Raw genomic sequence first — 48,528 nt, forward strand, 5'->3', positions numbered from 1 at the left:
AATGTCGCCCCAGTGACAGAGGTTTCTTGGACGTAAGTCGGAATACCCATCTCGTTCAAGGAATCAACGGTGCCGACGCCCCAATCTTGGTTATCGAAAAGTCCCCCGCGACCAAAAATCAAATCTGGATCCACACTTAGCGCCGTTTCTTTACTGATATAGTCACTGCCAAGGTCGTTTAGTTCTGCATAATCAGCAGCAACTTCCTCATCGGCGGCACCAAAGGTTGCACCGACACCCGCAATCTGATCCTTGAGGCCGAGATGCAGCAGCAATTCCGCTGCTGGTCGTGTGTTGGCTACGACTTTTTTTGGTGCCTCATTAAAGGTTTGGTCCTTGGCAGTCCACTGCGTGCCGCCCTCTGCTTTGGTGTAGTTGCTGATGGTTAAGGGATACGTACTTTCTGTCTGTGAGGAAGAAGCCGAAGTTCCTTCATCCTTCGTATTGCCGCAAGCGCTTAATGTAAAGACTGCCAATCCTACCCCAATCATTTTTCCCCATTTATTCATCTGTTTGCTCCTTTTCAAAATAATAATGAAACCCTAATCCGCCTGTGATCGGATGATGGTAAATACTGCATTTCACGCCATAGATTTCTTCGATCAGTTCTTCTGTCAGCAACGTTTCTGGTTCGCCATACCCTACGACCCGACCATCTTTTAAGGCATAGATGATGTCGCAATAGTTAGCTGCTTGTTCCAAATTGTGCAGCGCCGCCAACAAGCCAATCTTCAGATGCTTGACGGTTTCTAAGATCTCCAGTTGATATCGGATATCCAAATGATTGGTCGGCTCATCGAGAATCATAAATTTCGGTTCTTGGGTGATGGCACGAGCAAGGACGACCCGCTGTTTTTCGCCTCCTGATAATGAGAGATAGCTGCGTTTTCTGTAGGCACTTAACCCTGTTTTGGCTAAGGCTTCAGTGACCAGCTCATGATCGGCTTTGGTGTCTTGTTCCAACAAACCCTTGTGGGGCGTGCGGCCTAAAAGCACCATCTGTTCTACTGTTAAATCAAAGCTCAACTCATTGAACTGACTGACGACGCTGACTTGCTGGGCGACTTTTTTTTCGGAACTTTTCAAAATATTCATCTCACCCAAATAAATGTCGCCGCTGTCAGGTTTCAATGTTTTGTAGATAGCTTTTAACAATGTAGATTTGCCGCTGCCGTTGGAACCAATCAAGCCGACAAATTGCCCCTGTGCGGTTTGGACGGAGATGTCTTTTAGTATCTGCTGATCCCCGATCGTCAGATTGAGCTTTTCAACTGCTAATTTCATTCCGTCACCCCCCAAAGTTGTATTGCCGTTTGACAATGATATAGATAAAGATCGGTGCACCGATCAGCGCTGTAATGATCCCGATCGGCAGTTCGACTCCTTGCAGAGTCGAGCGGGCGATCACATCCGCCCAAATCAAAAACAACGCGCCTGTCAAAGCGGTCAAAGGCATCAACAGGCGATGATCCGACCCGCTGACTCCACGTACGATATGAGGAATAATCAAGCCGACAAAGCCGATCATACCAGAATTCGCAACGATGATACTGGTTAATAGCGCTGCTAGCAGCATGTAAAAACGACGATAGAAAGTCAGCTTGACCCCTAAGGTGGAAGCAACTTCATCTCCCAGCAAAAGCGTATTCAAAACACGGTATTGCGTCAGGAAGAACAGCGTGATCAAAGAAACCAGAACCACGATAAAGCCTAATTTGTTCCAAGAAGCCGAGGCTAAGCTGCCCATCGACCAAAACGCCACAGTCTTCATCCCTTCTGCATTGCTAGCCAGATAGATGATCAAGTTTGAAACAGAGCTGCATAAGGCACTGACGATCGTCCCCGACAGCACGAGTTTTGTGGAAGTCATTTTCCCACCGATACTAGCAAGCAGCAGCACCAAAATGGTGGCAATCCCCGCTCCTGCAAAGGCACCAAACGATAAGCCCAGCTGCAAGACTAGCGCCGAGCCGCCAAAACCGACTAAGATGGCGAAGGTCGCCCCTAAGGATGCGCCAGAAGAGATCCCAAGGATATAGGGATCTGCCAGCGGATTTTGGACCACTGCCTGCATCACTGCCCCGCTGATCGCTAACCCCATGCCCACAAAAATAGAGAGCAAGACCCGCGGTGCCCGAACAAACCAGACGATATTGATGTTTGCGTCTGAAATGCCTGAAAGATCACCAACCAATCCATGGCTGATTTTATAGAAGAGAATTTGGTAAACTTCGCCAAGGGTGATATTGGCTTGACCGTTTGCCAAAGCAACTCCTGCAGATAAGAGAATGGCGACAACTAAAACACAGCAAATGATTGTCGAAACCATCCAACGATTTGATTTAATCAACCCTACCGACATGTGATTCTCCTTTATTCAGCACGACCCCCTCCTAATTTCACAGCAAAAACAACCTTGACTGTTGCCTCGCCACCATCATAAAAGAAGCATCTGTGCGTTTTTTCGCTTATAACAGTTCTTCTCATGAAAAGCGCCAAAGCCATGTGCTGCTTTGACATCTATTTGCAAATGAGAATCACTCTCAATTAATAGAGTCATTATAAGGAACCTTTTGTGAAATGTAAATAATTTTCTGAAAATTTCCTTAAATAAGAGTTATTCTAATGTTCGTGATTGATTGGGCGTTTTCCTCTCCATTGACCTATCGAAAATACGGTACCCGTGAAGAAGCGAATCCTTTGGCATAATAATCAAGTGTTTTTTTTATGATGAAAAAAAGACAGACTTCATTTTGTACGAAGTCTGTCTCCAGTCTGATGCCTATGCTCAGGCAGGCTTTTTCTTGCTAGCTTCCCTTTGTTCGAACGTGAAACCTATGCGTTGCCAAGGATTTGCTGATTCAACGAAATCATCTCCAAAAGACCTTGAGCGGCTTCGCTGCCTTTGTTGCCAGCTTTGGTTCCCGCCCGTTCAATGGCTTGTTCAATCGTTTCAGTCGTCAACACACCAAACATGATCGGAATGTCGGCATTCAGACCAATTTGGGCTACGCCTTTCGCCACTTCATTTGAGATCAATTCATAGTGGGTCGTTGCTCCGCGAATCAAGGCACCTAATGTCACGATCCCATCGTATTGCTTGTGGTCAACGATTTTTTTGGTAATATACGGAATCTCATAAGCACCTGGTACCCAATACACGTCGATGTTTTCTGACTTGACTCCATGACGCAACAAATTGTCTTTGGCGCCTTCCACTAACTTGGAAGTGATAAACTCGTTGAATCGTGAGACTACGATCCCTACTTTGACTGCCTCTCCCTGAAACGTTCCTTCAAATACTGTCATCGCTCATTCTCCTTTGGTTGATTAAATAGATAGGTAATGGTGAAACTTTTCTTTCTTCGTTTTCAAATAGCTGCTATTTTCTTTATGCGCAGGCATCTCCAGCGGTACTCGTTCTGCTACCTTAATCCCTAAGCTTTCTAATTCCTTCACTTTGTCAGGGTTGTTGGTCATCAATTGAATCTCCTGCACTTCTAAGGAACGTAAAACATCGGCGGCAAACGTGTAATGACGGGCATCTGCTGCAAACCCTAATGCAATATTTGCTTCATAAGTATCCATGCCTTGTTCCTGCAGCTGATAGGCACGGAGCTTGTTCCGCAAGCCAATACCGCGGCCTTCTTGGCGTAGATACAAAATCGCACCGCGGCCTTTTGCTTCGATCTGCCGCATCGCTTCTTGCAGCTGTTCGCCGCAATCACAGCGATGAGAGCCGAAGACGTCGCCTGTTAAACACTCTGAATGGATCCGTAGTAACAGCGGCTCGGTAGTATGTTGAATCTCGCCTTTGGCTAGTAAAAGGTGTTCATTGCCGAACTCATCTTCAAATAAGGTCAATTGGAACGCCCCATAAGCCGTTGGCAGATCCACCGTGATAGGCGTGGTTCCTCGTAGATATTCCGCCAACTCATCAATGGTCAAAAACGGCAGCTGCCATTTTTCTGCTAATTTTTTCAATTCTGGGACCCGAGCCATCGTGCCATCTTCATTTAAAATCTCACAAATGTAGGCTGCTTCCACGCTGCCAGCAAGCTTTGCTAAATCCACAGCCGCTTCTGTATGTCCTCTGCGTTCCAACACGCCGCCAGGTTGAGCGGTCAATGGGAAGATATGGCCAGGGCGATAAAAATCCGCAGCTTGTGACGCTGGATCAGCCAATTTTTCAATCGTCACTGCCCGGTCTTTCGCAGAAATTCCCGTACTCGTCGTCACGTGATCGACACTGATGGTAAACGCGGTGCCAAAGGCATCCGTATTATTGGCGGTCATCTCAGGCAATGCCAGCTTTTCAGCGATCGCTTGTGAGATGGGTGCACAGATCAAGCCGCGGCCATAAGTCGCCATAAAATTGACAGATTCTGGCGTTGCGTATTCAGCGATCCCAATCAAATCTCCTTCTGATTCCCGATTTTCATCATCGGCGACAATCACTAAGCCGCCTTTTTTTAACCATTCCACTGCTTGTTCTACTTTATGCATCGTCTGCCTTCTTTCATTTTCGTTGGTATTTGACATATTTCCCGATCATATCCGTCTCGATATTGACCCACTCCCCTTGTTTCAACTGCCCCAGCGTCGTCTGGTCTTTGGAATGGGGGATCAAGCTAACGGAAAATGCCTGTGCCGTCGTTTGGGTAACCGTCAAACTGACGCCATTGATCGCAATCGACCCTTGCGGAATGATTTCCCCTTGCACACTGACAGGGTAAGCAAACGTCAAGATCAAGGCATTTTCCAACTGCTTTTTCTGGATCAAACGGGTCGTTACATCAATGTGGCCTGCGACAAAGTGGCCTTCAAAACGCTGCGTTGCTGCCATCGCTCGCTCCAAATTGACTTCGGCACCCACCGAGAGTTGTTTAAAGGTCGTTCGTTGAAAGGTTTCTGGCATGATATCCACCGTAAACGTCGTCGCTTGTTTGGCGATCGCCGTCAAACACGTCCCGTTGATCGCCATACTGTCTCCGATTTGGTAATCCGCCAGTAATCCTTCGGACGCACTGCAAGTTAGCTGGATCGTGCGGCTTTGCTTGCGGATCTCTTTGATGCGGCCTTTTTCCTGAATCAATCCTGTGAACATTCCTCTGGTCTCCTTCCTCGGATGCAAACATCTTCCCCAACTGCAGTCACCGTCACCTCTGTTAGCTGCTGCAGCTGTTTCGGGGTACGCTCACTGGTAAAACTTGCGAGACTATTGCCCCCAAGAAACTTTGGCGCCACATAGGTAATGCTTTCTTGCCACAGTCCGCTGGCTAAAAAGGCATCATGGATCGCAGCGCCTCCTTCTACGTATAGCGATTGGACCTGTCGTGCGGCAAGCTCCTTCAGCAATGCAACAATTGTCAACTCTTCCAGCTGGATCACTGACACATGAGCTGGCAAATCACTGACAGTTGTCTGCTGCGTAAAAATCCACACAGGTGCCGAATCATCGGCAAACATTGCCAAATGGGGTTGCGACAGCGTTCGCCCCCGACGGTCTAACACGATGCGAATCGGCGGAAAGCTGGTTTCAACCGTGGTCAATAACGTGGGATCATCCGTCAACACCGTCTGACTGCCCACTAAGATTCCTTGATAGTCTCCACGTTCTTGATGGACGTTTTGCCAAACCGCTGAACCAGTGATCGCACTGCGGGTTAACGCATCATGAGCGATCCGGCCATCTAAAGTGATCGCTTGCTTCAACGCCACGTAAGGTCGCTGATGCTGATGGTAAAAATTATAGTGTGGATTCAAACGGCGCACCGCTGTTTCTTCGATGCCCACCAACACGTCGATGCCCTGTTCTTCTAAAAAGCGCTTGCCTTGTCCTGCCACGATCGGGTTAGGGTCTAACTGGCCGATGACTACCTTTTTGATGCCGCTGTCGATGATCAGCTGGGTGCAAGGCGGCTGTTTTCCTTGATGGTTGCAAGGTTCTAACGTCACGTATAAAGTCGAATTGATTAGGTCTTCGGAGGAATGGCATTGTTCGATGGCGTTTCGTTCCGCATGGGGCTGCCCATAGACTAAGTGAGCCCCTTTGGCAATGACCCGTTGCTCTTTGACGATCACAGCGCCCACTAGCGGATTGGTAAAGGTTTGGTAACGCCCTTTTTTGGCTTCTGCGATCGCCAAACGCATGTATTCGTTATGCATCTTCCTTCCTCCTTTCAATAAAAAAATGCCTCGTGAGAATCTCACGAGGCATAGACAAACAAGACCGGCAAAAAATCAATTTTAGACGCACTGCGCCCCTTGAAATTTTGTGGTTTCTCTTCTCCCATCCAGACTTTCACTGTCGGTGCCAGATTCACACTGGCTCCACCGCATAGCTATGCGGGTCACGGACTTCAAGCATTGCGCTTGTCACCGTCGGTCGGGAATTACACCCTGCCCCGAAGAATACTATTCAATTCATGTGCATTTTAGCCCGACCATTTTTGTTTGTCAATAGGCCTGATTACAAGCCGATAGGAATTCCTCTTGGCTTTTTCTTTTGGCAACCCAAAAGCAGCGACAGCAGAAACCCCTTGTCGTTCCGCCATTTTACTAAGCTGCAGCAAGGCGATTTTGCCTGTAAAAAAACACAAGAAAACCTAGGTTAAATATTTTTTCTCGAACGAAGCCATTTATCAAACTCCGTCACGAGTAAGACGACCATCCCAGAAGCTGCTGAGATGACCCAGCCGATCAAGGACATGTCCTCCGTATGAAAGGCGCTTTGCATAAATGGAACATAGGTCAATAACAGTTGCAGAACTAGCATCACACCAATGATCACGAACGCTTTTGGATTGGTGAAGGAAGCTTTAGAAAACGCTGGTGCACTGGTACGGATGTTGAATAAATAGAAAATCTTACTTAAGACCACGATATTGACCATCATGGTACTAGCAACGGCTTCGCTGACGCCTTGCAGCAAGAGCCAGTCATGAGCGATCAAACTGATGACTGCCATCAAGATCGACACATACGCCATCTGCCAAATATCGTGGCGATTCAACAATTTATTGCCTGTCTTTCGCGGTTTGCGGCTCATGATCCCAGACTCTGCTGGTTCAAAGATAAACGCAAACTGGATCGTAATAGCAGAAACCATGTTGATCCACAGCAGTTGTGTCGCCTGCAGCGGCAATTCTTTTTGCATCATGATCGTAAAGGCAATGATCAGCCCTTCGGCAAAAGATGTCGGCAACAGAAACAGAATGCTCTTTTTGATGTTGTCATAGATCCTGCGTCCTTCGCGAATCGCTAAGGACATGGTACCGAAATTGTCATCGGTCAAGATCATATCAGCAGAATCTTTGGCTACATCCGTGCCGCTGATCCCCATCGCTACACCGATATCCGCCCGCTTCAACGCAGGGGCATCGTTGACACCGTCCCCTGTCATCGCCGTGACTTTGCCTTTAGCTTGCAGCGCTTTGATAATGTCCAATTTATTTTTCGGCGTGGTTCGTGCAAAGACTTGATTCGTCAAGGCAGCATCTTGAAATTCAGCTTCGCTCATCTGATCCAACTCGGCACCAGTCACGACGTGAATTTCATCCGCTAAGCCAAGCTTTTCCCCAATCGCTTTGGCGGTCAGAGGGTGATCGCCAGTGATCATTTTCACTTGAACACCGGCTTGGTTCATTTCCTTCAGGGAGGCAATCACTTCTTCTCGCGGCGGATCGATGATCCCAGCGATCCCTAGTAATTGCAGCCCTTGCTCAAAAATCGTTTCATCAATGTGATCGATCGAAACTTTCTGATAGCCCACCGCTACCACTCGTTTGCCTTCTGCCGACAAGCGGCGGACATGGCCTGTCCAATAGGCTTCATCAAAAGGCGCCGCTTGTTTTTGCACCATTTCAAACAATTTATCTGGGGAGCCTTTAACAAATAGCAAGCGTTCCCCCGCAGGGTTTGCCACTAGTTTCGCCATGTAGCGGTTGTCCGAATCAAAGGGCAGCATATCCAGCTCTTGGTAAGCAGGTGCTTGCGGATAGGCAAACTGCTTATGATACAGCGTCAAAAAGGAGCCGTCTGTTGGTTCCCCATTGATCGTCCAGTGATTTCCTTCTGGGACCAGTACCGTATCGTTGGCTTCGTAACCAGCTTCCAAAAACAACTGCAAGGTGTCTTGCGCGTGGACCTCCTCCTGCTTTGGACGAATTTCTCCCACCGGCGCATAGCCGTCACCCGTCACTTCATATTCCTGCTCAGCCAATACGATGTCTTTGACCGTCATTTCATTTTTGGTCAGGGTACCTGTTTTATCCGTCGCGATCACATCCACTGAGCCTAGCGTTTCAACCGCTGGCAGCGTTTTGATGATGGTGTGCTTGTTTTTTGCCATGTCGCTGACACCCATCGCCAAAACCACCGAGGTCGTTGCTGGCAATCCTTCTGGGATCGAGCCGACGATCATGGTGACAACGGCTAAGGATAAGACAGAGATCGCATAGGTTTGCTGGAACAAGCTGACGACAAATAGCAAGACCGCCACGCCCATGATCACGTAGGTGATGCCTTTCCCCAGTCCATCGATCTCTTTCATCAATGGCGTTTTTCGTTCTTCCGTTTGATTGACTTCAGCTGAGATTTTCCCAATTTCAGTCTTGACGCCAGTAGCGATCACGATCCCTTTCCCGCTTCCTGACGTCACGGAAGTCGAAGCAAACGCCAAATTCCGTTGTTCCGCTAATGGAGTTGCTTCATCCATTAAGGCATCTGTTATTTTTTCCACCGAATCGGCTTCACCAGTCAAGGCGGATTCTTGGATACGCAAGTTGTCGGCTTCGATGATCCGCAGATCTGCGGGCACATTGTCACCAGCTTCTAGGAATACGACATCCCCTGGAACGACTTCGGCAGCTGGAATATCTTGCCGAATCCCATTCCGATAGACCGTGGCTTCTGCTGATAGCATCTCTTTGATTCGTTCTAACGCATCGGAAGCATTGGCTTCTTGGTAATAACCGATCAACGCATTGACCAGTACGACGATGCCAATGATCACGGCATCAGAGAAATGCCCCATCAGCAGCGTTAAGATGGCGGAGAAAATCAAAATGTAGATGATCGTGTTATGGAATTGTCGCAGCAGCAAACGCCACTTGGCGGTTTTTTTAACCGCTAATTGGTTCAATCCGTAGGTTTCTAACCGCTCGGTTACTTGCGCCTCATCTAATCCTTGATCGATTGACGGCACCTGATACTGTTCGATTGTTTCTGACACTGATAACTGAAACTCTTTTTTATTCATTTTTTTCTTCTTCCTTTTCTTTTTCATTGATGGATAACACAAATAAGCCCCTTATTTAGAAACTGCTCCTAAATAACGCGCTGTTGTTTGTCTCCTATTCAATTAAAAAGTAAGGCAAGTCAAAATAGTGTTTCTGCTCACCGTCACTCGAGTCGCTTGACATTCGTTTACCACCCCCTCTAAAGTTAGCAATAAGCGTAACAAACTATTTTTCCAAAGTCAAGAGTCACCGCTTTCAAAAATGAAAAGTGGCTGGCTTCTTCACAAAAAAAGCCGCACGCCAACGATTCGTCGCCGTGCAGCTCCTTCAGTACATTCTCTTCAAGCCCAAAGGCTCGCCTTAAAGCTGATCCAGTGACTCGCTGATGGGGGTTTCCCCAGCTTGGACTTTGATGACTTTTTGATAAGTTGCTGGACGTTCCAGCATTTCACCTAACAAGACGGCGACATCCTCGATGGGGATCGCACCAGAGGTCGTTTCACTGATCTCGATCAAACTAGATCCTGGTGTTTCTTTCAACGCACCCGGCTGCAAAATCGTATAGTCTAGTGCGGTGTTGTCGATCAGCCAGCGATCAGAGAAAAATTTGGCGATCGTGTAATCCATCAATGACGCCATGCCTTCCCTTTGCCACTGTTCAGGTTCTAAGGCATAGGCTGAGCTAAGGTGGATGTAGCGCTTGATTCCTTTTGCTTCAGCGGCTTGCATCACTTTGACCGCACCATACAGATCAGATTGCAGCAAGTCTTTGCCTCGGGAACCCGCCACGAAGTATACCGCTTCCGCATCTGCGAATTTCGCCGCCATCTCTTCCGGTTCCGTGTGTAAATCAAAGAACACGGGCTTGATCGTCTCCGTTTCTGTGATTTTCTCACTGCTGCGCGCACCAGCATAAACGATGTGTCCTTGTTTTTCTAGAAAGGTGATCAATTTTTGGCCTACTCGTCCAGTAGCACCAACGACAAAAATTTTCATTTTCTTTGCTCCTCTCGTTTCTTTTTCCAACTCTTGCTAGTATCATCGTAGGACAAAAACCAAGATCCAACAACTATTCTGTTTCTAAACGAAGGGGAAAAAAGCACAGCACAAACCAATTCTTGCTGTTTTTCCCCATAGAAACCCATGTTTTTAAAAAAACACCCAAAAAAATGAAAAAAATTTTCTCAAACGATTGACAAAGCGTTGACTCTTTTGTAGACTAGGTAGAAATAATTTAAATATTTAGAAAATTCAAAATAAAGTAAAGGACGGTGGCGTATATGACCCGCACCAATGTTAGCAAACGAATTATTTTATTATTATAGTCGGGACTGTTTGATTTTATACATTCAAAGAGTCCCTATTCACATTGCATCCAAAAAGAAGAACAGCTTCTTGAGATGGAGTGTTTTTTTATACCCATTTTCAAGAAAGCGGCCTTTTGCAAGCTGACACCTTGATGTCAGATAGATCCAAAACGCTCGTTGACCAACTGCTGCCGATTCCCCGCGGTTATGCACTGCACTTATTCTAAAGACCCCTTCTGTTTGGACACTTGATTGGTCAAGCAGAAAAAGGAAGGATGATTTTTTATTATGAAAACCGTCAACACGATCGCTGCTTTTGTAAACAAGTATTTGATCTACATCATGATTTTATTGATGATCGTCTCTTATTTTTTCCCGCAACCCTTCTTATGGATTCCGCCTCGTACAACGATTCTTTTAAGCATCATCATGTTTTGTATGGGGATGACTCTAAACGTTGCTGCGTTTAAAATGGTCGTCTTACAGCCCAAAGCATTCATCTTAGGGGTGCTTTTCCAGTTCACCATCAGTCCTTTGGTGGCTTACGGCTTAGCGCAGCTGTTTGGTCTTTCTTCCGGTTTGATCATCGGTTTTGTCTTACTAGGCTGCGTTTCTGGCGGAACCGCTAGCAATGTCATGACCTTCATCGGCAAAGGCGATGTCGCCCTCACCGTTTCCATGACCACGGTATCGACCTTGTTAGCGACCGTCGTTACACCCTTTTTGGTTTATGTCTTGGCTGGTCAGTACACCGAGATCTCCTTCTGGGAAATGCTCTTGTCTGTCTTGCAGATGGTGCTTTTGCCGATCATTTTAGGGGTGATCGTCCACAAACTCATTGCCAAGCACATCGAGCGATTTCTGCAATCATTTGTGTTGATTTCTTCCGTCAGTATCTTATTGATCGTTGCAGGAACTGTCGCTCGCAACGGTGCCGTCATCGTCCAATCTGGCTTGATCGTGATTTTCTTAGTCTTGCTCCATAACTTGATCGGCTACGGCGCAGGCTATGGTCTGAGCCGTGTGATGGGCGTCAGTGCTACCCAAGCCAAATCCATCATGTTTCAATTAGGAATGAAAAATACTGGCCTAGCGATCTCGTTAGCCAATGCCCACTTTGCCGCCATTGCTGCAGCCGTTACCCCTGCCGCAGTCGGCATGGTGATCCATCAAATTACCGGACCAATTTTAGCCAATCTCGTGGCCAAGAAAGAAGGAGAAAAGTATGAGTCAAAGTATCTTTTTGCCAAACTACACAATCGGGGCGGACGCCTACGAAAAAGTAAATGACATCGTAAAACCATACGGCACCAATGCCGTGATCATCGGCGGAAAAACCGCCCTTGAAAAAGCTGAAGACAAGATTAAAGCCGCTTTAACGTCAGCAGTCCAAGTGACGGATACCTTGTGGTACGGCGGCAACTCGACCTATGAAAACGTCGATCAGCTGTTCGCTACTCCAAGTGTCCAAGCCGCCGATGTTCTATTCGCCGTTGGTGGCGGCCGCGTTTGCGATACCGTCAAAGTGGTTGGGGAAAAAGCTGGCAAACCAGTCTTCACCTTCCCAACGATTGGCTCCAACTGCTCACCAGTCACCGCGGTTTGTGTCATCTATAAAGAAAACGGCGAGATGCAAGGGTTGTTTTTCCCTTCGCAACCGCCGACCCATGCCTTTATCGACAGTGAGATCATCGCCCAAGCCCCCGACAAGTACTTATGGGCAGGAATCGGCGATGCCCTCTCCAAAGAGATCGAATCGACATTTTCAGCGCGGGGCGATCAGTTAGATTACACCGATGGGTTAGGCATCCAAATCGGCAAAATGTGCACGGAACGCTTATTGCAATACGGCACACAAGCCTTGAAAGACAGTGCCGCCAATCAGCCGTCTTATGCCATTGAGCAAGTCGTCTTGGATATCATCGTAACCACCGGCTTAGTTTCCGTCTTAGTCATCAATGATTACAACTCCGCCCTTGCCCATTCCTTTTACTACGGAACGACCGTTTTGGAAAAAATGGAAGACTATTTACACGGCGCATCCGTTAGTTACGGCGTTTTGGCCTTGTTGCAACTCGATCAGCAAGATGCCCTCTTCCAGCGCATCTACGCCTTTATGAAGGAAAACAAACTGCCGGTTTGCCTAGCGGATATGGGCCTTAACGACACCAGCGATCTTGAGGCAATCTTAGACAAAGCAATGACCACCAATGACATCGTCCACGTGCCTTATGAGATCACGCGAGAAATGTTTAAACAGGCAATCCTAGACGTGGAAGCCTATCATGCCAAACAAAACCAAGCAGCATTGGCAGCTGCCAATTAAATGAAACCCTCCAGCAATTCGTTGCTGGAGGGTTTTTGTATGGCCTTTTTTTCGCTTCTTCGTACTTGTCCTCCTTCTTCTTTCTTACATGTTAAAAAACATGCAATCGTTTACTTTGATTTATTTTTAAAAACTTATTACTATTTTAGTATAACAAAGGAGGAGATTGGTTTGGAATTGGTTTATTTATCTGGGTTGTTTTTGGTCATTTTCTTGTTGTATTTTCTGGCAAAGAAAAATAATCGAATCAAACAGCTGTTTTCGAAGATCACGATTGCTTTTCTGCTTATTTACTTGGTTTGGCGTTTGTTTTTCACGATCCCTATGGATAGTTCTGCTTCACTAGTATTTGGGATCATTCTCTATATTGCAGAAGTCATTGGTTTGTTTGTCTATGGCTTTTTTGTTTACCTTTTTTCCAACAAGCTCTCAAAAGAATACCGCTACGAGGGAGATGAAGCAGAAGAATTCTTGCCAAGTGTCGCCGCTTTTATTTGTACTTACAATGAAGACATCAAGCTGGTGATCGCCACCGCACTGGCTGTCAAAGCCTTGAAATACCCCAACAAAAAAATCTATATCTGCGATGATGGCCATCGAGAGGAACTAAAAGAAATGGCCGAGCGAATGAACCTCGGCTATTTGACCCGCGAAGGAAATGCCAATGCTAAAGCTGGGAATATCAACTATGCCTTGTCCCAAACCAGCAGTGACTTGATTTTGCTTCTGGATGCTGACTTTATCGTCAAAAAGAACATTATTTTTGAAGCTGTCGACTATTTCCGCAATCCTAAAGTTGCATTGGTGCAATATCCACAAACATTTTATAACAAAGATCCTTTTCAATTACTGCGCAAATCCATGTACAACGAACAGGAATTATTCATGCGCTTTCTAGAACCCGCACTTTCTCGTGAGAATGCTTTGATCCATATCGGTACCAATGCCATCATTCGTCGCAGTGCCCTTGAAGAGATCGGCGGCGTTCCTACCAGCAGTATCACCGAAGATATGGCGACTGGGATGCTTTTACAAGACGCCGGCTATGAAACGATTTTTATCAATAAAGCCTATGCCTTGGGGATCACTCCTTACACTGCCAAAGAGCTGACCTCACAACGGACTCGGTGGGCGCAAGGAACGAAACAAATTTTTGACCACTTCAAACCGCGCCGCTTAAAAGGATTGTCGTTCATGCAAAAACTTTGTTATTACAACTCCTATTTGTATTGGTTTACCTCTTTCCAAAAAATCATCTTTTTATTGGCACCAACCTTATTTATGGTTTTTGATATCTTTATCGTCAGAAGCAACAATCACCAATTGTTGCTGTTCTTTTTACCGCCTTTCATTATGATTTCCCTGTCGTTTCGGCTGTATGTCCCTAATATCAGGAACCTGACAAGCTCCCACATCTATGATTGCTTTGTCGCTCCTATCCACACTGGGGCATTGATCAAAGAATTTATGAAATCACAGAAAAAATTCAACGTGACCAAAAAAGAGATCGTCGGCAGCAACGCCTTTGATTGGCGGACCGTCTTGCCCCACATCATCCTCTTTACTTGGATTTCCTTTGCCTGTCTGGTGGCTGGGTATCGTTTGTACCGAGGAGAAGGCTATGAATTCGGCTATATCGTGACCTTGGTTTGGTCGCTCTATAACCTCTATGGCTTGTTTTATGCCATTTTGATCGGGAAAAACCGTTTTATCGAAAGTGATAGTGAAGCCTTGAGTATCGCCATCAATCGTCAGCTTTCTTATGATGCGAAGACGTTCGAAATGTATCAAATGAGTTTCAACGGCTTCCGTATCCGTACTCATCCCGAGCAACTATTCGTACCAGGCGAAAGTTATACCTTTTATGATGACAAACACCGCTTCACCATCAATTCGATCTGTCTGGAGGATCATGGCACCTATGTGACTTTTGCCTTCAACAATCTAACACCGCAATCTGCTGAAGAGCTTGCCAGCTACTATAGCGACCAGCTCAACGCTGCCAAACAGTTGGAATTTGATATGGAGGAAGAAGTCGCAGAAATGAATAGTTAGCCCCGCCCCCTTTGTCGCAAGAGACAAAGGGGCTTTATTGATTCCAGAAAGCTCCTTAAAGGGCAGTTCTCCATCTTCTGATGATTCTCTTCCTTTAGATAACACTTAGACGTCTGCTTTATTTTTTTTCAATGATCATTGATTGAAAGAGCCATAACAGAATCTTGATGATGTCTCGATGGCAAATACTTTTTAAGCCTTTAGAAAATATTAAAAAGTCTGCTTTTCCTATGACCTGATTGAGCTGATACGCTTGTCACTGCTCACCTGTTTGTGAATAAAAGCGCATGGAAAAGCAATCCTTGTTATACTTATAAATAACACGAAGTCCTTAGAAAAAGGAGGAAAACACATGACCCGTTACAAACGATTTCGCTTTGTTCATTTAGGCGCTCTTTTGGTGTTGGGCTTACTCCTCACTGGCTGCAGTGCGGATACGGCACCAATTGAAGAACAACCGACTACCAACACCGCCACTTCTTCTGAACCAGCGGTTTCCTATGAAACCTTTCCATTGCCGCAACCAATCTTAGACGGGGAAACCAGTGTGGCGGAAGCTCTCTTCGAGCGGCGCTCGCAACGGGATTTTCTAGACACTGAGCTAACACAAGAACAGCTGGCACAGCTTTTATGGGCCGCTGCCGGTGTCACTACAGAAGATGGTCGCCGGACAGCGCCTTCGGCTGGTGCCTTGTATCCCTTAGACCTCTATGTCGTAGTCACACAGGTAACGGGGCTTGAGCCAGGGCTGTATCTGTATCAACCTGAGCAGCATACCTTAGCAAAAGTTCTTACCGGCGATTTTCGGACCGCACTGGCGGAAGGTTCGTTGGACCAGCCAGCAATCCAACGGGCACCTGCCACATTGCTTTATACAGTGGTTTATGAACGACTGATCGAGCGCTATGGGGACCGAGGAATCGAACGTTATGCCTATATCGAAGTCGGTCATTCCGCCCAAAATGTCCTTTTACAAGCCCAAGCGTTAGGCTTAGGTGCTGTGCCGATCGGCGCCTTCACGGATCATGAACTTACAGAGCTGCTGCAGCTGCCACCGGAAAATGAACCCCGCTATTTGATTCCTGTAGGCGTTATTGAGTAACACTGCCGACGAACAAAACCCAATTTTCATGGGACTACCGAACTGCCGTTAGAAAACCGCAACTGGCAAGGTTGATTTTCCCAGAAAAACCAGTAGAATCGAAAAACCACCTGCAAAAACAGCAGGTGGTTTTTCGATGGGCTTACAGTTTGTATGCTCGGACTTCTTCGGGTATTTCTTCTAGCGGCAACTCTTTTACCACCGCTTCGGTGCCTGCTGCCATCGCGGTATCGTAGTACCAGCATTTGTATTTGATCGTGTTCATGGTTTCTTGCAAGGCTGCCATTTGCTTTGTGACTTCTTCCAGACGTTCATGAAACAGCTGCTGCCGTTTCTGCAAAGACGCATCGCCTTCCTCGCCCCAATCCAAGAAATTCTTGATGTCTTTGATGGGCATGCCAGTATTCTTCAAACAATCGATCACTTTGATCGTCGCTACTTCTTTTTCTGAAAACACCCGAATGCCGCCATTACTGCGGGCCAGCTTCGGAAACATCCCTTCTCGATCGTAATAACGCAGAGTCGAGATGGGGATATTGGTCGTTTGTGATACTTCGCCAATCGAGTAACTCACTTGCATCGCTCCTAAAAAAAATTTTGTTTATCGCTTGACCTAAACCTAACTTCAAGTTCTACAATTAAAATACACCGCAAGCACTGAACTGTCAATCACCTATCGTCTCATAGGTTCGCCATTGGCAGTAGCAGGATTCGATGAAAAAAATCATTCACTGGAGGAAATACAAATGACAGAAATCAAAGAAAAAGTTATCGTAATTATGGGAGCATCTTCAGGAATTGGGGAAGCAACCGCCGTTAAACTAGCCGAACAAGGGGCAAAAGTAGTGATCGCTGCCCGCCGTGAAGAGCGCATCAAAGCACTGGCTGAAAAATTAGGAGAAAATGTCTTGTATCAAACAGCCGATGTCACCAATCGCGAACAAGTCCAGCAAGTCATTGATTTAGCCATGACCTCCTTTGGTCGGATTGATGTCCTTTTTAATAATGCTGGCATCATGCCTCAAGGAAACTTGGCAGAGTTGAACTATGACAGCTGGCAAAAAATGCTGAATATCAATATCATGGGGGTATTGAACGGGATCGGCGCTGTGCTGCCCATCATGCAAAAACAGCAAGACGGTTTGATCATCGCCACTGACTCAGTTGCCGGACATGTCATTTACCCGGGTTCTGCCGTGTACAACGGGACAAAGTTTGCAGTTCGTGCAATTATGGAAGGCTTGCGCCAAGAAGAACGTGAACATGGCATTCGCTCAACCATCGTCTCTCCGGGAATGGTCTCCACGGAATTGTTTGAAACCGTCGGCAATGCTCAACTAGAAGCAGCCTTGAAAGAAACCTCTCGCGTAGAAGGCAACAGCCTAACGCCAGAAGACGTAGCAAATGCAGTGGTTTATGCCATTCAACAGCCCAAACATGTGGCGATCAGCGAAGTCTTGCTGCGCCCAGCAAAACAAACCGTTTAAGCTATTTCTACTAATCTAAGAAACCTGCGACCGATTCAAGCTGGTCGCAGGTTTTTTTGTCGTCAAAGCCCACCGTTTTCTTGGAAAAATTACTTGATTTTCTTGTAACACCCGCTTGTCCAAAGAATGTAAACCAATGGTTGCTTTATGTAAACGACTAGGTTCTGTTGCTTCGGGGGAAATTTTTTTATACTTAGTACAAAGCTTCCGTATAAACCCGTTTGATCAGAAACAAACCGGACGTTCTCCTCATGAACGATGAATAGCCAAGCAAGCGCGCAGCCCTACCTTCACCGTTGACTTGCAAGTACTGCCTTAGCTGTCCTCTTTTTAGTACTTGCTTTTTATAAAAGAATGGAGTGTGTATATGAATGTAAAACAACTACTCATTATTGCCGAGCAACGAAGAAACATTACGAATCAAAAATTGAGCTATGCTGAAAATTTCTTGGCTGCCGGCTACTCTGCTGCCGAATTGCTGGCAGACGAAACCTTTCTTGAATTAGAGCGAAGGGAAACCCAACTGATTGCAGAACGCAACGCCATTTTTTACGAAGAAGTCAGCCACAATTAATCCCCCTGTCCAATTGTAGGCGACGAAAAAGCGAAGGCTCAGCAGCACCTTCGCTTTTTTAACCCTCAAAGGCGTCCTTTGCCCTGAGGATCACGCCGCTTGATCGTCCAATAAAACAGCCCTGCAAAGAAACCACCGAGAATCAGGAAATTCATGCCGTATAGACAGTAGAGGAAGAAAAAGTTCAGCTGCCCACTACTCCAAAAGACCATGATTCCCACTAAAACCAGACTGTTGACGCATCCTGTCAACACACAAACCGTGCGACTGCACTCCAAGCTTTGTAATAGGTATTTTGTGATTTCATATAACGGACTGACGAGCATTATCCCCAGCATGATTGGTAGAATAGCTGGCAACAAGTCTAAAACAGCGACATCTGTAGTAAACAACTGAAAAAAAGCAGGACGAAAGACCCAGATCAGACTGGCGATTCCGACATAAGCCACAAAAGAAGAAACGAAGGCACTTTTCCCCACTGCTAAAATCTTCTGACGGTTTTTCTGTCCATTCGCCTCACTAGCAAAGACGGTCACTGCGTTGCCATACATCAAAGCAGGCAACCGTGCGATCATCAATCCTTGGCTGCCGATCGCATAGGCTGCCAGCGTACTGACACCCAATCGTGAGACGAAAGCTTCAAAAGCAATAATAAAGACTAAGCCTTCAAAGCATTCCTGAATCATTAAGGGGACCGCTTTTTTCAATAAAAAGGTGCGTTTTCGTGGTCTTTGTTTCAGCCCCCTGGCTAGACTTTCTCGTAAAAGAACCCCATAAATCCCCAGCAAGCACAAAGTCGCAAGCATATTTGCGATGCCACTGCCTAAGACCCCCATTGCGGGAAAACCGAGATTGCCATTTATCAATAGATAGCTAAGCAACACCTGTACCAACGCACTAATAATGGAAACGCCGAGGATGTAATTCGTTTTCTTTTCAATTTTTAAAAGACTAGTAAAAACAAACGTGACTAACGTAAGTAAAATATAGGGAGACATGATTGCAAGATACAATGTTGCGGTCCTTAGCAGCTCCCCACTAAATCCGTAGACAACCTGCAAAATGCCGTGTCCAAAAAGCAGGAAAATCAGGAAAAAGCTCACGCCGATCGCGACTACTAGAAAAAGAACCGACGACAGATAATCATTTAACTGCGTCTCTTCTCTTTGTCCGACTGCCTTTGCGCCATAAATATTAAAAGCTAGACCAATCGCACCTAAGATACCCGCAAAAGCATAGAGAAACCCGTCGATCAGTGCGATCGCCGCCAATGCTTCCGTGGATCTTCTTGAAATAATCGCTAATGAAACTTGCGCAATAATGATTTGAAACAAATTGGAAGCAATCAAAGGCAATGTAAAAGACTGTATTTTTTTGTTCAAAAAGCTCTCCTCTCTCATTCGTCATAACTGCGCAACACCCACTCGCTTATTGTGATTTTAGTCACAAGAAAAGCGATCGTTGGTCGCTACATATACTCAACGACCCATCGGGCGTTTTGACGTTTCTCCCTCCATTTAACCATACAGCCTTCTCGGTGTATATTCCTTCGTAATTAAAAAACAAAACATACCGACAATCTCCGCTTATTTCCTCTATTGGTGTCGACAAGCAATCACTGATGAAGAGTAAAAAGGTTCAGAAGAACATGCTGCTCTTCTGAACCTTTTCCATAGGATGATAAAAAACGCGACAAACCTTTCAAAAATCCCGTTATTTCTTCACGATCAGCTGAACGGCTTGATCGATTTTCTGCTTTTGGGTTTCCGTGTCGCTGTCTGGATTTTCCAAACAATTTTTCAAATTTTCAGCGACAATGATCCCCATAATACGGTTAACACTGGAACTGACGGCGGACAATTGCGTGATGACATCGACGCATTCTTTCTCGTCTTCGATCATTTTTTGAATCCCCCTCAACTGGCCTTCGGTTCGTTTTAACCGATTCAAGATATCTTTGTTGCATGCGGTCATCGTTTGATTTCTCCTCTCCATGCTGACATGCCGCCGAGGACATTGGTCACTTGAAACCCTTGCTGGCTCAAAAACTCAGATGCCATTTGCGAACGAGCCCCTGAATGACAGATGACATAGTAGTTTTTATCCTTCTCTAAGTCGCTGATTTGTTCTGTCAGCTCGCTCAACGGTAGGTTTTGTGCTGTTTTGATGTGTCCTTGTGCAAACTCATCGACTTCTCTGACATCAAGGATCTCAAGTGGTTCACGTTTTTCTTTTTGGGCAAATTCCTCCATAGATATTGCTTTAATCATGAATAATCATCTCCGGCTTAATAGTATTATACAACGAAAAGGCACCATCGAGGTTTTGACAATTGATGCCCGCTTGTTTTAAGATGCGTTCGGCAATGTAGCTTCTCAATCCGCTATGACACGTAACGACATACGAAACGCTTGGATCCAATTCAGACAACCGATCCCTCAATTCATCTAACGGAATGTGGAGCGCTTGTTGAAAACGTCCATTATTGGCTAATTCCATCTCTGAACGAACATCCAACAACTGCTTACCGTTTTCTAAGGCATCCGTCAATTCGTGCCACTGAATATTCTCACTGATTCCTTCCGCCAGATTGATCGCTGCATAGCCAAGCATATTCACTGGATCTTTGGCTGAGCCAAAAGGCGGTGCATAGGTGAATTCCAGTTCAGGCAAGTCAAAGATCGTTAAGCCGCCTTTGATCGCTGTTGCCAATATATCGATCCGTTTATCGACTCCTTTGGCACCGATGCCTTGCGCACCGTAGATTTTTCCAGTATCCGCATCAAAAATCAGTTTCAAATAAATATCCGTCGCATCCGGATAATACCCTGCATGGTCTTTGCCTGAAAGATGAACCACCTGGGGATTTAGCCCTGCCAGTTTGGCGCTGCGCTCACTCAACCCTGTGGAAGCTGCTGCAAGATCGAATACGCGCACGATCGCAGTCCCGATACTGCCTTTGTTTTTGCGAGCCAGTCCTCCCAACACATCAGCTACTTGCCGACCTTGGCGATTGGCTGGTGAAGCCAGGGAGATCAGCGTGTCTTCGTTGGTGATTTGTTGTTTCACAACGATGGCATCACCCACCGCGTAAATATCTTTCTTGCTGGTTTGGTATTGCTCATCTACTAAGATACCCCCCCGGCGTCCCAATTCAATACCAGCACGTTTCGCCAAATCCGTTTCTGGTTGGACACCAACCGAAAGAATCATGAGATCTGAAGTCAGGACCGTGCCATCTTCCAGAACGATTTCTTGCCCTGCTTTTTCAAAAGCGGTCGCTGACTGCGAGGTCAAAACTTTGACCCCTTGCTTGATCAATTCATTTTTGACATACGCAGCCATTTCTTCGTCCAAAGGTGGCAATACGTGGGGTGCTTTTTCTACGATCGTTACTTCGAGGCCTTTTTTATGTAAATTTTCAGCGACTTCTAACCCAATAAACCCAGCGCCAATGATCGTGGCTTTTTGAGGCTTTTTGTCTTCAAGATGCGCCATGATTTGGTCTAAGTCAGGAACATTGCGCAAAGAAAAGGCGTTGGTTGCTTCTTCTAGCCCTTTGATCGCTGGTACTAGCGGTTTTGCCCCCGGCGATAAAATCAACGCATCATAAGATTCCGTGAAGACATGTTCGCCATGTTTGACCGTCACCGTTTTCTCCTCTGGCTCGATCGACAGCACTTCATGAAAAGGTCGCACATCTAAGTTGAACCGTTTCTTTAATGCTTCAGGTGTTTGGACCAATAGGGCATCTCGCTCTTTGATCTCACCAGAAATGGCATACGGCAACCCGCAATTCGCAAAAGAGACAAAAGGACCTTTTTCAAAAACAATGATCTCCGCTGCTTCTTTAAGCCGACGTAAGCGCGTGGCTGCCGACATTCCCCCTGCTACCCCACCGACAATAACTATTTTTTCCATCATTACTTTCCTCCTTTGGTTGTTCCGCGCCATTGATTCATTCCGCCACGAACGTTGACCACATCAAAACCTTTTTTACTTAGGATTTTGGCTGCTTGTTTGCTTCGCATCCCCGATTGGCAAATGACTGCCAGTTTCTTGTCGCCTTTTTGAGTAAATCCAGCAATCTTATTTAACGGTACATTTTTCGCATAGGCAATGTGCCCGCTGCGGTACTCCGCCGGCGTGCGTACATCCAAAACCGTCCATTCTTTGGCTCCTTCTTTTTGTAAATCTGCTGTTGACATACTTGGTATGCGCTTAAATAGTGAAAACATTTCTTGCTCCTTTCATATACCCCTAGGGGTATATTAAACAAGATGTTTCGCGATTTGTCAACTAAGTGATTTTCTTTAAGAAAAGAACCTTGCTGTTGCGCTGCTCCCCGCTCGATACTCTCGACAGCTGTCGGACAGCTACCGATCAAGCAGCGAAAGGCCTGTATCCCACATTTCCCTCCCCTCGATCACAATGCTATAATAAAAGAAAAGATACATTGTAAAAATAACACACATCAAATCGTTTACTTAGCAGCTGATCGCTTTGATTATTAAAGATGATTGGCTCCCGCCCTAACCAAGAGCGGACAAAAAAGCGACGCAAGCACCACTTTCCCTTGATTTATCAAGCAGCAAGCCCTGCTTTCTTGGAACCAACGAGGGTTTCGACTATGCTTAAGTCACATCAGCGAAAGGAAGAAAAGATGGAATTTGGCGAAAAAATCAAAGAAGTACGTACGAGAAATAACTTGACCCAAGAACAATTTGCCACTCAACTACACGTGACGAGACAAGCCGTTTCGAACTGGGAAAACAATCGCAATCTACCGGATTTAGAAATGCTGATTGCCATCGCCACGATTTTTGAACTCTCGCTTGATGAATTGATTTTAGGAGGAACTCAAGTGAACAAGATCACTGAAAAACTAATCAAAGACGGCAGCGAGACCCGACGCGCCAAACTCAATTTGATCACGACCTTGATCGGAACATTTTTACTACTATTCGGCTTTGCTTGCTTCTTCATCAAAGCAAGCGCCGTGGAATATATCGATCAAACCGGCATTTTACATGAAAATTTCTACCTGATTCCCGTAGGATTCTTGTTTCTATTGGCTAGTTTCGTAGTATTTGCAGGAACCGGGATCAATTATTTTCGAGCTGTTAGGAGAAAATAAATAAGAAGACGGTATAAAGCGACCCTCGAAAAGCAGATCAAAATCTGACTTTGGCGGGTCGCTCCATTTAAATTGCCTTGCTAAATTGTTTGATTCCAGTAAATACTGTACCGATACTTTATCTCCTTACAAAATCCCCTCTATTCTTCTTTCGTTTCACAAATTGATCCCACTGATCATTCCTTAAAGTGTTTAAACTATTTACGACTATTCGTCAAGCAATTATGCTTAAAATAGTATAAAAAACCATTCCAATCATTTTTTTTGACACAAAAAATGTCAGATGATAGCCTTGAAATAGAAGGTTATCACTAACAATGACCTTCTTGCTTTTGGAATAAATAATAAAAAGGAGTGTATGAAATGAAACATCTAAAAGCGTTGGTTGTCAAAGCACTAATGATTTGGGCGATTTTGTGGATTGTGTTGTCAGGGATTTACGATGTCAGTTTTATGGACTCGACGATCGTCGGTGTGATCATTGTGGTGATGATCTATGTGCTAGGCGACTTGGTCATTTTGCGAAAGATCGGTAACATTGCGGCAACGGTTGCAGATGCCGGCGCAGCAGCCCTTATCCTATGGCTGTATCTGACTTATATGGACTATACAAATGACATCTGGATGCTAGTATTGATCCCAGCAGTATTGATTGGTGTGGCAGAATGGTTCTTCCACAAATGGTTGTTAAAAGCAGACATCGTGCCAGATGAACGGAAAATGAAATAATTTTGTTGATTGCTAGAATCGAACGCAGACTCTTGTTCTGTGTTCGATTTTTTTTGTTTACAAGATCGGCTATTGAAAAGCGACGCATCTTCATGTTCCATACGTTTTCTATAGTCACGCACGCTTGCCAAGATTTCTGGTTAGCTAAAGCAATCGCCAAATTTGAATAAATCCCATCTTTCCATTACTATAAACGAAATCCGATCGTTTTTGCACGGTTATACTATCAAGGAGGTTTGTATGGCAATTCATGTGATGTGGTTTAGAAAGGATCTACGCTTAGAGGACAACACGGCACTGACTGAGGCGCTTGCGTCTCTTCAAGAAAACGACCATTTGTTGTGTGTATTTCATCTCAATGACAAGCAGTTTCTCCCCGAGGCGCCAAGCCATGATTACTTTTTTAGCGCAGTTGCTCACTTTATCGAGGCTGCCAAAAAGCAAAATCTGACGATCCACCTATTGACAGGGACTTTGACAGAAGCCTTTGATCAATTGTTCGCTTGCTATCCAGAATGGAGCCAACTGTACTTCAACTTTGATAACCGTGGATTTGGTCGTAAACGCGACCTCTACATAAAAGAATTGGTCGAGAAAAAAGGCATCACTGTCCATTCTTTTGAAGACCATCATCTGCATCAACCAACAGAAGTCACCAAAGAGGATGGGACGTATTACAAAAAATTTACCCCCTACTATAAGAAATGGATTCAATTGCCCAAACCGGTGTATCAAAAGCAGGCCCTCGATTTTGAAAAAGCCGTTCATTTTGATGATGCCCCTCACTTCAAAGCAGGGACAACACTGCTTACTAAGCTGCTAGAAAATAGAAAGACCGATTTTTCAACGATCGTTGGGGAAGACTATGCGCATAAACAATTGCAGGCATTTGTGCAAAAGCGTTTGGCCGCCTATGAAAAAGACCGTGATCTCCCTTCGATCAAAGGAACGAGCCGCCTGTCCCCTTTCTTGTCTTTTGGACAAATCTCCATTCGGAAGGTTTGGGCCGCTTGCCAAAGAATGCCATCCAGCACTGGCAAAGCGACCTTTTTAAAAGAACTGGCTTGGCGAGATTTTTATCATATGATCTACTTCAGCCATCCTGAACAAAAAAACTATGAACTCATTGAGAAATATCGAAACATGGATTGGCGAAAGAATGAAGAGGAGCTAACCAAATGGCAAGCAGGGCAAACCGGCTATCCGATCATTGATGCCGCGATGCGGCAGCTGAATCAAACTGGTTGGATGCATAACCGTCTACGGATGATCGTCGCTTCCTTTCTAACCAAAGATTTACTGATCGATTGGCGGCAAGGAGAAGCCTATTTTGCTCGACAATTGATCGACTACGACGCTGCCAGCAATATCGGCGGCTGGCAGTGGGCAGCTTCGACTGGCACCGATGCGGTTCCTTACTTTCGAATTTTCAACCCCATTACACAAGGGAAAAAATTCGACAAGGATGGGACGTTTATCAAACAATTTGTTCCCGAACTCGCCCAGTTGCCGCTAAAATTCATCCATGAACCCTACTTGATGACTGACGAAGAACAAGCCGACCTAAAAGTAGTTTTAGGCACCGACTATCCGTTGCCTGTAGTTGACCACAACGAAGCCAGAAAAAGAGCCCTCGATTTGTATAGTAAAATCGAACCATAAAAAGCTGCCATGGACTGCTCTCAAGCATTTTCGGTAAAAAAAACCAGCAAAGACGGTCTCTTACGGAGCGCCTTTGCTGGTTTTTTATTAAACTGATGCGCTATTTTTCACCTTTCTATAGTGAAAAAACAAGCGGCATGTCTCATCAAGCTGTCTGCTGCTGGGCATACATAAAAGAAGTATTTTCCATGCTGTGTTTTTTAATTAAGGTCTTGTTGTCTACTTCTCCTCTTATTTCTAGTCGCTCTAAGTACCAATCCCCTGACGATTCATAGATCGAACCCTTTACTAGCGGCGTTCCCTGCTTTTTCACGACTGGCTAGCAATGTTTCTCCTTGCAAAACTGTTCGTCTGATGAAAGGTCATCTATAGAACCATTCTGTTATAATAGCTCCATATTTGAGGATAAGGATGGTTTATATGAAAAAAATAATCGGATTCATCTTAGTCGTACTTTTAGGGTTTGTTGGATACAAAGGATATGAATATTATCAATCCACCTACTCAGGACAAACAGCTTACGCGTATGTCCCGTCTGAGATTCCGCCTAAAGTCCAACACGAAAGTAAGAGCGGCATCGGCGACCAGTCTCCTTGGTATTCTTACGATTACACATTAAACTTTGTAAAAGAAGATGGCAGCACCCAAACCCTTGAGGTTTCATTATCAGAAGATAACGCAAAACCCTTAACACCAAATTCTTATGTAAAAGCGGTGATCAGTGAAAAGCGTACAATAAAAGGCCCGAATGGCGTTGAAAAAGACGCAATTCCCAAAAAGGTTCTAGAGAAATTAGAAAATCAGAACTAACGATGCCAGACTCACATCTCTATGTGGGTCTTTTTTACCTCCTTCCAAAATCAGCATTTTGAATCCCTTCTGTTAGTTTCATTGATGTCTTCTGCTCTGTTGCGATACGTTATACAAGGATACTGGGCACATTTATTTAGCAGAAAGCTGCTTGACTGATCCCTGTTTTCATTCCGTCATCAATGATAAGAGCAATTCAAGCTCCTTTTCCTTTCCCTCCTTCGCAGATAATTGAAAAAGCAGCGAATCACCTATTCGTTGACTCACTGCTTTTTAACTAACAAGTGATGGCTCACACCACAAAAGAATGGTACTTAGAGTAAGCAATTTGATCGACGATCGCAGAAACCTGATTGACATCTAAATCGGCACCGATGGCAGTCACTTGATAAAATTGACCATAATTGTTGCCAAGTTGAGGGACACGGGCGTTTGAAATCAGCAAATCGTATTCTTCCTCATTGTTATAAGGAGAAATAGTCACATTTTGTTTCCCTTTTAGTTCATTTTTTAACAAGTAAATGGAAGCATCTGCCAAAAGACTGGAGCCCATATTTAAGACTCCGATCCGTACTCGATATTCCTCTTTCGGTGATAACAGATAGATTAAAAAGACCAGACGTTTCTTGAGGTAGTTGAGTTTCGTGGGCGTAAACAAGTTGGTTGGTGCAATAATGTGTTGCAGGATGTCTGTAATCACTTGATCTCGCAAGGAATTGTGAAATAGCTTGTGGTAATAATTCAAGGTGACTCTGTCAATGGAGTAATTTACCCCATGAAAGTAATAGACTTGTGCAATCAAGGAGAAGACACTGGCTTTAATATCGATCGTCGTATGCGAGGCTTCAAGACAATAAATGGACTGGATCGCTGCCATCACTTCATCGGTAATCTCAAAAACAGGATTTTTATTGGTATACAACCCTAAGCGAAGCTCCTCGTAAGGAATTCCTCCTACCGTAACGAGAAAAAGACAGATAAAGAAGGGGACGATCTTGGCTTCGTCTACTGAACAGATGCTTTTTTTCGACACATAGGCCTGTCGAATAAAGCGACAAATCGGCATTTCTTGGCAGCGATTGATTTTGATTTGTTCCTCCGGACTTAAGCTTCCCAAGGTTGTGTGAGGCGTGACTTTTTTCATGATCACAAATAGCCAGATCTTCAACTGCTTTTGTTGCGCAATCGAGAGGGTTATTTTTTTCGCTAGCTCCGCCACCAGGTCATCGATCAAAACAGAATCGATCGCTGTTTCCCCCATTTTTAAAAAATTATAGTAAAAATAAATGCGTTGCGTCATCGTTCCCGCTAGCTTTTTGTTCTTTATCTTTAATTCAAAATGCTGCAGCAGCTGATTGCACTCTGCAATCACACGATTCAGTGTCCCCACACTTATTTTTAATTCATCAGCTAATACGAAAGCATCATAGCCTGCATGTTGAAACAAATAATGGATAATTTGATATTTTACAGATTTTTTCAATAACGTGTCGGTCAAATCATCCAATGAGACGCTGTCGTTTACTTGCAAATCAAGGGTATAACGGTTGATTGCAAAAGAGACCTTCTCATTTTTTAGTTGTTGCTGAAGATTTTCTGATAGTTTCGTCAAGGTTGGCATCGTAATCTCTAATTCCCGACAAGCATCACTTTTTTTGATATGACCCGTCGATAAATACAAAAATTTGAGCAAGATATACTCTAATTTCAAGTCCTTATCCAGTAAGTCTTCTTTATACATGACTGTTTTTCCTCCAGTGTAAATCTATATTCATTCAGAATAGTTACAACCAATTTACAGAAAAAGATAGCAGTACGTTACTTATGAAACAAACAAGCGCAGTAAAAACAGGCCCTTTCTACACATACTTTTCCTTCACTTACTCCCCAACAAACCATGACTGACAAACAAAAACCCTCGATGCAAGACGAATTTCCCTAATAATTCCCTCACGACAACGTTCTAAGATTTCCTTTTTGTTTATGTAAAACGTTCTTCTCTAAAAAAATATATTTAGACCATAATAATTAATACTATCACAAGCCAGAAATGTCAATAAATGAAATTATCAAGCACTGTTTTTTTACTTTCTCTTAAAAAACGACACTGTCAAGTGCTTACCCGTTCTTACAAACAAAAAAATCAAAGGCAGTCGATGCAACCGCCTTTGATTTTTCTATAAACCATTGTTCATTCAGTCTTGCAAAAAACGTTTCATAAAGGGTCTTTTTATTCATTGAAAAAAGCAATGAACGGGTTTCTAGCGATACCGTTTCTTAATGTGAAAAGCCATAGGTTTGGTCGGATGAAACATGACGGCTTGGTCGCTTGTTCAATCGCTCGATTCCTTCTTTCATGTCTTGCACCAGATCCATTGCCATTTGCATACTTAAATCTGCCCGGCAGACAAAACGTTGGATATTGATATGTGATAGATTATCAGGTAATGGATAGGTAGGGACTTGCCAGCCTTTCATGGCAAATTCATCCGTCAAATCATACAGATTCCAAGAAATATCGGCATCTTCTTTTAATTTGTAGCAGACGATCGGCAACCGTGACCCATCATTATAAATATCGAAGTAGCCCATGTTTTCAATCTCTTTTGCCAAATATTGGGCAACATCGCTGGTCTTTTTGTGGATCAAGCGGTAGCCTTCAAACCCATTGCGGATAAAGGTGTAATATTGTCCGATGATTTGGCTGGCACTTCTTGAAAAGTTGATGGCCATCGTTGGCATTTCACCGCCAAGATAACTTACTTTGAAGACCAATTCTTCTGGAAGGAAATCTTTTTCTTTCCAAAGCACCCAACCGATACCAGGATAGACTAACCCATATTTATGTCCAGACGTACTGATGGAACGAACGTTTTTCAAACGGAAATCCCATTCAAGCTCTGGTTCCATAAATGGTGTGTACAATCCACCACTAGCCGCATCCACGTGGATGTAGACTTTGTAGTCGGTGTGTTTGTTGTATTCCTCTAATTTCTTATCTAGTGCTTTGATGTCATCGTATCGTCCAGTGTAAGTGATCCCTAAGATGCCGACGACCCCGATCGTATATTCATCTAAATAGTCCGTGACCTTATCGACATTGATGCTGCCATGTTCTTCATCGATAGGGATCGTCCGCATTTCAATGTCCCAGTAGACACAGAATTTTTCCCAAACGACTTGATAGGCAGAAGAAATCACTAAGTTTGGTTTTCGTTTATTGATATCTAAACCAAGTTTTTTTGCCCGATTGCGCCAAGCAAATTTTAAGGCCAATCCACCTAGCATACAGGCTTCACTTGAGCCTACCGTTGATGTACCGATAAAATCAGACGCTTCTGGGGCATGCCATAAATCAGCGATCATGTTGACACAGCGGTTCTCAATTTCTGCTGTCCGTGGGTACTCGGTTTTATCAATGGCGTTTTTATCAAGGGTTTCACTCATGATTTTGACTGCTTCTGGTTCCATGTAGGTTTGACAAAACGTCGCCAAATTTTGTCTTGAGACCCCTTCATCGATCAATTGATCTTTGACTAATTCATAGGCGTCCCGCGGTACCAAGGACTCTTTTGGCAATTTATACATAGGGATCGCCCGATCCATTGCCTCATTCCCATAGATAGGTTCCAAATATTGGGCTTCTTTTCGATTTTTTTTACTAAATAACATGCAGCTCTCCTCCTCATAGGTTGTGCTTTTTATTTTTTATCGCTTGCTTTTTCACCTACGTATTTATAGATGACAAACGGTATCACGACAATTATCAGCCAGCTGATGATCAAGATGGCCAAATAGGTTCCGCCTTTTCCCGATCCAATATCGCTCGGTGGAAAGAAGGAAATAAAGAAAGAAAAAATAGAAACAAGCAAACCAACCATCGCAACACCAATTTTCACATTTTTCCCACCAGGAATATGATACGTTCTTGTTAAGTCGTCTTTTTCCTTGACTAACTTAATATACGAAAGAAACAAGAGAACATAAGCAACCAGATAGATGCAGACCGTCAAAGCCATCGCAACGAAGAAGGATAGATTGGCGCCCCCGCCGCCTAATGTCAAAACAACCGCCCAAATAGAAACAATGATGCCTTGCACCAAAACGATGTTGATTGGGACATTGTGTTGATTGACTTTTGCCATTTGTTTTGGCAGCAAGCCATTTTCAGCTGCTTCAAGCATCGCAGTTGATGGGCCGACTACCCAAGCGGCAATTTCTGCAATGACACCTAAACAGATGACCACGGCAATCAAACGAACCAGCCATTCCCCGCCGCCAAAATGATGGATCAAATAAGAATAGGCTTGAATCACACCAGTATCAAGAGACAATTGATTTTGGGGAATCGTGGCAGCCACCGTTGCTCCGCCGAGCGTATCCAAAAGAATCGTCGCTACGACTAAAATCAAAATGGCTTTCGGGTAATTCTTCCCAGGATTGTCCATGTCTTTTACGTGACTGGCAGAAGATTCAACCCCTGCATAGGCCAAAATAAAGGAAACAAAAACGACCAGCGTATTGATTTTCGTAAAATCAGGAATCCAAGCGCCTGAGCCAAAGGAAACTTTGATGGGATTTCCTTGAGCAATGTAGACAATTCCTAGGATAAAAAGTATGATCCCAGTTGCGACGATCCCCACAAAGAACCCTACTTTGGCAATCTTCGCAGTATTTTTTGTTCCGCCAAATTGCGAGATCGTAATCAACCAAAAGATCACTAAAGTGGCAATCAGCTTCAGCCAAACATTGGTATTAAGAGCCGGCCAATTTAGGGCATAGGAAAGCGCCCCGACAATAAAGTAAATCATCGTAATAAAGCCTACCGTGATTTGGAACCATTGGAAGAAAATGGCAGCAAAGCCCCATTTTCTGCCTAATGTTTTTGAGACCCAGGTATAGAGTCCCCCTTTTTCCCATCCTTTTACAGTAGCCATCTCCGCAGAGCAAAGGGCTACAGGGATAAACCAGAGGAAACCGCCGACGAGTAAATAAAAAACTAGATTCATCTTCGATGTCGCAAAGGTTGGATACTCATATACCGTCATCACCATTGAAGCAGTTATCGCAAAAAAACTCAACAATGATAGTTTTTTCTTGCTAGCATCCATTTTTTTCAACCTCCTATCGTTAGATACTATTTTTCAGCAGCGGAAGAAAGATCAATATGGTACGTATGTGTCAAATCGCCATCTGCTTTAAATTCGATTTCGATTGCTTTGATCGCTGGCAAACTTTGTTCTTGCGCTACTTTAAAGTGAATAAAGCCATCTTTGTGTTTGTCATGGGTCAAAATTTCATCATCTAAATAGTCCACAAATACTTCCGCTTCAATTTTCTTGCCATCATTCAACACCAAATATGCTTTGTCAGGTTTGATTTTTTTGTCTTTCGAATCTTCATTAAACAATTGATATTTCAGTGAAAGCAATGTTTTGTATTCTTTGTCTTTGTGTTTGAACGCTTCTACATTCACAATTTTTACATGGTTCACTAAAAAGCGAATGTGATCCCAACCAGCATTTTCATAATTCGTTTCATACCAAACAACATCTTTGACTTTCGGATCGATTCCCTTGGTTACGATTTCTTCAAAATACCCGTCATCACTCAATTTTTCACTTCCCACGATCACCTCATCTGAAGAATCACTGATCAACGTTTCGGTTCCTGACCCAGAGACCACTTCCCCTGACTCTTCCACTGTTGAGCACGCACCTAGAGTGAACAAAACGCCTACACCTAAAACGAAACCTGCAACTAATGATGTTTTTTTCATTGTAAATCCTGTCCTTTCTTTTATTATTTTTATTCCATCTCAGGTATACCATTTATCTAAAAAAAGCGAATATCTAATTTTTTATTTTAAAAACAAAAAAACGCGAAAATTACTTCGCGTTTCGGTGCTATCATGAAGTGCAGATAAGAACAATGACCATTGAAAAGAAAGGACTGAGTTTTTTGAGAGCGCTTGTGGTCGTCATAACCGCCTTTTTGTTGGGTATCCGCCCACTTTCAGCTGCCTTTTTTCTGGAAAGTACGGACGGACATACTTCTAGCGCAACGATTTCTCGGATAAAAGTTGCCCAAAATGAGTGGTTTCCTTCTGGGTCACAAAGGTTTGTTGGAACGCTGATGCTTCCTGATGCAAAAGACAACGTGCTGACAGCTGACGGGCATTTTCTGAGAAAGCCTTCCAAGCTTGCGACGAATAGACGAGGAGCAATAGCAGCTTGTAGGGTTCAAAAAACACCAAAAACCGCACGGAGCAGCCAACTTACTCAGCGTTGCAGCTTTTCAGCCCTTACGACTTTGCGGTTAGAAAAAGCGTGTCAGGCACGGGCAATCAACCGTCCTTAGTTCTCATCCGAGTATCTGGTGTCGTACACGACGCCTTCATCCACAGGGTTTTCGCAGTGATGGCACATAGGTAAGTCAAAAACAAATGATCCTCAAACGTTTATCCTCACGTGTATCCTAGACAAATCTACTTCCCCATCCTGAACACAAAAAATAGCCACTACCTACTTTCCACTTACTTGTGCCATCCTCTGCTTGATAAAACGATCAACATTTTTTGATTGAAAACAAAAAATTGCCTATTCTGTTTTGATCACTTTTTAGTGATCGATCATTGCTTAGCTAGCTAAGCCCCCCAAACCAAAAGCAGCCTCCGAAAAACAGTTTCGGGGGCTGCTTGGGGTGAGCTTTGCTCACTATTTAGTTTTCTTATAAAAATTTTAATATGAGAAATCATTTATTACAATATGAATGAGAAAATTGAGTTACGCTTTCTATTTTCATAAGTAAGTATAGATTCTATTCACAATGTAACATAGTAACCTTATTTAACTAAGCTATTTTTTTAAGAAGACCTTATCAATCTTCTGAAGCAAAAATATTCCACCAGATTATATTAGTCTTGCCGAAGCCATTTTTATATGCTCTTCAATATTGTACTTATAGCTAACGCACTTCGACTCACCTGTATTCATTCGAATTAACGGACAGCCTCCTAAACACAAAGGTTGAACTTTACAACTTGAACATTTCGCTTTCGAAAAAAATTTGTACTCTGTAAATGTTTTATGCACACTGTTCAATTGTATTCCTGTATAGATATCTCCTACTCGTCCAATCGTTTTACCAATATGAACCCAGCATTTATATAAAAATCCATTAGGGTCGATTACATAGTCGTCTCGATTGATAGCTTCGCAGAACCCAATCGTTGTCCGTGGTATGGCAACAATATTTATCCCTCTTTCCAAAAGACTTTTATAAACCATTATTTCTTCTTTCGAAAACTCTTGGGATGTATAACATGTGGGTGTTTTGTAGGTATCAAAATCCTCTACCGGCGCAAGATAAAAGCCAACTTTCTTAAGTAAATTAAAATTATCCAGCGAGTTCATCAAACGAATAACATCTTCATGATTATTCTCCCTATCTATATTTACTCTTACAGTTACTGGAATATATTTTAGAGTTTTAACTATATTCTGTAATATTCTTGCAAATGTCCCTTTCCCATTTGTTAAACATCTTCTAGAATCATGATTTATCTGATCCCCATCCAGAGTAATTTGAGCATAATTAACGTGATAACTTTTTAAAAGTTGTGCAACTTTTTCTGTTAGCAAATAACCATTGGATACAATTTCTGCGTTGAAACTTTTATATTTTTTTCGTTTTTCATTATTATTTCACTTATAACTTTAATAGAGTTCAATCCCATCAAAGGCTCTCCTCCATACCAAATTACTTTCAATGACTGATGGGGTAATACATTTTTAAGAATAAACTCGGCTGTTTTCTTAGCAGTTTCAGTAGTCATAGTATGTTGTCTAAACCCTTGCTCGTAACAATAAAAACAGGAGAAATTACAGTTCATCGTAGGGGCAATTGTGAAAGTTACTTGACTAGGATTATATCGTTTTTCATTTGCCACAGACACTAATCTTGCTTCTTCATCAATCTCATCGGAAACAATGATATTTTGATTTTCTAAATAAGAGAATAATTCTGTTTTCTCCAAGTTATCGTTATTAATAAAAGTCTGTAGATCATGGAACTCGCTTTGAGTTAGTAAAACGATAGCAGAGTATACCGAATTGTACAAAAGTATTTCATTATCCACTTCTTCAACAATCGTATATTGCGATAATTTCATAAAATCACTCCTAATTAAATTGGGTAAAAAATTTCCTGTTACCTAGATTTGTATGCTTTACAAAAGAACGTATGAATGTTTCTCTATCAATTGAATAGTTTGGGTTACATGAAGTATCACACTGTACCTTTCCTCGACACACTGCAATTAATTCACATGAATTACACTGATTGTTGCTTTTCGGAAGAACACTCTTTTGGTCATAAAGGCTATATTGAACATCTTCTGCAAAAGAAGATGATTCTGGAAAACTTTTTATTATTCTACGTTCATAAAAATTTGTTGCATTACATAACCCTATAGATCCATCAGAGAAAAACTTTACAGACCAAGGATTATACGCATCGCACTCAAAGCGATACGAAGAAAATGGAGAGATATTCACCAGGAAACCGTTTTCAATTAGGTGATCAATTGCAGTTGAAGATACCCACTTTAGATATTTCTCATAGGATAATGCATTGAAATAATTTTCATTAAACTCATAGTTATTAATGTAATAGCAATTGATATGGGCTTTGATATCACTTTGGCGGATCGTAACGAGAAAAGACTGAAACTCTTCTGTATTTTTATCAGATGTATTATAACCAATATGGATTTTAACACGTCCGCTCTTAGATGCTACCGCTAGATTTTCAAAAATCTTATCATACGTTCTGCTTCCACTCTTAAGAGATCTATTTCTATCATGATCTTTTCTAGATGTTAGTGTAGTATCGACAATTAAAGAATCAAAATGATTTACAAAATCTGGAGTGAGTAGATAGGCGTTTGTTCCTAAACCATAAGAAATTGAGAGTGATTTCTCTGACGCAATTTGATCAATCTTACTTTTAATTGCGAGAATTCTTTTTTTATAAAGAAGTGGCTCGCCCCCGAAAAAATAGATATATAGTCTCCGAACGCCTAGCTGAGCAATGTCTAAAATGTATTGCATTATATTATTTATCGTCTGATCAGTAATAACATTTTTAGAAAGGAAATCATTCTGGTAACAATAAGTACACGAAAAGTTGCAATCTTCTGTAATATTTATAGTGATAGTAACTAAGTCTCTCTTTAAATTAATTGTTTTCTGTTTATAACTTTCCAAATCACCGTGTATAAATCCATTTTCAAATAAATATTTTCGTTCATCTTCACTTATTTCGCTCGAAATCTCCGTTTTACTTTTCATTTTTTTTGAATCAACAGTAACTATTTCTTGCGTTAATGTATTGCAAAGAATAGTCTCGTTACCGTTCTCAATGATATCGACATACCGTGAAAAACGCATCACCTAACCCCCTTTTTCAATAATTATACATTTCACAAAATAATATTTCAATTTTTTTTTAATTTGTGATATAGTTTTTACATAGGAGGGAGAGAATGAAAAAAATATTAAAAAGAAACCGCTCACTTTTCTTTTTGCATGTGATTTTATGCGCAATCGTAGCGCTCATTCAAGTTGGGGTTGCTTTGGTGTATAGACAAATCACTGAGGTTGCTATGTCAGGAGATGTAAAAAGACTTTTATTTATTGGTATATTCGCCTTCTTTTACATCTTATTGAACACGATGAGCGATTTTATTCCAAGAAGAAGTAAATCCATCTTAGTTCAATCAATAATGAATCAACTGAGAGAGAGTCTCTCGCAGAAAATCGTTCGAATGAATCCGGTACTATTTCTTAAAAATGAGAAAAACGAGTATCTCTCAAAGTTGGCAAATGAAATGAAAGTCGTTGAATTAGAATTTTTAAAGCCCGGATTTGGACTGATTTTAAGCATTTTTACCTTTCTATTCTCTCTTTTATTCACACTAAAATTAAACACTTCTTTTTCATTGATTATGCTGCTCTTAGCTTTTAGTCCTTTGCTAGCCCCTTATTTCGCTAAGCGAATCCTTAGTGATCGTCGCAAGTCCGTTGTTCTGGAGCAAGATCGTACACTTAGTTTATTTGACCAACTTCTCTCAGGATACATGACCTTACGTGTCGGCAAAGGTTTTCCAAAATATACGAAAATTTTTACTAACAGTAGTGAACGATTAAAAAAGGAAAGTATCACTTTTGAAACCTTACAAGGACTGACTTATGCAATTTCTTTTGGACTTGGGGATCTTGCTTATTCGGGGACATGGATCGTTGGTGGCTTCTTTGTTGCTGCCAAAATAATCACCATTCCCGATCTTATTGCGATGACTACACTAATGAGTACGATTGCCGGGCCGTTAGAGTATTTCAGTACATCAGTTACAGATATTTTAGCGAGCAAGAAGGTCGCGGACGATCTTATAGCTTTCATTGATGGTACCGATGATGATGAGCCCAATCGCTCACTTGAACTTGCAGAACCAATAACTACTTTATCGATTGAAAATCTGCATTTCCATCATGGAAATCGTTTGATTTTTAATGGTTTTACTCAAACATTTGAGCGTGGAAAAAAATATGCTATCACTGGCGCAAGCGGTAGTGGGAAGTCGACACTATTGAATATTTTAGCGGGAATTTACCCTATCGACGATCATCAAGTATTGGTTGACCAGCAAGAGATGAATCAGCTATCTAGAGACTCCCTTTATGAGAAAGTCGCACTTGTCCAACAAAAAACTGCTATCTTCCAGACGAGTATTGCTTACAACGTTTCTATTTTTAGTGAATACGAACTTGAAAAAATCGTTGATGTTTTAAAACGAAGTGGATTAGATGATCGCTTTGATAACAATGATTTAACCGATACGCAAGATAATACATGGATAAACTTTCTTTCTGGCGGCGAGCTTAGACGGCTTGAGATTGCTCGGGCAATCTTTAAAGATTCCGATGTTATTCTTTTTGACGAACCAACATCTGGTCTAGACAGTATAAACGAGATGATTATCAGTGACTTAATCTGCTCACTTACAGATAAAATAATCATTGTCGTTACTCACTCAACAAATCAGGAATTTCTAGGTTCATTTGATGAGCTAATTCAGTTACATAAATCATGAATTTAGATGATATAGGCCTACCTTATGTCATCTGGAAATATAAAAGAAAGGAGAGGTATACAATGAAAGTAATCTCTGAAGCTTCAAAAGAACAAATCATCACCATGTGTGGAAGTAATCAGCATTCCCATCATCCACCAATCATCTTACCTGAAGAGACTGATACACCATTTTCAAATCAGAAAAAAGAAGAGATAAAAAAAGAAGAGAAAGCTAGTTAAGAGAAAATCATTTGATCCTTACTTTACTTATTAATAAGGATAATAGCAATCAAAGAAGGGGTCGTGACTAGCTATATATGTCTCGACCCCTTCTTACATATTTCCCGCAAACACAAATAATTTTTAACAGCTACTTGTTATCAACTTTCTTCATATACAGAATTGGATAAGGGTTTCCTTGTTCGTCTAACTCGCTTCTTTTGTATACCTCAAATCCCATATGCTCATAAAATCCTTTCGCCTGAGGATTCTGTTCATTTACTCCCAGTTCATTTACAGCATAGTTTTCCATCCCGTAAGCCAAGAGTTTTTTCCCTAGTCCCTTACCTCTTTGTTCATTTGCTATAAAAAGCATTTCAAGATTTCGATCCGAGATCCCCATGAAGCCAGCTGGCTCTTCATTTTCACTTTCTACGATAATCAAATGTGACACATGATGCAATGCCTCTGGAATGTATTGCTTAATGGCTTGGATTTCGGTCTCTGACAAAAAGGTGTGCGTCGCCTTAACAGAACTCTCCCAAACTTCAATTAATTGTTGCTCTAACTTTTGATTCATACTACTTACTTCTTTTATATTCATAGATATTCACACTCTCATTAGCTTATTTTCGTTTTTCATAACAAGAACCGATTGTTTCCTTGATCCAAGTTAAAAATTTTCATCATCATCATAACATGAGATGGATTTATTTAAAATCTATGGATGATAAATGCCTTGCTCATATAGATAACAAAACAATCATCTATGCATGTATTTCTGAATACTAAGAGAGCATGATATGCTTTGAAACACACTAAAAAAGGAGCTTTCAATGCTGATGATTGCTCAAATCAATCTGTTGAAATACAAATGCTTGAAGCTTTTTCTTCCTATATAGTCGTCCTGACGAACAAAATATATTCTTTTAAATAAATAATTTTCAACCACTTGCCCTAGAGTCCACTTCAGGGTTTATGATTACTTATAGAAAAAGATAAGGAGAACCAACGATGAATATAAAAAAAGCAGCGGAAATGTTTGATTTGAGCGTAGACACATTGCGCTATTATGAACGAGTCGGTGTGATTCCACCTGTCCAACGCAATGAGAGTGGCTATCGGGTGTACACAACGAATGATCTAAACTGGATCTATCTAGCAAAACATTTACGAAATGCAGGATTGTCCATCGAATCGCTAATTGAATTTGCTCAATTGGCACAAGTTCGTGAAAGGCAAAATGTCGAAAAAGCCCAAAAACAGATTTTAGCCGATCAACTCGAAGAATTAGAGAAAAAGTTAGCAGAAATGCAGGAAGTACGAGACCTGCTTATTTATAAGATAGAAACGTATGATGAGCATATCGCAAAATTCAAAGCAGGAAATATGACTCCTGATAAAGTGGAAAAATTATGGGAACGAAAGAAATAAAATCTTTTACTTGCTATAGACCTAACTCCAAGGTTTAGGATAGAACATGTAATGAAAATTAGAGGAGGAAACACTATGCAAACAATCATACTCAATAATGGTGTCACCATGCCGCAACTAGGATTTGGCGTTTATCAAATTCCTTTGGAAGAAACAGCTGAAGCTGTTTACCAAGCAATCAAAGCTGGGTATCGCCTGATCGACACTGCTTCTATTTATGGAAATGAAAAAGAAACCGGCGAGGGAATCAAGCGTGCTATCAGTGAAGGTCTAGTCACTCGAGAACAACTTTTTGTTACCTCTAAATTATTTATTCTCCAAGCTTCCGAAGATAAAGCTAAAGAAACGATTGAGCATTCGCTTGAAACAATGGGATTGACTTATCTTGATCTCTACCTTATTCACCAACCATATGGAGATATTTATGGTGCTTGGCGCTCAATGGTTGCTGCTCAAAAAACAGGGAAATTACGTACAATTGGCGTTTCAAATTTCAAATCAGCTAAGATGATCGAGTTTGTCGGCTTGAATGAGGTGAAACCTCAAATCAATCAAATCGAAGTGAACCCTTGGAATCAACGAGTGGAAGATCAGGAATGGCATGAAAAATACGACGTTCAAGTTGAAGCTTGGGCACCTTTTGCAGAAGGACGCCATGACCTATTTACCAATCCGACATTAGCAGAAATTGGCAAGCAATATGGCAAAACGGTTGGTCAAGTTGTGCTTCGCTGGTTGATGCAAAGAGGGATCGTCGCTTTAGCAAAAACAGTTCGTCCAGAACGGATGGCTGAAAACATTGCTATTTTTGACTTTGAGCTTTCCCAGGAAGACATTGAAAAAATAGCCGCTTTAGATAAAAAAGAGTCCGCATTCTTTGACCACGATGCCCCCCAACAAGTGGAATGGTTTATGAATCGAATGTTAGATACTGAAAACTAATAGGGTTTTTATTGAAGGAAACCAATACAAGTCCGCTTCCGTTTCGAAAGGAAGCGGACTTGTATTGGTTCTTACTGAGTTGTATCTTGTCTCTTTTCATGGTAATTCTTACAAAATTTTTGGAAATTCTGCCTTGATCAAGTAACTGAAGAATCCATCGATTAAACTCATTTCTCTGGAGCACTGTGCTTGTAGCTAAAAAACGGACAGTGTTCTGTTACGCTCGCTCTTAAAATCTCTATTGTACGATTTCTATTTACTACTCCCTATTTATCAAAGACAATGATCTTTTTGCCAGTATTTCCGCCTGCTTGGAAATCAAGGTGAGCTTGCTTGATTGCTTCTAATTCAAAGGGATATGTCTTGTCTACAAGGACATCTAGTTTTCCTTGCGCATAAAGATCAATGACTTTTTCCAGCTCTTCAACAGTCATGAACCCCATAGAATACATACCAGTAATTCCTCTACGCTCCGTTTCTTCTTGGTTGATTGGCGCATGAACAGAAGTGACGCGCCCGCCTTTTTTGATTACTTGATAACTGTTCTCCAATGTTTTAGGACCAGTTAAATTAACCACTAAATCGGCATTAGAAACCAATTTTGTGAAATCTTCTGTTTGATAATCGATCGTTTCATCTGCCCCTAACTCCTTCATATAGTCAGCTTGTTCAGCGCTGCCTGTTGCTATGACATACGCCCCGGCATGTTTTGCCAGCTGAACAGCTTTAGACCCGACACCGCCAGCACCGCCATGAATCAGCACTTTTTGTCCAGCTTTTGCTTGACCATCACGAATGGTTGCACCATAAGCTGTGGCTACGCCAAGGAAAAATCCACCTAACGGCACCAAGACCAGCTCCTTCGGTACAGCAGCAACAACTGCTGACTCGTCTAACAAAATGTATTCAGAATATGTACTCATAAACGCCATCCCAACCACATGATCACCTACTGAAAAGCGGGTCACATCATCTCCGACAGCTGTTACGATACCAGAAAAGTCTTGTCCCAAAGAGTGTGGAAGCACAGGTTTCAATTCTTTTGGCATCGTTGGAAATGGTCCATTCGCACGAATAACAATATCAGGATCATTCACGCCGATCGCTGCGGTTTTGATCACAATTTGTTTAGCAGCTGGCTCAGGGATAGCAGTTTCAACCATTTGCATAACATCTACAGAGCCATATTGATTCAGTATCATTTTTTTCATAAAAAAAACCTTCTTTCTTAAGATGATTTCATTATGACCTGTTACCTCAATAATAAAAAGTACCATATTTTTTGATAGGTACTATCGTTTTCAATAGATTTGTGTAATCATACGGATTTCAGGCACAAAAAAAATCCTTGAACGCTTCAAGGATTGACTACTTTTTCGTTTTCTGACTCATAGGTAGAAGCAAATGTTTCTAAGGCATCCAAAACTGGCATGAATTTATGCCCCATTTCGGTCAGTGAGTATTCAACTTTTGGCGGCACTTGCGGATAGACTTCACGATGAATGAGGCCATAGCTTTCAAGCATGCGCAATTCCTTTGTCGAATTTGCTTGGGTCACCATGGGCATTTTACGACTAAGCGCACCGAAACGAAGCGTTTTGTGCCGTAAAAAGGACAAGATGACCATGGACCACTTGCCGCGTACGACCTTCTGGACGCTAGCCACTGGGCATTCTACAAATAATTCAGTTTCTTCTGTTTGCTGCATCACTACTTCCTCCTATTCGCTCACTTTTGCTGCGGTCTTTCATATCAGCAATACTACCGAAATGATGACGACATACGAAAACATGAAGTATAGACATCAGTATATAACGACTGCAAAAAATAGCAAGCCCGTAACGCTTATCTGAACTCTCAAATCGGCTTCAATCAACCTAATTTTAGAGCTTCTAGGCGTACAACCAAGCCATCCTCAATTCCTTTACGCTTATAGGCAGTCACTGCACAGTAATTTTTATATCAAGATGGTTGCTGCCAGCACAACGAAAGAAGAGACGACATGCGCAATAATCGGTTCTCCACTATTATCTCTGCATCAAAGGCTACCCCTTTATTTCAATTAAATGATAGAAAGAGTGATCAAGGCAATCCCAAAAGTGATTCCATCTAGAACAAACCATTCTTTTTTACCTTGAGACGCCTTGGTAGCAATCAAACAACTTACTCCATAAAGAATCAATAGAATTCCTATGTTTAGGGGAAAAGATAACCAAGCTGTTAGGGCATTAACAAATAAGAGAAGCATCAATGGTAAAATATAAAATAATGCATACCACTTTTTTAAATAGTGCGGCAGCTTCTGGTAATTTGAATACATCTATTTATCCTCACAATTCATTTCATATTGGTCATTTATTTCTGATATGAGCAGTAAGTACTTTCGTTATAAAATGAGACAAAACAAAGCTTAGGATGATAATCCCAAAAGTAATAGCAAAAGATAAAATCGTATTCTCAAGTAAATTAGCAAATAAGGGCAGCTTAATATACAAATAACACCCAATTGCCGCAATAATACTACCTGCTAAATAGAAACAAAGCATTTCAGCGACTGTTTTTGAAGAATGAATGTTTCGATCAACTGATGAAAAGTCGCCATTTTGAAAAGGTATTGGTGATCCAGTTTGTGAAGGATCAGATTTTGTATTCATTACGTTAAAGGAATTACTAGATAGATTGCTAATTGAATGTTGTTTTCGATTCTTTTCGTGATTGTTCATAGCTATTCAGACCTGCTTCCCTAAAAAAATTCATTATTTTCAATTCCTTCAAAATAATCTCAATGCCATGATTTCATGCATTTGTGCTATTGCATCTATTCAAAAAACTCTATATTTTCAAAACCAAGTCGAATCAACAGCACGTTGTAGGGTCATCGGTCCATGTTTTGCTTCATATATAAAATCTTTTGACTGTAATCCAGTACGCTCCTTAAAAATTTTCTCAAACATAGAAGAATCGTTAATGGGATCGTCATTGTGTGTCAAAGTCAATATATAGTGTTTCTCTTTTGGTTTACTCCAGACCCCCATATTACTTAAAGAAGCTAAATCAAGCGGTGGAGTATTAGAAGATAAATTAATCGTATACTGGCGTCTATGCAAAACATCATTTATTTTCATAAAGCACTTCCTTAATTAGTTAGTATTTCCTCAAACATTACAGATCCAAACAAACAATAGTTACCTTTTCATTCAAATACAAACGTACATCATATTATATTGCGTTCCTCTTAAGCATTTTTTCAAGATAAGCTTCAGTTCTTCCTATCTCTAAAATAACAAAAAACCAAATAACCACTCGAGCATACTAACAAAGGAAGCCCGACATAGAGCATACCAGTTCCTAATGGATAATTAATAGCAAGATCAAGTTGGATATTCTTAAGTTCTTCTTTGCTGATTGTGTCAAAATCTTGAATAGGGATCAAAATCGTCTGTAAAAAAAAGCCAACGACCGTGATAAAAAGACTGAAACAAAAAACGCCGAGTGCAAATTTTTTCATAAGGGTCCTCTTTTCAGCATACACTTTCTTACTGTATGTTCTTATTATACATACCAACCATTAAAAAAAGAACCTTAAATTATTTTTTAACATTAATTTTACAACAATAAAAAGAAAATGAATCAGGTAAACAAAAAATTGACAAGACTCAATTAGTACTATATAGTTCTATTATGACAAATTATAAACATTCAAATAAAAACCGAGTGATCGAAACAGCCGCCAGCCTTTTTCTCAAAGTCGGCTACACGTATACCAGTATGGATGAGGTCGTGCAGCAAAGCGGTGTGTCAAAATCAAATGTCTATTACCACTTCTCAAGCAAGGAGGAATTATTACTAGCAGTGATTGATTTTTGGATCACTGTATACCGAGAAAAACTAGCAGACATTTTGAAACAGACCAATCTAACTTTGGAAGAAAAAATGCTGACCTTTCTAGAAAGTTTAGCTGAAGAAATTGAAGAGCGGGACTATCAAGGCAGCTGTCCCTTCATTACTTTCATTATGCAAGCACCGAAAAATGATCGGCTGGTCCAAGAAAAAATCAATCATTTTTTTGATTATTTAACGCGTATCTGCGAGGGATTGATTCAAGAAGGAATAAATACTAAAGCATTTCGTGAAGACATCAACGTCAAAGAAACGGCGGAGATTTTTGTGAATAACCTTGAAGGGGCACTCTTTTTAGCAGAAGTAAAAAAAGAGAGTCAGTATCTCACTACTACAGCCAAAAATTTATTTAAATTACTCGTTTAAGAGTAATTTTTTTATATAAAATTAGGACTAAATAGTTCTAAAAAAGGAGAAAATAATGAATATTTTAATTATCGGGGCAACTGGGTTTATTGGCAAAGAAATCGTCAAACAACTCGCAAGGGAAGATGTTTTCTTAACATTACTTGTCAGAAATCCAGCGAAAGCAAGACCATTGCAAGCATTAGCCCCTGAAAAAATAGTGTTGGTAACAGGCGATTTAACAAAAGAGAACTTAGGCTTAAATGCGATCGACCAAGAACGAGTGATGAACTGCAACATGATTCTTCACTGCGGCGGTCCGATGGATATCACCTTATCAGAAGTAGCCGCGAAGCGCTCCTTTTTAGAAGGCAGCAAAAACCTCATGACACTTGCAACAGAAATCAACAAGAGAAACAAATTGAAAAAGATCATCCACGTAGCTGGGTACATGAGCCCATTCACGGATGATTCTTCTGTCTGGGAAACGACGGATGTGTTCAAAGAGGTGCATCCAGCGTTACTTGGAACCCCGCCCTATGAGCAGATGAAGTTTTTATCTGATATTTATATTCGACAAGAAGCGAAAAAGCACCATATTCCTTTAGCAGTAATCAATCCGCCAACCGTCATCGGTGATGAGCAAACAGGCAGCACCGAACAGCTCGAAGGCTTTGGCTTATTTATAAAAATAATCCGAAGTGGAGCCTTACCGGTTATCCCCGGAGGAACCGACTATCGACTGCCGTTGATCAATAAAAATGTACTCGCACAATTTATTGTCAAAACCATATTCAATGAGACAAAAGACGAAATGACGTATCCCCTTGTTGCCGATAAACACGCCGATAAAGAGATCGTTCAACTGATGGGACTGATTTCTGAAAGTCTTAATCGAAACAAACCTCGTCTGACTGTTCCTTTTGGTTTACTCAAGTTCGTTATGGCAGCTGGCGGAAGCAAATTAACGGGGATTCCTGAAAGCAGTTTAAACTTTTTAACCAATAGAACGTTTGACAATCGGCTGACAAAACGCGATTTTGAGCCGAAACTGATTAAAAAAATCGCAGCATCAAACATCCCATTAGCAGTAGCTGACATTGATTTTCGCTTGACCTATGGGGAAGAAAGCCTAACACCCTACACACGCATAGCTGTCAACGAAGCGACGGTCTATCAATTGGAGGGCTCTGCTACTCCTCTCGTGCTTTTGCATGGCTTATTTAGCGATGGCACCGATCTCTTTCAACTGGGACTAGCATTGAATAAACAAACAGGCAGAAAAATTATCATTGCAGACTTACCAGGATTCGGAAGATCTCCGTTTATTAAAAAGCAACAGCTGTTGACACCATATCTTGAGTTGATACGCTCACTAAAGAATATCCTGCCTGATGGCTCTGTCTTTATCGGCCATTCTTTTGGTGCTGCCTTGTTACTAACAGCCGCTGAACAGCGCTTCTTTTCAGAGAACGATCAACTGATTCTTTTACAACCACCTGTCCACAAAACCGATTCGGTCCCTGCAACATGGCTCAGTAAACTAGCTTTAAAGCATGTCTCTGAACGACAACTACTCGCCTATTTTACAAAAAAAGGACTGCTGATAGACGAAGCAGCCTCTTCTAGTGAATATTTAAAAAGAGTGAAGAAGAGTGTTCGTTCTTCACGGATAGTCAACACAACACTTCAACTAAATCGGTTGTTAAAAGAAATGACCCTTCACCAAAGAATAGACCCTTCAATTCCGATCATATGGGGAACCGAGGATAAAAGCTATTTACCGCCAAGAGAAACGACTAAAATAGTCGATCTGCCATTGGGTCATCATTTTCCAATCAGCCATCCGCAAGAAACAGCTGATGTGCTGGTAGAGTTGATCGAAGGGTGATTTTAGAGAGGCATGCGATGATTGATCAATTGCGCTAACCTTACTACCGAAAATTCCTACTTAATATAATTAGTTATTGAAAGGTGACCCTCTCTTTGATGAGAATGGTGTCAGTATCTTCTTAACATCCTTCATGTAAGAAGATATGATTCTCTATGAAATAAATTTACATGAAAAATCTATCCATAGCTCTTCTGGCGGCACGGACATCCACACTTGTTAGCTTTCCAGAAGAAACGATTCTATCAGGAGCCTGCTCTACTATTTTTGATGAAAATAGTATCGGAGTCAAAATTGGTATTATGCCAAGAGACTCTTGGTTATCGTTATAAAAAAATCAGATAAACAAAAAGTTAAGATAAGAAAACTATCTAGGATAAGTAAATAAAATGGTATCTATCCACAATAGCTAAGTAATAAAAAAGAAGCTAATTATAAGAAACGATCCTTTGATTAGCTTCTTTCCATGTTAGAGAGAGTAATAAAGCGAATAAATTATACAAGAAATGTAACAAAATCCAGGGTATTATAGTCTTCATTTTTATGGATAAATAAATGGTCTTATGGTCCCGTACACTGTATCGAATGATTTAAAAAAATTTCATAAAGAAATTCGTAAAAGTCATTTCTTAACAGTAAATTTAATAGATTCATCATCTACTTTCTGTTGCTCGGGAGTTGATTTTATGTGACCTACATGGCCTCTGTGAAGGTTTCTCTCTCTAACCTAGTAAGAAAGAGAAACTTGGCTGAAGTCTTTTTCAAATAAAATAAAGTACCCGGAAATAAATCCCGCATACTTTATTTTTTAGACATTACACTTTCTTCGCTTTTCTTTTTTTCCAAAAGAAAATTACACCTGTCAGAAGCACAATTATGACACCTGCTACTAATTCAACTACTGATTTATTTTCATTTGTTTTAGGAAGTGTTACATGTTTCTTACTATCAGGAGTTGTTTTTTTCTGATTCTCTTTCTCTTGTTCTGGTGTCGCATGCGTTGAATCATCTGCAGGTTTTTCTTGGCTAGGTTTTTCTTTTACTGTGACTGTAGCCGTTACCGTAATTCCATCATAACTATACGATACTTCATAGCTACCTGCTTTGCTCGGATCAACTTGACTGGCGTCTACTGTCAAGTCTTCGTACACGACTTTCTTTCCTGCTTTGTCTAATGCATTGTCAAAATTTTCTTTTGCCGTCCATTTATCTCCCACATAAATCGTGGAATCATGGACATTGATGGCTGTCATTTTCTCTTTAACCGTAATGATCGCTGTACTCGTTACACCATCATACGTATAGGTAACTTTGAAGGTTCCTTCTTTACCCATATCTGCTTTGCTAGCATCGACCGTTAGAGCTGAAAAATCAACATTGTTGCCATCTTTATCTAACGCACTATCGAAGTTATCTTCTGCTTCCCAATTATCTCCCACATAAATCGTAGAATCATGGACGTTGACGGCTATCATTTTTTCTTTAACTGTGACAATCGCTTTACTGGTTACACCATCATACGTGTAGGCAACTTCAAAACTGCCTGCTTTACTCATGTCGGCTTTACTGGCATCGACCGTTAGGGCTGAAAAATCAACATCGTTGCCATCTTTGTCTAATGCACTATCGAAATTATCTTCTGCTTCCCAATTATCTCCTACATAGATCGTAGAATCGTGGACATTAACGGCTGTCATTTTCTCTTTGACTGTCACGATCGCTTTACTGGTTATACCATCGTACGTAAAGGTAACTTCAAAGCTGCCTGCTTTACTTGTATCTGCTTGACTCGCATCAACCGTCAGATCTGAAAGTGCAACGTCGTTGCCATCTTTATCTAACGCACCATCGAAATTATCTTTTGCTTCCCAAGTATCTCCTACATAAATCGTGGAGTCATGGACATTGACAGCAGTTTGTTTTTCTTTGACTGTAACAACCGCTGTACTGGTCACACCATCATACGTATAAGTGACTTTAAAGCTGCCTGCTTTACTTGTATCTGCTTGACTAGCATCGACAATCAGATCTTGGAAATCTACTGAATTCCCATCCTTGTCTAATGCGCTATCGAAATTATCTTTCGCTTCCCAGTTATCTCCCACGTAGATCGTAGAATCATGAACATTAACGGCTGTCATTTTCTCTTTGACCGTGATAGTCGCTGTACTCGTTTCACCATCATACGTATACGTGACTTTAAAGCTGCCTGCTTTACTCGTATCTGCTT

Annotated in this window: 47 protein-coding genes and 1 riboswitch (1 of these 48 cut by a window edge); of the genes, 17 read left to right on the forward strand and 30 right to left on the reverse strand. The window is 42.0% G+C overall.

Annotation, left to right across the window (positions count from 1 at the left end; genetic code table 11):
* The 9 genes from A5883_RS12590 to A5883_RS12630 form a co-directional block, all read right to left on the reverse strand.
* A protein-coding gene (locus A5883_RS12590; protein ID WP_010748956.1) for an ABC transporter substrate-binding protein crosses the window boundary here: on the reverse strand, positions 1–509 show its 5' portion. It extends 505 nt beyond the left edge of the window; 509 of the gene's 1,014 nt are visible here — the first part of the coding sequence; it begins with the start codon at positions 507–509; its stop codon lies beyond the left edge, outside the window.
* Complete coding sequence (locus tag A5883_RS12595; protein ID WP_010748955.1) at positions 502–1,284, reverse strand: ABC transporter ATP-binding protein; 783 nt, start codon at positions 1,282–1,284, stop codon at positions 502–504. Before A5883_RS12595 ends, A5883_RS12590 begins: the two co-directional genes overlap by 8 nt.
* A 4-nt stretch (positions 1,285–1,288) precedes the next feature.
* Positions 1,289–2,362 carry a FecCD family ABC transporter permease gene (locus tag A5883_RS12600; RefSeq protein WP_005233272.1) on the reverse strand — a complete coding sequence of 358 codons (1,074 nt, stop codon included), beginning with the start codon at positions 2,360–2,362 and terminating at the stop codon, positions 1,289–1,291.
* A gap of 473 nt (positions 2,363–2,835) precedes the next feature.
* Positions 2,836–3,309 (reverse strand): 6,7-dimethyl-8-ribityllumazine synthase, encoded by a 474-nt coding sequence (gene ribH / locus A5883_RS12605; protein WP_086338767.1) that lies wholly within the window; start codon positions 3,307–3,309, stop codon positions 2,836–2,838.
* Positions 3,310–3,330: 21 nt separating this feature from the next.
* On the reverse strand, positions 3,331–4,542 hold the full coding sequence (ribB, locus tag A5883_RS12610) for a 3,4-dihydroxy-2-butanone-4-phosphate synthase (RefSeq protein ID WP_086338768.1): 1,212 nt from the start codon (positions 4,540–4,542) through the stop codon (positions 3,331–3,333).
* A complete protein-coding gene (locus A5883_RS12615; protein ID WP_005230617.1) occupies positions 4,520–5,107 on the reverse strand; it encodes a riboflavin synthase in 588 nt (195 codons plus the stop codon). Before A5883_RS12615 ends, ribB begins: the two co-directional genes overlap by 23 nt.
* Positions 5,092–6,168: a bifunctional diaminohydroxyphosphoribosylaminopyrimidine deaminase/5-amino-6-(5-phosphoribosylamino)uracil reductase RibD gene (gene ribD / locus A5883_RS12620; RefSeq protein WP_086338769.1), complete on the reverse strand. Its 1,077-nt coding sequence runs from the start codon at positions 6,166–6,168 to the stop codon at positions 5,092–5,094. The genes A5883_RS12615 and ribD overlap by 16 nt, the downstream gene beginning before the upstream one ends.
* Before the next feature lie 112 nt (positions 6,169–6,280).
* Positions 6,281–6,419, reverse strand: a riboswitch (FMN riboswitch).
* A gap of 194 nt (positions 6,420–6,613) precedes the next feature.
* Positions 6,614–9,262, reverse strand: a complete 2,649-nt coding sequence (locus A5883_RS12625) for an HAD-IC family P-type ATPase (RefSeq protein ID WP_086338770.1) — start codon at positions 9,260–9,262, stop codon at positions 6,614–6,616.
* A gap of 340 nt (positions 9,263–9,602) precedes the next feature.
* Positions 9,603–10,238 carry an NAD(P)H-binding protein gene (locus A5883_RS12630; protein ID WP_086338771.1) on the reverse strand — a complete coding sequence of 212 codons (636 nt, stop codon included), beginning with the start codon at positions 10,236–10,238 and terminating at the stop codon, positions 9,603–9,605.
* 599 nt (positions 10,239–10,837) lie between these two features.
* Here A5883_RS12630 and A5883_RS12635 point away from each other — a divergent pair.
* From A5883_RS12635 to A5883_RS12650, 4 genes are all read left to right on the forward strand, one after another.
* The gene (locus tag A5883_RS12635) at positions 10,838–11,839 is read left to right on the forward strand and encodes a bile acid:sodium symporter family protein (RefSeq protein WP_010748949.1); all 1,002 of its coding nucleotides are present in this window, start codon (positions 10,838–10,840) and stop codon (positions 11,837–11,839) included.
* Positions 11,775–12,875, forward strand: coding sequence for an iron-containing alcohol dehydrogenase family protein (locus tag A5883_RS12640; RefSeq protein WP_017144437.1), 1,101 nt, complete (start codon positions 11,775–11,777; stop codon positions 12,873–12,875). Before A5883_RS12635 ends, A5883_RS12640 begins: the two co-directional genes overlap by 65 nt.
* Positions 12,876–13,046: 171 nt before the next feature.
* Positions 13,047–14,930: a glycosyltransferase family 2 protein gene (locus A5883_RS12645; RefSeq protein WP_086339151.1), complete on the forward strand. Its 1,884-nt coding sequence runs from the start codon at positions 13,047–13,049 to the stop codon at positions 14,928–14,930.
* 352 nt (positions 14,931–15,282) lie between these two features.
* On the forward strand, positions 15,283–16,032 hold the full coding sequence (locus tag A5883_RS12650) for a SagB/ThcOx family dehydrogenase (RefSeq protein WP_086338772.1): 750 nt from the start codon (positions 15,283–15,285) through the stop codon (positions 16,030–16,032).
* Between the two features lie 142 nt (positions 16,033–16,174).
* Here A5883_RS12650 and A5883_RS12655 read toward each other — a convergent pair whose 3' ends face one another.
* Positions 16,175–16,612, reverse strand: coding sequence for a MerR family transcriptional regulator (locus A5883_RS12655; protein ID WP_005230594.1), 438 nt, complete (start codon positions 16,610–16,612; stop codon positions 16,175–16,177).
* 166 nt (positions 16,613–16,778) lie between these two features.
* Between A5883_RS12655 and A5883_RS12660 the strand changes: the two genes are divergently transcribed.
* Together A5883_RS12660 and A5883_RS12665 are read left to right on the forward strand one after the other, a co-directional pair.
* On the forward strand, positions 16,779–17,519 hold the full coding sequence (locus tag A5883_RS12660; RefSeq protein ID WP_086338773.1) for an SDR family oxidoreductase: 741 nt from the start codon (positions 16,779–16,781) through the stop codon (positions 17,517–17,519).
* A 367-nt stretch (positions 17,520–17,886) separates the two neighbouring features.
* The gene (locus A5883_RS12665) at positions 17,887–18,093 is read left to right on the forward strand and encodes a hypothetical protein (RefSeq protein ID WP_086338774.1); all 207 of its coding nucleotides are present in this window, start codon (positions 17,887–17,889) and stop codon (positions 18,091–18,093) included.
* A 65-nt stretch (positions 18,094–18,158) separates the two neighbouring features.
* Here the strand turns inward: A5883_RS12665 and A5883_RS12670 are convergent, their stop codons facing one another.
* From A5883_RS12670 to A5883_RS12690, 5 genes are all read right to left on the reverse strand, one after another.
* Positions 18,159–19,475, reverse strand: coding sequence for an MATE family efflux transporter (locus A5883_RS12670; RefSeq protein WP_086338775.1), 1,317 nt, complete (start codon positions 19,473–19,475; stop codon positions 18,159–18,161).
* A 331-nt stretch (positions 19,476–19,806) separates the two neighbouring features.
* The gene (locus A5883_RS12675; RefSeq protein ID WP_005230585.1) at positions 19,807–20,067 is read right to left on the reverse strand and encodes a metal-sensitive transcriptional regulator; all 261 of its coding nucleotides are present in this window, start codon (positions 20,065–20,067) and stop codon (positions 19,807–19,809) included.
* A complete protein-coding gene (locus A5883_RS12680) occupies positions 20,064–20,363 on the reverse strand; it encodes a rhodanese-like domain-containing protein (protein WP_010748942.1) in 300 nt (99 codons plus the stop codon). Before A5883_RS12680 ends, A5883_RS12675 begins: the two co-directional genes overlap by 4 nt.
* A complete protein-coding gene (locus tag A5883_RS12685; protein WP_086339152.1) occupies positions 20,356–22,014 on the reverse strand; it encodes an FAD-dependent oxidoreductase in 1,659 nt (552 codons plus the stop codon). Before A5883_RS12685 ends, A5883_RS12680 begins: the two co-directional genes overlap by 8 nt.
* 2 nt (positions 22,015–22,016) lie before the next feature.
* Entirely contained in the window at positions 22,017–22,331 is a 315-nt protein-coding gene (locus tag A5883_RS12690; RefSeq protein ID WP_005230579.1) for a rhodanese-like domain-containing protein, read from the reverse strand.
* 425 nt (positions 22,332–22,756) lie between these two features.
* Between A5883_RS12690 and A5883_RS12695 the strand changes: the two genes are divergently transcribed.
* The 4 genes from A5883_RS12695 to A5883_RS12710 all read left to right on the forward strand — a co-directional run bounded on the left by A5883_RS12695 (position 22,757) and on the right by A5883_RS12710 (position 26,431).
* On the forward strand, positions 22,757–23,230 hold the full coding sequence (locus tag A5883_RS12695; protein ID WP_086338776.1) for a DUF3955 domain-containing protein: 474 nt from the start codon (positions 22,757–22,759) through the stop codon (positions 23,228–23,230).
* 363 nt (positions 23,231–23,593) lie between these two features.
* Positions 23,594–23,959 (forward strand): DUF2512 family protein, encoded by a 366-nt coding sequence (locus A5883_RS12700; protein WP_086338777.1) that lies wholly within the window; start codon positions 23,594–23,596, stop codon positions 23,957–23,959.
* Between the two features lie 240 nt (positions 23,960–24,199).
* Positions 24,200–25,621 carry a cryptochrome/photolyase family protein gene (locus A5883_RS12705; RefSeq protein WP_086338778.1) on the forward strand — a complete coding sequence of 474 codons (1,422 nt, stop codon included), beginning with the start codon at positions 24,200–24,202 and terminating at the stop codon, positions 25,619–25,621.
* Between the two features lie 411 nt (positions 25,622–26,032).
* Positions 26,033–26,431: a YxeA family protein gene (locus tag A5883_RS12710; RefSeq protein WP_010748936.1), complete on the forward strand. Its 399-nt coding sequence runs from the start codon at positions 26,033–26,035 to the stop codon at positions 26,429–26,431.
* Between the two features lie 292 nt (positions 26,432–26,723).
* Here the strand turns inward: A5883_RS12710 and A5883_RS12715 are convergent, their stop codons facing one another.
* The 4 genes from A5883_RS12715 to A5883_RS12730 all read right to left on the reverse strand — a co-directional run bounded on the left by A5883_RS12715 (position 26,724) and on the right by A5883_RS12730 (position 32,210).
* Positions 26,724–28,172 (reverse strand): helix-turn-helix domain-containing protein, encoded by a 1,449-nt coding sequence (locus A5883_RS12715; RefSeq protein ID WP_010748935.1) that lies wholly within the window; start codon positions 28,170–28,172, stop codon positions 26,724–26,726.
* Positions 28,173–28,708: 536 nt separating this feature from the next.
* Complete coding sequence (locus A5883_RS12720) at positions 28,709–30,103, reverse strand: glutamate decarboxylase (protein ID WP_016608507.1); 1,395 nt, start codon at positions 30,101–30,103, stop codon at positions 28,709–28,711.
* A gap of 29 nt (positions 30,104–30,132) precedes the next feature.
* Positions 30,133–31,542 (reverse strand): amino acid permease, encoded by a 1,410-nt coding sequence (locus tag A5883_RS12725; protein ID WP_016608508.1) that lies wholly within the window; start codon positions 31,540–31,542, stop codon positions 30,133–30,135.
* A 26-nt stretch (positions 31,543–31,568) separates the two neighbouring features.
* The gene (locus A5883_RS12730) at positions 31,569–32,210 is read right to left on the reverse strand and encodes a hypothetical protein (RefSeq protein ID WP_015510550.1); all 642 of its coding nucleotides are present in this window, start codon (positions 32,208–32,210) and stop codon (positions 31,569–31,571) included.
* Positions 32,211–32,362: 152 nt separating this feature from the next.
* Here A5883_RS12730 and A5883_RS12735 point away from each other — a divergent pair, with 152 nt between their 5' ends.
* Complete coding sequence (locus tag A5883_RS12735) at positions 32,363–32,791, forward strand: hypothetical protein (protein WP_016608509.1); 429 nt, start codon at positions 32,363–32,365, stop codon at positions 32,789–32,791.
* Between the two features lie 551 nt (positions 32,792–33,342).
* Here A5883_RS12735 and A5883_RS19525 read toward each other — a convergent pair.
* The 3 genes from A5883_RS19525 to A5883_RS12745 are packed head-to-tail and all read right to left on the reverse strand — an operon-like array spanning position 33,343 to position 35,883.
* Positions 33,343–34,074 carry a radical SAM protein gene (locus tag A5883_RS19525; RefSeq protein ID WP_254907862.1) on the reverse strand — a complete coding sequence of 244 codons (732 nt, stop codon included), beginning with the start codon at positions 34,072–34,074 and terminating at the stop codon, positions 33,343–33,345.
* Positions 34,068–34,604 carry a 4Fe-4S cluster-binding domain-containing protein gene (locus A5883_RS19530; RefSeq protein WP_254907863.1) on the reverse strand — a complete coding sequence of 179 codons (537 nt, stop codon included), beginning with the start codon at positions 34,602–34,604 and terminating at the stop codon, positions 34,068–34,070. Before A5883_RS19530 ends, A5883_RS19525 begins: the two co-directional genes overlap by 7 nt.
* Before the next feature lie 10 nt (positions 34,605–34,614).
* Positions 34,615–35,883 (reverse strand): radical SAM protein, encoded by a 1,269-nt coding sequence (locus A5883_RS12745; protein WP_016608511.1) that lies wholly within the window; start codon positions 35,881–35,883, stop codon positions 34,615–34,617.
* Between the two features lie 95 nt (positions 35,884–35,978).
* On the opposite strand from A5883_RS12745, the gene A5883_RS12750 reads away from it, so the two are divergent.
* Both A5883_RS12750 and A5883_RS12755 read left to right on the forward strand, forming a co-directional pair.
* Entirely contained in the window at positions 35,979–37,586 is a 1,608-nt protein-coding gene (locus A5883_RS12750) for an ATP-binding cassette domain-containing protein (protein ID WP_016608512.1), read from the forward strand.
* A 62-nt stretch (positions 37,587–37,648) separates the two neighbouring features.
* Complete coding sequence (locus A5883_RS12755; RefSeq protein ID WP_008380281.1) at positions 37,649–37,807, forward strand: hypothetical protein; 159 nt, start codon at positions 37,649–37,651, stop codon at positions 37,805–37,807.
* A gap of 130 nt (positions 37,808–37,937) precedes the next feature.
* Here A5883_RS12755 and A5883_RS12760 read toward each other — a convergent pair whose 3' ends face one another.
* Complete coding sequence (locus A5883_RS12760; protein WP_086338779.1) at positions 37,938–38,390, reverse strand: GNAT family N-acetyltransferase; 453 nt, start codon at positions 38,388–38,390, stop codon at positions 37,938–37,940.
* Between the two features lie 410 nt (positions 38,391–38,800).
* Here A5883_RS12760 and A5883_RS12765 point away from each other — a divergent pair, with 410 nt between their 5' ends.
* The gene (locus A5883_RS12765; RefSeq protein WP_086338780.1) at positions 38,801–39,220 is read left to right on the forward strand and encodes a MerR family transcriptional regulator; all 420 of its coding nucleotides are present in this window, start codon (positions 38,801–38,803) and stop codon (positions 39,218–39,220) included.
* A gap of 75 nt (positions 39,221–39,295) precedes the next feature.
* Entirely contained in the window at positions 39,296–40,162 is an 867-nt protein-coding gene (locus A5883_RS12770; RefSeq protein WP_034858704.1) for an aldo/keto reductase, read from the forward strand.
* 266 nt (positions 40,163–40,428) lie between these two features.
* Here the strand turns inward: A5883_RS12770 and A5883_RS12775 are convergent, their stop codons facing one another.
* The 6 genes from A5883_RS12775 to A5883_RS12800 all read right to left on the reverse strand — a co-directional run bounded on the left by A5883_RS12775 (position 40,429) and on the right by A5883_RS12800 (position 43,670).
* A complete protein-coding gene (locus A5883_RS12775) occupies positions 40,429–41,373 on the reverse strand; it encodes an NADP-dependent oxidoreductase (protein ID WP_086338781.1) in 945 nt (314 codons plus the stop codon).
* Between the two features lie 146 nt (positions 41,374–41,519).
* Positions 41,520–41,870, reverse strand: coding sequence for a winged helix-turn-helix transcriptional regulator (locus A5883_RS12780; RefSeq protein WP_086338782.1), 351 nt, complete (start codon positions 41,868–41,870; stop codon positions 41,520–41,522).
* A gap of 354 nt (positions 41,871–42,224) precedes the next feature.
* On the reverse strand, positions 42,225–42,482 hold the full coding sequence (locus tag A5883_RS19390; protein WP_086338783.1) for a hypothetical protein: 258 nt from the start codon (positions 42,480–42,482) through the stop codon (positions 42,225–42,227).
* Between the two features lie 31 nt (positions 42,483–42,513).
* Entirely contained in the window at positions 42,514–42,885 is a 372-nt protein-coding gene (locus A5883_RS12790; protein WP_005230536.1) for a hypothetical protein, read from the reverse strand.
* A gap of 117 nt (positions 42,886–43,002) precedes the next feature.
* Positions 43,003–43,287, reverse strand: coding sequence for a hypothetical protein (locus A5883_RS12795; protein WP_086338784.1), 285 nt, complete (start codon positions 43,285–43,287; stop codon positions 43,003–43,005).
* Positions 43,288–43,421: 134 nt separating this feature from the next.
* A complete protein-coding gene (locus tag A5883_RS12800) occupies positions 43,422–43,670 on the reverse strand; it encodes a hypothetical protein (protein ID WP_086338785.1) in 249 nt (82 codons plus the stop codon).
* Positions 43,671–43,843: 173 nt separating this feature from the next.
* Here A5883_RS12800 and A5883_RS12805 point away from each other — a divergent pair, with 173 nt between their 5' ends.
* Positions 43,844–44,428, forward strand: a complete 585-nt coding sequence (locus tag A5883_RS12805; protein WP_086338786.1) for a TetR/AcrR family transcriptional regulator — start codon at positions 43,844–43,846, stop codon at positions 44,426–44,428.
* A 55-nt stretch (positions 44,429–44,483) separates the two neighbouring features.
* The gene (locus A5883_RS12810) at positions 44,484–46,298 is read left to right on the forward strand and encodes an alpha/beta fold hydrolase (protein ID WP_086338787.1); all 1,815 of its coding nucleotides are present in this window, start codon (positions 44,484–44,486) and stop codon (positions 46,296–46,298) included.
* 815 nt (positions 46,299–47,113) lie between these two features.
* On the opposite strand, the gene A5883_RS12815 is transcribed toward A5883_RS12810, so the two are convergent.
* On the reverse strand, positions 47,114–48,528 hold a 1,415-nt coding region (locus A5883_RS12815), incomplete at its 5' end, for a bacterial Ig-like domain-containing protein (RefSeq protein WP_176324006.1).

The organism is Enterococcus sp. 5B3_DIV0040 (genome assembly GCF_002140755.1).
In the GTDB taxonomy this organism is placed as follows: Bacteria; Bacillota; Bacilli; order Lactobacillales; family Enterococcaceae; genus Enterococcus_D; species Enterococcus_D casseliflavus.

Bases quoted from the DNA above. Each gene is read 5' to 3' on its own strand.
- A5883_RS12595 (WP_010748955.1), bottom strand. From the start codon at position 1,284: ATGAAATTAGCAGTTGAAAAGCTCAATCTGACGATCGGGGATCAGCAG.
- A5883_RS12600 (WP_005233272.1), bottom strand. From the start codon at position 2,362: ATGTCGGTAGGGTTGATTAAATCAAATCGTTGGATGGTTTCGACAATC.
- ribH (WP_086338767.1), bottom strand. From the start codon at position 3,309: ATGACAGTATTTGAAGGAACGTTTCAGGGAGAGGCAGTCAAAGTAGGG.
- ribB (WP_086338768.1), bottom strand. From the start codon at position 4,542: ATGTCAAATACCAACGAAAATGAAAGAAGGCAGACGATGCATAAAGTA.
- A5883_RS12615 (WP_005230617.1), bottom strand. From the start codon at position 5,107: ATGTTCACAGGATTGATTCAGGAAAAAGGCCGCATCAAAGAGATCCGC.
- ribD (WP_086338769.1), bottom strand. From the start codon at position 6,168: ATGCATAACGAATACATGCGTTTGGCGATCGCAGAAGCCAAAAAAGGG.
- A5883_RS12625 (WP_086338770.1), bottom strand. From the start codon at position 9,262: ATGAATAAAAAAGAGTTTCAGTTATCAGTGTCAGAAACAATCGAACAG.
- A5883_RS12630 (WP_086338771.1), bottom strand. From the start codon at position 10,238: ATGAAAATTTTTGTCGTTGGTGCTACTGGACGAGTAGGCCAAAAATTG.
- A5883_RS12635 (WP_010748949.1), top strand. From the start codon at position 10,838: ATGAAAACCGTCAACACGATCGCTGCTTTTGTAAACAAGTATTTGATC.
- A5883_RS12640 (WP_017144437.1), top strand. From the start codon at position 11,775: ATGAGTCAAAGTATCTTTTTGCCAAACTACACAATCGGGGCGGACGCC.
- A5883_RS12650 (WP_086338772.1), top strand. From the start codon at position 15,283: ATGACCCGTTACAAACGATTTCGCTTTGTTCATTTAGGCGCTCTTTTG.
- A5883_RS12655 (WP_005230594.1), bottom strand. From the start codon at position 16,612: ATGCAAGTGAGTTACTCGATTGGCGAAGTATCACAAACGACCAATATC.
- A5883_RS12660 (WP_086338773.1), top strand. From the start codon at position 16,779: ATGACAGAAATCAAAGAAAAAGTTATCGTAATTATGGGAGCATCTTCA.
- A5883_RS12665 (WP_086338774.1), top strand. From the start codon at position 17,887: ATGAATGTAAAACAACTACTCATTATTGCCGAGCAACGAAGAAACATT.
- A5883_RS12675 (WP_005230585.1), bottom strand. From the start codon at position 20,067: ATGACCGCATGCAACAAAGATATCTTGAATCGGTTAAAACGAACCGAA.
- A5883_RS12680 (WP_010748942.1), bottom strand. From the start codon at position 20,363: ATGATTAAAGCAATATCTATGGAGGAATTTGCCCAAAAAGAAAAACGT.
- A5883_RS12685 (WP_086339152.1), bottom strand. From the start codon at position 22,014: ATGGAAAAAATAGTTATTGTCGGTGGGGTAGCAGGGGGAATGTCGGCA.
- A5883_RS12690 (WP_005230579.1), bottom strand. From the start codon at position 22,331: ATGTTTTCACTATTTAAGCGCATACCAAGTATGTCAACAGCAGATTTA.
- A5883_RS12695 (WP_086338776.1), top strand. From the start codon at position 22,757: ATGGAATTTGGCGAAAAAATCAAAGAAGTACGTACGAGAAATAACTTG.
- A5883_RS12700 (WP_086338777.1), top strand. From the start codon at position 23,594: ATGAAACATCTAAAAGCGTTGGTTGTCAAAGCACTAATGATTTGGGCG.
- A5883_RS12705 (WP_086338778.1), top strand. From the start codon at position 24,200: ATGGCAATTCATGTGATGTGGTTTAGAAAGGATCTACGCTTAGAGGAC.
- A5883_RS12710 (WP_010748936.1), top strand. From the start codon at position 26,033: ATGGTTTATATGAAAAAAATAATCGGATTCATCTTAGTCGTACTTTTA.
- A5883_RS12715 (WP_010748935.1), bottom strand. From the start codon at position 28,172: ATGTATAAAGAAGACTTACTGGATAAGGACTTGAAATTAGAGTATATC.
- A5883_RS12720 (WP_016608507.1), bottom strand. From the start codon at position 30,103: ATGTTATTTAGTAAAAAAAATCGAAAAGAAGCCCAATATTTGGAACCT.
- A5883_RS12725 (WP_016608508.1), bottom strand. From the start codon at position 31,542: ATGGATGCTAGCAAGAAAAAACTATCATTGTTGAGTTTTTTTGCGATA.
- A5883_RS12730 (WP_015510550.1), bottom strand. From the start codon at position 32,210: ATGAAAAAAACATCATTAGTTGCAGGTTTCGTTTTAGGTGTAGGCGTT.
- A5883_RS12735 (WP_016608509.1), top strand. From the start codon at position 32,363: ATGACCATTGAAAAGAAAGGACTGAGTTTTTTGAGAGCGCTTGTGGTC.
- A5883_RS19530 (WP_254907863.1), bottom strand. From the start codon at position 34,604: ATGAAATTATCGCAATATACGATTGTTGAAGAAGTGGATAATGAAATA.
- A5883_RS12745 (WP_016608511.1), bottom strand. From the start codon at position 35,883: ATGCGTTTTTCACGGTATGTCGATATCATTGAGAACGGTAACGAGACT.
- A5883_RS12750 (WP_016608512.1), top strand. From the start codon at position 35,979: ATGAAAAAAATATTAAAAAGAAACCGCTCACTTTTCTTTTTGCATGTG.
- A5883_RS12755 (WP_008380281.1), top strand. From the start codon at position 37,649: ATGAAAGTAATCTCTGAAGCTTCAAAAGAACAAATCATCACCATGTGT.
- A5883_RS12760 (WP_086338779.1), bottom strand. From the start codon at position 38,390: ATGAATATAAAAGAAGTAAGTAGTATGAATCAAAAGTTAGAGCAACAA.
- A5883_RS12765 (WP_086338780.1), top strand. From the start codon at position 38,801: ATGAATATAAAAAAAGCAGCGGAAATGTTTGATTTGAGCGTAGACACA.
- A5883_RS12770 (WP_034858704.1), top strand. From the start codon at position 39,296: ATGCAAACAATCATACTCAATAATGGTGTCACCATGCCGCAACTAGGA.
- A5883_RS12775 (WP_086338781.1), bottom strand. From the start codon at position 41,373: ATGAAAAAAATGATACTGAATCAATATGGCTCTGTAGATGTTATGCAA.
- A5883_RS12780 (WP_086338782.1), bottom strand. From the start codon at position 41,870: ATGCAGCAAACAGAAGAAACTGAATTATTTGTAGAATGCCCAGTGGCT.
- A5883_RS19390 (WP_086338783.1), bottom strand. From the start codon at position 42,482: ATGTATTCAAATTACCAGAAGCTGCCGCACTATTTAAAAAAGTGGTAT.
- A5883_RS12790 (WP_005230536.1), bottom strand. From the start codon at position 42,885: ATGAACAATCACGAAAAGAATCGAAAACAACATTCAATTAGCAATCTA.
- A5883_RS12795 (WP_086338784.1), bottom strand. From the start codon at position 43,287: ATGAAAATAAATGATGTTTTGCATAGACGCCAGTATACGATTAATTTA.
- A5883_RS12800 (WP_086338785.1), bottom strand. From the start codon at position 43,670: ATGAAAAAATTTGCACTCGGCGTTTTTTGTTTCAGTCTTTTTATCACG.
- A5883_RS12805 (WP_086338786.1), top strand. From the start codon at position 43,844: ATGACAAATTATAAACATTCAAATAAAAACCGAGTGATCGAAACAGCC.
- A5883_RS12810 (WP_086338787.1), top strand. From the start codon at position 44,484: ATGAATATTTTAATTATCGGGGCAACTGGGTTTATTGGCAAAGAAATC.